57 protein-coding genes and 4 tRNA genes (1 of these 61 running past the window's edge) are annotated in these 53,861 nt (G+C 69.3%); 20 read left to right on the forward strand and 41 right to left on the reverse strand.

Annotation, left to right across the window (positions count from 1 at the left end; all coding sequences use genetic code 11):
- The first annotated feature begins 5 nt into the window (after positions 1-5).
- Positions 6-221 carry a sulfurtransferase TusA family protein gene (locus A2790_RS16255; protein ID WP_293393777.1) on the forward strand — a complete coding sequence of 72 codons (216 nt, stop codon included), beginning with the start codon at positions 6-8 and terminating at the stop codon, positions 219-221.
- Here the strand turns inward: A2790_RS16255 and A2790_RS16260 are convergent.
- The 3 genes from A2790_RS16260 to A2790_RS16270 form a co-directional block, all read right to left on the reverse strand.
- Positions 218-1,144, reverse strand: a complete 927-nt coding sequence (locus tag A2790_RS16260; RefSeq protein ID WP_293393652.1) for a YihY/virulence factor BrkB family protein — start codon at positions 1,142-1,144, stop codon at positions 218-220. The genes A2790_RS16255 and A2790_RS16260 overlap by 4 nt on opposite strands.
- Positions 1,145-1,374: 230 nt before the next feature.
- On the reverse strand, positions 1,375-2,505 hold the full coding sequence (locus A2790_RS16265; protein ID WP_293393654.1) for a CaiB/BaiF CoA-transferase family protein: 1,131 nt from the start codon (positions 2,503-2,505) through the stop codon (positions 1,375-1,377).
- 55 nt (positions 2,506-2,560) lie between these two features.
- The gene (locus tag A2790_RS16270; RefSeq protein ID WP_293393656.1) at positions 2,561-3,325 is read right to left on the reverse strand and encodes an SDR family NAD(P)-dependent oxidoreductase; all 765 of its coding nucleotides are present in this window, start codon (positions 3,323-3,325) and stop codon (positions 2,561-2,563) included.
- Between the two features lie 118 nt (positions 3,326-3,443).
- Here A2790_RS16270 and A2790_RS16275 point away from each other — a divergent pair, with 118 nt between their 5' ends.
- Positions 3,444-4,778, forward strand: a complete 1,335-nt coding sequence (locus tag A2790_RS16275) for a diguanylate cyclase (protein WP_293393658.1) — start codon at positions 3,444-3,446, stop codon at positions 4,776-4,778.
- Positions 4,779-4,781: 3 nt separating this feature from the next.
- On the opposite strand, the gene A2790_RS16280 is transcribed toward A2790_RS16275, so the two are convergent.
- From A2790_RS16280 to A2790_RS16290, 3 genes are read right to left on the reverse strand one after another with little or no spacing between them, the layout of a single operon-like run.
- Entirely contained in the window at positions 4,782-5,174 is a 393-nt protein-coding gene (locus A2790_RS16280) for a hypothetical protein (protein WP_293393660.1), read from the reverse strand.
- A 53-nt stretch (positions 5,175-5,227) separates the two neighbouring features.
- Entirely contained in the window at positions 5,228-8,716 is a 3,489-nt protein-coding gene (gene mfd, locus A2790_RS16285; RefSeq protein WP_293393662.1) for a transcription-repair coupling factor, read from the reverse strand.
- Entirely contained in the window at positions 8,709-8,990 is a 282-nt protein-coding gene (locus A2790_RS16290; protein WP_293393664.1) for a succinate dehydrogenase assembly factor 2, read from the reverse strand. The genes mfd and A2790_RS16290 overlap by 8 nt, the downstream gene beginning before the upstream one ends.
- Positions 8,991-9,049: 59 nt before the next feature.
- Here A2790_RS16290 and recG point away from each other — a divergent pair, with 59 nt between their 5' ends.
- Positions 9,050-11,125, forward strand: coding sequence for an ATP-dependent DNA helicase RecG (gene recG, locus A2790_RS16295; protein WP_293393666.1), 2,076 nt, complete (start codon positions 9,050-9,052; stop codon positions 11,123-11,125).
- A gap of 64 nt (positions 11,126-11,189) precedes the next feature.
- On the forward strand, positions 11,190-11,540 hold the full coding sequence (locus tag A2790_RS16300) for a YciI family protein (protein WP_293393668.1): 351 nt from the start codon (positions 11,190-11,192) through the stop codon (positions 11,538-11,540).
- Here A2790_RS16300 and A2790_RS16305 read toward each other — a convergent pair.
- From A2790_RS16305 to kdsA, 5 genes are read right to left on the reverse strand one after another with little or no spacing between them, the layout of a single operon-like run.
- Positions 11,537-12,532, reverse strand: a complete 996-nt coding sequence (locus tag A2790_RS16305; protein ID WP_293393670.1) for an NADP-dependent oxidoreductase — start codon at positions 12,530-12,532, stop codon at positions 11,537-11,539. The genes A2790_RS16300 and A2790_RS16305 overlap by 4 nt on opposite strands.
- A gap of 32 nt (positions 12,533-12,564) precedes the next feature.
- Positions 12,565-13,659 (reverse strand): DUF3089 domain-containing protein, encoded by a 1,095-nt coding sequence (locus A2790_RS16310; protein ID WP_293393672.1) that lies wholly within the window; start codon positions 13,657-13,659, stop codon positions 12,565-12,567.
- A 1-nt stretch (position 13,660) separates the two neighbouring features.
- Positions 13,661-14,662, reverse strand: a complete 1,002-nt coding sequence (rfaD, locus tag A2790_RS16315) for an ADP-glyceromanno-heptose 6-epimerase (RefSeq protein WP_293393674.1) — start codon at positions 14,660-14,662, stop codon at positions 13,661-13,663.
- Positions 14,659-16,137 (reverse strand): D-glycero-beta-D-manno-heptose 1-phosphate adenylyltransferase, encoded by a 1,479-nt coding sequence (gene rfaE2 / locus A2790_RS16320; RefSeq protein WP_293393676.1) that lies wholly within the window; start codon positions 16,135-16,137, stop codon positions 14,659-14,661. Before rfaE2 ends, rfaD begins: the two co-directional genes overlap by 4 nt.
- A 33-nt stretch (positions 16,138-16,170) precedes the next feature.
- Complete coding sequence (kdsA, locus tag A2790_RS16325) at positions 16,171-17,028, reverse strand: 3-deoxy-8-phosphooctulonate synthase (RefSeq protein ID WP_293393678.1); 858 nt, start codon at positions 17,026-17,028, stop codon at positions 16,171-16,173.
- 177 nt (positions 17,029-17,205) lie between these two features.
- Here kdsA and A2790_RS16330 point away from each other — a divergent pair, with 177 nt between their 5' ends.
- The 4 genes from A2790_RS16330 (at position 17,206) to A2790_RS16345 (ending at position 20,780) form a co-directional block, all read left to right on the forward strand.
- Positions 17,206-18,402 (forward strand): cyclopropane-fatty-acyl-phospholipid synthase family protein, encoded by a 1,197-nt coding sequence (locus tag A2790_RS16330; RefSeq protein ID WP_293393680.1) that lies wholly within the window; start codon positions 17,206-17,208, stop codon positions 18,400-18,402.
- 45 nt (positions 18,403-18,447) lie between these two features.
- Positions 18,448-19,449, forward strand: coding sequence for a cysteine synthase A (locus A2790_RS16335; protein ID WP_293393682.1), 1,002 nt, complete (start codon positions 18,448-18,450; stop codon positions 19,447-19,449).
- On the forward strand, positions 19,437-20,279 hold the full coding sequence (gene sseA, locus A2790_RS16340; RefSeq protein ID WP_293393684.1) for a 3-mercaptopyruvate sulfurtransferase: 843 nt from the start codon (positions 19,437-19,439) through the stop codon (positions 20,277-20,279). The genes A2790_RS16335 and sseA overlap by 13 nt, the downstream gene beginning before the upstream one ends.
- Positions 20,280-20,381: 102 nt before the next feature.
- Positions 20,382-20,780 (forward strand): GNAT family N-acetyltransferase, encoded by a 399-nt coding sequence (locus A2790_RS16345; protein WP_293393779.1) that lies wholly within the window; start codon positions 20,382-20,384, stop codon positions 20,778-20,780.
- A gap of 8 nt (positions 20,781-20,788) precedes the next feature.
- Here A2790_RS16345 and A2790_RS16350 read toward each other — a convergent pair whose 3' ends face one another.
- Positions 20,789-21,892, reverse strand: a complete 1,104-nt coding sequence (locus A2790_RS16350; RefSeq protein WP_293393686.1) for an amino acid ABC transporter substrate-binding protein — start codon at positions 21,890-21,892, stop codon at positions 20,789-20,791.
- Between the two features lie 84 nt (positions 21,893-21,976).
- Between A2790_RS16350 and metC the strand changes: the two genes are divergently transcribed.
- The 3 genes from metC to A2790_RS16365 are packed head-to-tail and all read left to right on the forward strand — an operon-like array spanning position 21,977 to position 25,056.
- On the forward strand, positions 21,977-23,140 hold the full coding sequence (metC, locus tag A2790_RS16355) for a cystathionine beta-lyase (protein ID WP_293393688.1): 1,164 nt from the start codon (positions 21,977-21,979) through the stop codon (positions 23,138-23,140).
- 54 nt (positions 23,141-23,194) lie between these two features.
- Complete coding sequence (locus A2790_RS16360; protein WP_293393690.1) at positions 23,195-24,181, forward strand: SDR family oxidoreductase; 987 nt, start codon at positions 23,195-23,197, stop codon at positions 24,179-24,181.
- A gap of 29 nt (positions 24,182-24,210) precedes the next feature.
- Positions 24,211-25,056 carry a kinase gene (locus tag A2790_RS16365; protein WP_293393692.1) on the forward strand — a complete coding sequence of 282 codons (846 nt, stop codon included), beginning with the start codon at positions 24,211-24,213 and terminating at the stop codon, positions 25,054-25,056.
- On the opposite strand, the gene A2790_RS16370 is transcribed toward A2790_RS16365, so the two are convergent.
- Complete coding sequence (locus tag A2790_RS16370; protein WP_293393694.1) at positions 25,019-25,804, reverse strand: pseudouridine synthase; 786 nt, start codon at positions 25,802-25,804, stop codon at positions 25,019-25,021. The genes A2790_RS16365 and A2790_RS16370 overlap by 38 nt on opposite strands.
- Positions 25,805-25,930: 126 nt before the next feature.
- Between A2790_RS16370 and A2790_RS16375 the strand changes: the two genes are divergently transcribed.
- The gene (locus tag A2790_RS16375) at positions 25,931-26,401 is read left to right on the forward strand and encodes a DUF6882 domain-containing protein (protein ID WP_293393696.1); all 471 of its coding nucleotides are present in this window, start codon (positions 25,931-25,933) and stop codon (positions 26,399-26,401) included.
- A gap of 19 nt (positions 26,402-26,420) precedes the next feature.
- Here the strand turns inward: A2790_RS16375 and A2790_RS16380 are convergent.
- The 3 genes from A2790_RS16380 to A2790_RS16390 form a co-directional block, all read right to left on the reverse strand.
- Positions 26,421-26,497 (reverse strand) — tRNA-Arg (locus A2790_RS16380).
- A gap of 12 nt (positions 26,498-26,509) precedes the next feature.
- On the reverse strand, positions 26,510-26,818 hold the full coding sequence (locus tag A2790_RS16385) for an ETC complex I subunit (RefSeq protein WP_293393698.1): 309 nt from the start codon (positions 26,816-26,818) through the stop codon (positions 26,510-26,512).
- A 31-nt stretch (positions 26,819-26,849) separates the two neighbouring features.
- Positions 26,850-26,926: transfer RNA gene (locus A2790_RS16390), tRNA-Pro, on the reverse strand.
- A 54-nt stretch (positions 26,927-26,980) separates the two neighbouring features.
- Here A2790_RS16390 and A2790_RS16395 point away from each other — a divergent pair.
- Positions 26,981-27,592 carry a hypothetical protein gene (locus A2790_RS16395; RefSeq protein ID WP_293393700.1) on the forward strand — a complete coding sequence of 204 codons (612 nt, stop codon included), beginning with the start codon at positions 26,981-26,983 and terminating at the stop codon, positions 27,590-27,592.
- Here the strand turns inward: A2790_RS16395 and A2790_RS16400 are convergent.
- The 9 genes from A2790_RS16400 to A2790_RS16440 all read right to left on the reverse strand — a co-directional run bounded on the left by A2790_RS16400 (position 27,589) and on the right by A2790_RS16440 (position 35,409).
- Positions 27,589-28,011 (reverse strand): PaaI family thioesterase, encoded by a 423-nt coding sequence (locus A2790_RS16400; RefSeq protein WP_293393701.1) that lies wholly within the window; start codon positions 28,009-28,011, stop codon positions 27,589-27,591. The genes A2790_RS16395 and A2790_RS16400 overlap by 4 nt on opposite strands.
- Positions 28,004-28,510 carry a DUF192 domain-containing protein gene (locus A2790_RS16405; protein ID WP_293393703.1) on the reverse strand — a complete coding sequence of 169 codons (507 nt, stop codon included), beginning with the start codon at positions 28,508-28,510 and terminating at the stop codon, positions 28,004-28,006. The genes A2790_RS16400 and A2790_RS16405 overlap by 8 nt, the downstream gene beginning before the upstream one ends.
- 29 nt (positions 28,511-28,539) lie before the next feature.
- Entirely contained in the window at positions 28,540-29,115 is a 576-nt protein-coding gene (locus A2790_RS16410) for a cold-shock protein (RefSeq protein ID WP_293393705.1), read from the reverse strand.
- A gap of 145 nt (positions 29,116-29,260) precedes the next feature.
- Positions 29,261-29,335, reverse strand: a tRNA-Glu gene (locus tag A2790_RS16415).
- Positions 29,336-29,397: 62 nt separating this feature from the next.
- Complete coding sequence (recJ, locus tag A2790_RS16420) at positions 29,398-31,194, reverse strand: single-stranded-DNA-specific exonuclease RecJ (RefSeq protein ID WP_293393707.1); 1,797 nt, start codon at positions 31,192-31,194, stop codon at positions 29,398-29,400.
- A 164-nt stretch (positions 31,195-31,358) separates the two neighbouring features.
- On the reverse strand, positions 31,359-32,312 hold the full coding sequence (gene glpX / locus A2790_RS16425) for a class II fructose-bisphosphatase (RefSeq protein ID WP_293393708.1): 954 nt from the start codon (positions 32,310-32,312) through the stop codon (positions 31,359-31,361).
- 49 nt (positions 32,313-32,361) lie between these two features.
- Positions 32,362-33,657 carry a homoserine dehydrogenase gene (locus tag A2790_RS16430; protein WP_293393710.1) on the reverse strand — a complete coding sequence of 432 codons (1,296 nt, stop codon included), beginning with the start codon at positions 33,655-33,657 and terminating at the stop codon, positions 32,362-32,364.
- 5 nt (positions 33,658-33,662) lie between these two features.
- Positions 33,663-34,883 (reverse strand): LL-diaminopimelate aminotransferase, encoded by a 1,221-nt coding sequence (locus A2790_RS16435; protein WP_293393712.1) that lies wholly within the window; start codon positions 34,881-34,883, stop codon positions 33,663-33,665.
- Positions 34,884-35,025: 142 nt separating this feature from the next.
- Positions 35,026-35,409, reverse strand: a complete 384-nt coding sequence (locus tag A2790_RS16440; RefSeq protein WP_293393713.1) for a hypothetical protein — start codon at positions 35,407-35,409, stop codon at positions 35,026-35,028.
- Between the two features lie 139 nt (positions 35,410-35,548).
- On the opposite strand from A2790_RS16440, the gene phaC reads away from it, so the two are divergent.
- Positions 35,549-37,510 (forward strand): class I poly(R)-hydroxyalkanoic acid synthase, encoded by a 1,962-nt coding sequence (phaC, locus tag A2790_RS16445; RefSeq protein WP_293393715.1) that lies wholly within the window; start codon positions 35,549-35,551, stop codon positions 37,508-37,510.
- Here the strand turns inward: phaC and A2790_RS16450 are convergent.
- Positions 37,507-38,550: a S41 family peptidase gene (locus A2790_RS16450; protein ID WP_293393717.1), complete on the reverse strand. Its 1,044-nt coding sequence runs from the start codon at positions 38,548-38,550 to the stop codon at positions 37,507-37,509. The genes phaC and A2790_RS16450 overlap by 4 nt on opposite strands.
- A gap of 172 nt (positions 38,551-38,722) precedes the next feature.
- Between A2790_RS16450 and A2790_RS16455 the strand changes: the two genes are divergently transcribed.
- The 3 genes from A2790_RS16455 to A2790_RS16465 are packed head-to-tail and all read left to right on the forward strand — an operon-like array spanning position 38,723 to position 40,457.
- Positions 38,723-39,049 carry a PadR family transcriptional regulator gene (locus A2790_RS16455; RefSeq protein WP_293393719.1) on the forward strand — a complete coding sequence of 109 codons (327 nt, stop codon included), beginning with the start codon at positions 38,723-38,725 and terminating at the stop codon, positions 39,047-39,049.
- The gene (locus tag A2790_RS16460) at positions 39,046-39,612 is read left to right on the forward strand and encodes a DUF1700 domain-containing protein (RefSeq protein WP_293393721.1); all 567 of its coding nucleotides are present in this window, start codon (positions 39,046-39,048) and stop codon (positions 39,610-39,612) included. The genes A2790_RS16455 and A2790_RS16460 overlap by 4 nt, the downstream gene beginning before the upstream one ends.
- Positions 39,613-39,623: 11 nt before the next feature.
- Positions 39,624-40,457: a DUF2807 domain-containing protein gene (locus tag A2790_RS16465; protein WP_293393723.1), complete on the forward strand. Its 834-nt coding sequence runs from the start codon at positions 39,624-39,626 to the stop codon at positions 40,455-40,457.
- Positions 40,458-40,505: 48 nt separating this feature from the next.
- On the opposite strand, the gene msrB is transcribed toward A2790_RS16465, so the two are convergent.
- The 5 genes from msrB to A2790_RS16490 form a co-directional block, all read right to left on the reverse strand.
- On the reverse strand, positions 40,506-41,003 hold the full coding sequence (msrB, locus tag A2790_RS16470; RefSeq protein ID WP_293393725.1) for a peptide-methionine (R)-S-oxide reductase MsrB: 498 nt from the start codon (positions 41,001-41,003) through the stop codon (positions 40,506-40,508).
- A gap of 55 nt (positions 41,004-41,058) precedes the next feature.
- Complete coding sequence (argC, locus tag A2790_RS16475; RefSeq protein WP_293393727.1) at positions 41,059-42,039, reverse strand: N-acetyl-gamma-glutamyl-phosphate reductase; 981 nt, start codon at positions 42,037-42,039, stop codon at positions 41,059-41,061.
- 92 nt (positions 42,040-42,131) lie between these two features.
- Positions 42,132-42,569 carry a 30S ribosomal protein S9 gene (rpsI, locus tag A2790_RS16480; protein ID WP_293393781.1) on the reverse strand — a complete coding sequence of 146 codons (438 nt, stop codon included), beginning with the start codon at positions 42,567-42,569 and terminating at the stop codon, positions 42,132-42,134.
- Positions 42,570-42,619: 50 nt separating this feature from the next.
- Entirely contained in the window at positions 42,620-43,093 is a 474-nt protein-coding gene (gene rplM, locus A2790_RS16485; RefSeq protein ID WP_082765233.1) for a 50S ribosomal protein L13, read from the reverse strand.
- Positions 43,094-43,272: 179 nt separating this feature from the next.
- On the reverse strand, positions 43,273-44,304 hold the full coding sequence (locus tag A2790_RS16490) for a COX15/CtaA family protein (RefSeq protein WP_293393729.1): 1,032 nt from the start codon (positions 44,302-44,304) through the stop codon (positions 43,273-43,275).
- 88 nt (positions 44,305-44,392) lie between these two features.
- On the opposite strand from A2790_RS16490, the gene A2790_RS16495 reads away from it, so the two are divergent.
- Positions 44,393-44,602 carry a DUF2842 domain-containing protein gene (locus A2790_RS16495; protein WP_293393731.1) on the forward strand — a complete coding sequence of 70 codons (210 nt, stop codon included), beginning with the start codon at positions 44,393-44,395 and terminating at the stop codon, positions 44,600-44,602.
- Positions 44,603-44,662: 60 nt separating this feature from the next.
- Positions 44,663-44,739 (forward strand) — tRNA-Pro (locus A2790_RS16500).
- A 24-nt stretch (positions 44,740-44,763) separates the two neighbouring features.
- Here the strand turns inward: A2790_RS16500 and A2790_RS16505 are convergent.
- The 6 genes from A2790_RS16505 to A2790_RS16530 all read right to left on the reverse strand — a co-directional run bounded on the left by A2790_RS16505 (position 44,764) and on the right by A2790_RS16530 (position 48,844).
- A complete protein-coding gene (locus A2790_RS16505; RefSeq protein WP_293393733.1) occupies positions 44,764-45,195 on the reverse strand; it encodes a MerR family transcriptional regulator in 432 nt (143 codons plus the stop codon).
- 15 nt (positions 45,196-45,210) lie between these two features.
- Positions 45,211-45,513 (reverse strand): integration host factor subunit alpha, encoded by a 303-nt coding sequence (locus A2790_RS16510; protein WP_068876961.1) that lies wholly within the window; start codon positions 45,511-45,513, stop codon positions 45,211-45,213.
- A 100-nt stretch (positions 45,514-45,613) separates the two neighbouring features.
- Positions 45,614-46,594: a beta-ketoacyl-ACP synthase III gene (locus A2790_RS16515; protein WP_293393735.1), complete on the reverse strand. Its 981-nt coding sequence runs from the start codon at positions 46,592-46,594 to the stop codon at positions 45,614-45,616.
- Between the two features lies 1 nt (position 46,595).
- Positions 46,596-47,651, reverse strand: coding sequence for a phosphate acyltransferase PlsX (gene plsX, locus A2790_RS16520; RefSeq protein WP_293393737.1), 1,056 nt, complete (start codon positions 47,649-47,651; stop codon positions 46,596-46,598).
- 153 nt (positions 47,652-47,804) lie between these two features.
- On the reverse strand, positions 47,805-48,320 hold the full coding sequence (locus A2790_RS16525; RefSeq protein ID WP_293393739.1) for a DUF177 domain-containing protein: 516 nt from the start codon (positions 48,318-48,320) through the stop codon (positions 47,805-47,807).
- Positions 48,317-48,844 carry a ubiquinol-cytochrome C chaperone family protein gene (locus A2790_RS16530; protein ID WP_293393741.1) on the reverse strand — a complete coding sequence of 176 codons (528 nt, stop codon included), beginning with the start codon at positions 48,842-48,844 and terminating at the stop codon, positions 48,317-48,319. The genes A2790_RS16525 and A2790_RS16530 overlap by 4 nt, the downstream gene beginning before the upstream one ends.
- Positions 48,845-48,955: 111 nt before the next feature.
- Here A2790_RS16530 and bamE point away from each other — a divergent pair, with 111 nt between their 5' ends.
- Entirely contained in the window at positions 48,956-49,450 is a 495-nt protein-coding gene (gene bamE / locus A2790_RS16535; protein WP_293393743.1) for an outer membrane protein assembly factor BamE, read from the forward strand.
- 18 nt (positions 49,451-49,468) lie between these two features.
- Here the strand turns inward: bamE and A2790_RS16540 are convergent, their stop codons facing one another.
- The 4 genes in view from A2790_RS16540 to sidA are tightly spaced (at most 57 nt apart) and all read right to left on the reverse strand, a layout consistent with a single transcriptional unit that may run on beyond the window.
- A complete protein-coding gene (locus A2790_RS16540; protein ID WP_293393745.1) occupies positions 49,469-49,774 on the reverse strand; it encodes a hypothetical protein in 306 nt (101 codons plus the stop codon).
- Positions 49,775-49,831: 57 nt separating this feature from the next.
- Positions 49,832-50,314 (reverse strand): surface-adhesin E family protein, encoded by a 483-nt coding sequence (locus A2790_RS16545; protein ID WP_293393747.1) that lies wholly within the window; start codon positions 50,312-50,314, stop codon positions 49,832-49,834.
- The gene (gene dnaE, locus A2790_RS16550; RefSeq protein WP_293393784.1) at positions 50,311-53,760 is read right to left on the reverse strand and encodes a DNA polymerase III subunit alpha; all 3,450 of its coding nucleotides are present in this window, start codon (positions 53,758-53,760) and stop codon (positions 50,311-50,313) included. Before dnaE ends, A2790_RS16545 begins: the two co-directional genes overlap by 4 nt.
- 20 nt (positions 53,761-53,780) lie before the next feature.
- Positions 53,781-53,861, reverse strand: the 3' portion of a protein-coding gene (gene sidA / locus A2790_RS16555) for a cell division inhibitor SidA (RefSeq protein WP_068878982.1). The gene runs 9 nt beyond the window's last position; only the last 81 of its 90 coding nucleotides appear in the window; its start codon lies off the right edge, out of view; it ends in the stop codon at positions 53,781-53,783.

The following is a 53,861-nucleotide window of genomic DNA, read 5'->3' on the forward strand; positions in this document are numbered from 1 at the left end:
ACGACATCCTCGTGGACGCGCGCGGGCACCGCTGCCCGGTGCCGACGCTGCGGCTGCGGCGCGCGCTGGAGGCGGCGCCGGCGGGTGCGCGGGTCAGGCTGCTGGCCGACGATCCCCTGGCCCGCATCGACGTGCCCCACTTCGCGGCCCAGATCGGGGCCCAGGTGCTGGAACAGACCGAGGCCGACGGAACGTTGAGCTTCCTGGTCGTGCGGGCCTAGCCCCGCAGATCGCCCATCTCGGACGCCAGGGGCACGCGCCGCCGATGCAGCGCAAGCTCCACCTCGGTCGCCAGGGCGCCGCCGAAGAAGACCGCGTTCACGTTCCACGAAAGCCAGATCAGGAAGATGACGACGGTGGCGACCGAGCCATAGGTCACGCCTAGGGCCGCGATGTCCTCGACGTAGAAGCCCAGCGCCCACGATGCGAAGATGCACAGCGCCGCCGCCGCCGCCCCGCCCAGCAGCGAGGCCCGCCAGTCCACCGGATCGCGGGACATGGCCCAGCGGTAGATCAGCGCCATGCCCAGCGTCATGCCGACGCTCGCCCAGGTCCACTCGCTGTAGAGCCAGAGCGCGCCGCGCAGCGGCCGCAGACCGAAGGTCTCGCCCACGATGCGGAAGGCGAAGAACACGGTCGACAGGATGCCCAATGCGCCCAGCGCCGCCATCAGCACCGCCAGCGCCAGCAGGTTGAAGCCCACGAAGCCGCGGGGCCGGTCTTCGTCGTGAATGAAGGAAAGCCCGGCCAGCAGGGCCTTGAAGCCGCGGTGCGAGGCGTAGCCGCCGATCAGCAGCGCCACCATGCTCTGGACCGAGACCGTCTCTGGCGGCGCGCGGGACAGGCGGACGAGCTCGCTCTGGAAAATCAGCCGGGCTGCGTCGGGCATCACCTTCGCCATGGCCTCGCCCTGCGCGGCCACCTGGGTCGGGTCCGAGAGCAGGCTGTAGAGCCCCATGACGATGGCCAGCGCCGGGAAGATGGCCAGCATGACGAAGAACGAGACCCCGCCATTGTAAAGCATGACGTCCCGGCCCCAGAGCCGGGTCAGCGCTTTCCCCAGCACCGTGAGCCCCAGCCGCAGGCCATGGACGGGATCCCAGTCCCGCTGGCGAACGCGGCGGATCAGCTCGAAGAAGGTCATGCGGCGGTGAAGGCTCGACTCAAGGTCCGGTAAGCCTTGGCCCAAATGATAACGGCGCGCCACCCGGGTTAGTAGGTGGCGCGCCGCCGATGGGCGTGTCTTTCCATCCGGGCCGGCCGCCGCTTCGAGGGACGGGAGAGCGCGACGTCCGATCCGGTGACCAATCTGGTCCTCGCCGGCTGAACCGCGGCTGAACGGCGCTTTCAGATAACGTGTTGCTGGACCGGCCCTTAGGCGAGCGCCCCTGCGCTCTGCAGCGCACTGATCTCGCCGTCCGAGAAGCCCCAGTCGGACAGTGCTTCGCGGTCGTGGGCGCCGATGGCCGGCGGCGGGCCCTGGATCTTGCCGGGCGTCGCCGAGAACCGGGGCGCGGGCGCCGGCTGGACGACACCATCCAGGTTCACGAAGGTTTCGCGCGCGGCGTTGTGAGGGTGCTTCGGCGCCTCGTCCAGGTCGAGCACCGGGGCGAAGCAGACGTCCGTACCGCCCATGATTTCGGTCCACTCGTCCCGGGTCTTCTGAGCGATCACATCGGCCAGCTTCTCGCGCAGGCCGGGCCACGCGCTGCGATCGTGCTGCTTCTGGAACTCCGGGTCGTCGATCCCGGTCTTCTCCAGCAGCAGGGCGTAGAACTGGGGCTCGATGGAGCCGATCGACACCCATTTGCCGTCCCGGCACTGGTAGGTGTCGTAGAAGTGGGCCCCACCATCCAGCATGTTGGAGCGGCGCTGCTCCTTCCACATGCCGGCGGCCTTGAAGCCGTAGAACATGGCCATCAGCGAGGCCGCGCCGTCACTCATGGCGCAGTCGATCACCTGCCCATTGCCGGTTTCCCGCGCCTGGATCACGCCGGCCAGCAGGCCGAAGGCCAGATAGAGCGCCCCGCCCCCGAAATCGCCGACCAGGTTGAGCGGCGGCACGGGCTTGTCGTCGGTGCCGATGGCGTGCAGGGCGCCGGTGATGGCGATGTAGTTCATGTCGTGGCCGGCGGCCTGGGCATAGGGGCCGGTCTGGCCCCATCCCGTCATCCGCCCGAACACCAGCTTCGGGTTGCGCTTCAGCGCCACCTCGGGACCCAGGCCCAGACGCTCCATCACGCCCGGCCGGAAGCCTTCGATGATCGCATCGGCGGCGTCCATCAGCTTCAGGCAGGCTTCGACCGCCTCCGGCTTCTTCAAGTCCAGCGCCACGGAGCGGCGGCCGCGCGAGGTGATGTCGGACGGAGCGCCCCGGCCCTGCCCCTTGCGGTCGATCCGCACGACGTCGGCGCCCAGATCGGACAACAGCATGCCGCAGAACGGGCCCGGGCCGATCCCTGCGAATTCGACGATCTTCAGGCCGGTAAGCGGACCCTGACGCATGCTGTCCTCCCAGTTTTCGTGCGATCTAACCCTCTTGCCCTTCGGTCAGCCAAGCCTAGCCGCCGCCGGGCAGCGACTGTCCGTCGTCCACGGTGATGAGCGTGCCGGTGATGGCGCTGGCCGCGGGGCCGGCCAGCAGCAGGAACGCCTCGTCCAGGTCGCTTGCGTCCATCAGCCGGCGGCGCGGGAAGCCCTTCAGCTGCTTCTGCCCGCCTTCGGTGGGCCACCAGGCGTCGTTGATGGCAGTCTCGATATAGCCAGGCGCCAGGGCGTTCACGGCGATCCCTCGGCGGGCCCATTCCCGGGCCAGGCTCTTGGTCAGCATGGCGACGGCGGCCTTGGAGCCGCAGTAGGCGGAGAGACCCGGCAGGACGGTGTGGCTGGCGATCGAGGCGATGTTGACGATTCGCCCCTCGACCTTGGCGGCGATCATGCGCCGGGCCGCCTCGCGGGCCGCGAAGAACGTCCCGCGGACGTTCACGGCGAAGGTCTGGTCGAAGTCCTCGACCGAGATGTCGAGCGCCAGCCCCTCTCCCCCGATGCCGGCGTTGTTGACCAGGATGTCGAGGCCGCCCAATTCGGCTTGAACGCGATCCAACGCCGGGCCGATGGCCTCGGCGTCACCCACGTCCAGGGAAAGCGCCAGGGCCTTGCCGCCGCCCGCGTTGATCTCGTCGGCGATGGCCTGGATCTTGTCCACGCGCCGCGCCGTCACCGCCACGGCCGCGCCGTTCGCCGCCAGCAGCCTCGCGAAATGGGCGCCCAAGCCCCCGCTCGCGCCGGTGACCACGGCCACCTTCCCCGTCAGTTCGACCCCCACGACTTAGCCTCCTGCGACAATGAAACTCTTCTGCAACCCGCGGGCGGGTATGGGACAACTCTTCCGGCCCTGCGCGATTCCGTGCTTAGGACAGATCAGGGCGCGATTGGATGGGGATATGGCCGCAGCGGTTCAGGCGCGAGTGTTGATCGTCGCTCGCGACGATTCCACGGCCGGCCCGCTGGCCGAGGGGCTGGACAAGCTCGGCTGGCGCACGGTCACCGCCCGCAGCGAGGCTGGCGCGGCCGCCGCGCTCTCCGACCTCCAGATCCAGGCCGCGATCATCGATCTTGCGGAAATGGACCACGCCGCGGCCGAGGGCCTGGCGGACCGCCTCCGGGCCGCCTGTGCGCCGCGTCGCTTGCCGATCATGGCCATGGGCGCGCCGGACCCGTTCCAGAAGGATCATGGCTACGACCTGACCCTGGCCGCGCCTCTGCACCCCGCCCAGGCCGCCATGCGCCTGGAAAGCCTGGTGCGGACGGCCGTGGCGGAGGAAGAGTTCGAGGTCCGGGTCGAGACCTTTTCTGAGCGCGGTCACGTGCTGGACGCCCCCGAGGTGGACCCAACCCCCTTCCGCGTCCTGGCCATCGGCGAGCCCGCGCCGCAGTTCCTGGCGCTCTCCAACGCCCTGCAGCGAAACGGCGCTGAGGTCGTCGGCGCTTTCACGGCCTTCACCGCCTTCGACTATCTGCACGAGCGGCCGTTCGATGCGGTCGTCCTGTGGGCCGGGGACAACCCGCACGAGGCGCTGTCGATCGCGGCCGGACTGCGGCGGAACACGCGCCTCTATCACACGCCTGCCTTGCTCTACATGCGCGCCGAATCGCCGATCACCGCGGCGGAGGCCTATCATCGCGGCATTTCCGACGTCGCCTCGCCCGAGACGCCCGAGACTGAAACCGCCCTTCGGGTCGTCGAGCTCGCCCGGGCCTTCCGACGGCAGAAGTCGGTGCGAGCAGCGCTGGAAAGGGCCCGGGGCTCGGGCCTGATGGACGCCGCCACCGGCCTCTTCACCCGCGACCTGTTCGCCGGCCATCTGATGCGTCTGGCCCGCAGCGCCCGCGAACGGAACCGCCCCTTGAGCATCTGCATGCTGAAGGTGGCCGAGAAGCCCGATCTGAAGGCGCCCCGCACCGGCGGCTGGGTCGCCCGGGCGGTCCCCCAGATCGGCTCGATGATCGGCCGCCTGGTCCGTGTGGAAGACACCGCCGCGCGTCTCGCGCCCGAGGTGTTCGCCCTTGCCCTGCCCGCCACCGGACTGCACGCCGCCCGCGCGGCCGGCGAGCGGATCGCAGCGGTGATTGGCTGCACGGCGTTCGAGGCCGGCCAAGGCGCCACGCCCTTTGTCGTCGAGTTCGATCTTGGCGTGGCCGAGGTCGCCTCGCCGGACAGCGTCGGCTACGCCCTCGAGCAGGCCGCCGCCATGGCCCAGAGCCTCAAGGCCGGCTGAGCCCTACTTCTTGGCCGGCGGCGCGCCCTTCGCGGGGGGCGCGAACTGCTTTTGCAGGCGCTGGTTGATGGCCTGCAGTTCGCCTGTCCGCTGGTTCAACTCGGCGCCGCAGCGGGAGAGCTCGGCCTGCACGGCGGCCGGGGCGTTCATCTTCCGCCCCTCGGCCAGCATGGAAGCCTCAAGGCGCGCCACGGGCCCACGGGCCGAGAGCCGGCCGAGGTAGTAGTAGACACCCCGCGCCGCGGCGTCCCGCTGTTTCGGGTCGTTGCCCACCGCCTGCAGCACCATCAGGCAGCGCACATCGGCTGCGTCGGAGGCCGGGGCCTGCGCGAACGCCGTAGGCGCGAGGCCCGCCAGCATGGCGCCAGCGGCGAGAGCGAGTGCAAAGGGGCGCATCGGCATGTCTCCTCGGATCGGCCGCACCCCGCGCCCGAGCCGTTCCAAATTCGCTAAGCCTCGCGGGCGAGCTTCGCCAGTTCGGCCAGAACCTTCTCGGCGGCGTCGAGACGCTGCTTCGGCGTCTCCCACTCGCCCTTCACGACGACCTTGTTGTCCGGTCGAACCTTCCACGCGATGGCGTTCTTCGCCACGAACTGGATCAGGCCCATCGGGTTCCTGAAATCGTCGTTGCGGAAGGTGACCACGGCGCCCTTCGGCCCTACGTCGATCTTGGCGACGTTGGCCTCGCGGCACAGGCCCTTGATCGCGACCACCTTCAGAAGCTGGTCGGCCTCGGGCGGCAGTGGGCCGAATCGGTCGATCAGCTCGGCCGCCAGGGCTTCGCGGTCCTGCGCCTTCTCCGCGTCCGAGATCCGGCGGTACAGCGCCAGCCGGACGTTCAGGTCGGGCACGTATTCGTCGGGGATCAGGACGGCGGCGCCCGTGTTGATCTGCGGCGACCAGCCCCGGTCGGCCACTTCCTCCGCGCCCGCGCGGGCGCGGAGCTCGGCCACCGCATCCTCCAGCATCTGCTGGTAGAGCTCGACCCCGATTTCCTTGATGTGGCCGGACTGCTCGTCGCCCAGCAGGTTGCCGCCGCCGCGGATGTCCAGGTCGTGGCTGGCGAGCTGGAAGCCGGCGCCCAGGCTGTCCAGGGACTGCAGCACCTTCAGCCGCTTCTCCGCCGACAGGGTGATCTGCTTCTCGGCCGGCGTGGTCAGATAGGCGTAGGCCCGGGCCTTGGACCGCCCCACCCGGCCCCGCAGCTGGTACATCTGGGCCAAGCCGAACATGTCGGCGCGGTGGATGATCATGGTGTTGGCGGTCGGGATATCCAGGCCGCTCTCCACGATGGTGGTCGACAGCAGCACGTCGTACTGGCCGTCGTAGAAGGCGGTCATCACCTCCTCGAGCTGGGTCGGCGCCATCTGGCCGTGGCCCACCACGAACTTGATCTCCGGCACCTGCTCGCGCAGGAACCGCTCCAGCTGCGGCAGGTCCGAGATGCGCGGGGCGACGAAATAGGCCTGGCCGCCGCGGTACTTCTCGCGCAGCAGGCTTTCGCGGATGACCACCGGGTCCCATGGCGTGATGTAGGTGCGCACGGCCAGGCGGTCGACCGGCGGCGTCGCGATGATCGACATTTCCCGTATGCCGCTCAGCGACATCTGCAGGGTCCGCGGAATCGGCGTGGCGGTCAGGGTCAGCATATGCACGTCGGCGCGAAGCTCCTTGAGCTTCTCCTTGTGCTTCACCCCGAAGTGCTGCTCCTCGTCGACGACCACCAGACCCAGGTTCTTGAAGCTGACCTGCTTGGACAACACGGCGTGGGTGCCCACCACGATCTCGATCTCGCCGCTGCCCAGGCCGTCGCGCGTCTCAGACGCTTCCTTGGCCGGGACCAGGCGCGAGAGGCGCCGCACCCGCACCGGCCAGCCCTCGAAGCGCTCGGAGAAAGTCTTGAAGTGCTGGCGGGCCAGGAGCGTCGTGGGCGCAACGACCGCCACCTGTTGGCCGCTCATGGCCGCCACGAAGGCGGCGCGCAGGGCCACTTCGGTCTTGCCGAAGCCCACGTCGCCGCAGATGAGCCTGTCCATCGGCCGGCCGGCGCCCAGGTCTTCCAGCACGTCGCCGATGGCGCCCAGCTGGTCGTCGGTCTCCTCGTAGGGAAACCGGGCGCAGAACTCGTCAAACAGGCCCTGCGGCGGCTCCATGGCGTCGGTCTGTTTGGTGGCCCGCTCGGCGGCGATGCGGATCAGGCCGTCGGCCATCTCTCGCAGGCGTTCCTTGGCCTTGGCCTTGCGCGCCTGCCACGCCGCCCCGCCCAGACGGTCGAGTTGCACGCCCTCGCTGTCGGCGCCGTAGCGGGTGAGCAGGTCGATGTTCTCGACCGGCAGGTACAGCTTGGCCTCGCCGCCGTACTGCAGCTCGAGCGTGTCGTGCGGCGCGCCCTGGACGTCGAGGGTCTTCAGGCCCTCGTAGCGGGCGATACCGTGGTCGATGTGGACGACGAGGTCGCCGGGCGTCAGCGCTGAAGCCTCGGCGAGGAAGTTCGCGGCGCGGCGGCGCTTGCGGGGCCGGGCCAGCCGGTCGCCCAGGATGTCTGTCTCGGAGATGACCGCCAGGCTGTCGGTCTCGAAGCCCGCATCCAGGGGCAGCACCACCCGCTGCGGCCTCTTCGGATCGGCGGCCTTCGCCGCGTCCCAATAGGGCGCGAGCGGCAGGCTCTTCAGGCCGTGGTCGGCCAGCATGTGCATCAGCCGGTCGGATGAGCCGTCCGACCAGGACGCGAACAACACCCGCTTGCCGCCGGCGCTCAGCTTGTTGGCATGGTCGACCGTCGCCTCGAAGAGGTTGACGCTGTCCAGCTTGCGCTCGGCCGAGAAGTTGCGCCCGGCCCGCGCGCCCATGTCGATGACCGCCTCGCCCTCGGCCTCGTTGAAGGCCGAAAAGCGGCGGTTCGGCCGCACCTTGAGCTGCTCGTCCCACTCGGCCTCGTCCAGGTAGAGACGGGTGGGCTCCAGCGGATGGTAGTGGCTCTTGCGCTCGGTGGACGTGCGCGCGTCGTAGGCGTCGCGCACCATGGCCAGCCGCTGGTCCCGGCTGTCCTTCGCCAGGTGGTCCAGGGCCACCGCCGTGTCAGCGGGCAGGTAGTCGAACAGGGTCGCCAGGGTCGGATAGAACAGCGGCAGATAGTGCTCCATCCCCGCGCGCCGACCACCTTCCGAGATCGTGGCGTACAGCGGGTCGTCGCCCGGCGCGCCGAAGGTCTCCAGATAGCCCGTGCGGAAACGGCTGACCGCGTCCTTGTCGAGCAGGGCCTCGCTAACCGGCAGGAGCGAGACGTCCTTCAGCTGCTTGGTGGACCGCTGGGTCTCGGGGTCGAAGGCCCGGATGCTCTCCAGGGTGTCGCCGAACAGGTCCAGGCGCACCGGCTCCTCGGCGCTGGACGGATAGACGTCGATCACCCCGCCGCGGATGGCGAACTCGCCCTTCTCCGAGACCGTCGATGCGCGGCTGTAGCCGTTGACCGCGAAGTAGGCCTCCAGGTCCGCGATCTCGACCACATTGCCGACCCGGGCGGAATAGCTGGCGCGCTTCACCGAGGAGATGGGAGGCACGCGCTGCAGCAGCGCCGGCACGGTGGTCACCAGCAGGCGGGGCTTGGCGTCCAGCCCCTCGGCCAGGCGCGACAGCGTCGCCATCCGCTGGGCCGCCACCCCGGCCGACGGGCCGACCCGGTCGTAGGGCAGGCAGTCCCAGGCGGGGAAGGTGAGCACCTCGACGCCCTGCGCGAAGAAGGCGAAGGCGTCCACGAAGGCCGAAAGGCGCGCGGCGTCACGGGCCACGAAGACCGACAGGCTCTTCCGCGCCTTGGCCATGTCGGCCATGACCAGGGCGTCGAAGCCCTCGGGCGCGCCGACGAGGTCGAGGCGCCCGGGATCGTCGGCCACCCGGCGCAGCTGGGCCGGACCGATGGGGCGGGCGTCGTCAGCCATTGCCGATCGCCTTGTGAGCTTCGTCGCGGAAGGCTTTGAGCTTGTTCATCAACGGGCCGTCGAATTCGGCCGGCGTCGGTTCGCGCTCCAGGATCCAGCCATAGAGATCCTGGTCCGGCGCCTCGAGCAGGGCCTCGAACCAGTCGAGCTCGGCTTCGTCGAACGTCGAGACGTGCTGGTCCGCGAACGGCCCCAGGATGAGGTCCGCTTCCTTGAAGCCCCGCCGCCAGGCGCGCAGCTTCAGTTTCTTGAGACGTGCATCATCCGTGTTCATCGAGAGGGGCCGGATATAGAGCGGCGCGGCCCTGCGCGCCAGTCGGGTATGCTGCAAGCATGCGGCCGGAGATTCTGTTCCCGCTCTTTGCATCGATCACGTCGCTGAAAGGCGTCGGCCCCCGCGTGGCTCCCCTGCTGGAGCGCGTGGCGGGTCCGCTCGTGCGCGACGTGCTGTGGCTGCAGCCGCATTCCATCATCCGTCGCACGCCGGCAGCCGTCGCGGACGCCGTCGACGGCCAGGTCATGACCTTCGACGTGGTGATCAACGACTACCAGCGCCCGCGGGTGAAGACCCACCCTTGGCGGGTGCGGGTTGCGGACGCCACGGGAATGCTGACCCTCGTGTTCTTCGGCCGGTTCGGCGACGACCTGGAAAAGCGCCACCCTGTCGGCGCGCGCCGCATCGTCTCGGGAAAGGTCGAGGAGACGCAGTACGGCCGCCAAATGGTCCATCCGGACTACATGGCCGACCCCGAGCGGCCGGTCGATATCCCCGAGATCGAACCCGTCTATCCCGCGACCGACGGCCTGCCGCCGCGCCGCGTGCGGCAGTTCGTGCTGGACGCCCTGGAGAAGGCGCCCGAGCTGCCGGAGTGGCAGGATCCCGCCTGGCTGGCGCGCGAGAAGCTGCCGGCCTGGCGCGAGGCCCTGGTCCGGCTGCACGGACCCACGGGCGAAGCCGACCTCTCCCCCCTCAACCGCCACCGCCGCCGGCTGGCCTATGACGAGCTCCTGGCCCACCAGCTCGCCATGGCCCAGCGGAAGGCCGCCCGCCGGCGCGAACCCGCTGCGAAGATCCCTGCGGGGCCGCTGTCGGACCGGCTGAGGGCCGACCTGCCCTTCGCCTTCACCGGCGCCCAGGAGCGCGCCCTGGCCGACATCCGCGGCGACTTCCAGGCGGGGGAGCGGATGAGCCGGCTGGTCCAGGGCGACGTGGGCTCGGGCAAGACTGTGGTCGCGATGTGCGCCATGGCCGACGTCGCCGACGCCTGCGGCCAGTCGGCCCTGATGGCGCCGACCGAGATCCTGGCCCGCCAGCATTACGAGACCATCTCGGGCCCCCTCGCTGCCCATGGCGTCGGCGTTGTCCTGCTGACCGGGCGCGACAAGGGCGCCCCGCGGGCCGAAAAGCTGCGGGCCATCACCTCCGGCGCCGCCCAGGTCGCGGTGGGCACCCACGCCCTCTTCCAGGACGAGGTTGCGTTCCACCGGCTCCAACTAGTGGTCATCGACGAACAGCATCGCTTCGGCGTCGCCGAACGCCAACGGCTGCAGGCAAAGGGCCAGGCCGTCCACCTGATCGCCATGTCAGCCACGCCCATCCCGCGGACGCTTGAGCTGACGATGTACGGCGACCTCGACGTCAGCCGCATCGACGAGAAACCGCCGGGCCGCACGCCCGTCGCCACGCGCGCCGTGCCGATGCCGCGCCTGGACGAGATCGTCGGCCGACTGAAGGAGGCGGTGGCCGGCGGGGCGCAGGCGTTTTGGATCTGCCCCCTGGTCTCGGAATCCGAGGTCAGCGACCTGGCCGCCGCCGAGATGCGCGCCATCGCCCTGCGCAACGCCATCGGCCCGGGCGTGGGCCTGGTCCACGGCAAGCTCTCTGGCGCGGAGAAGGACGCCGTCATGGCGGACTTCGCGGACAACCGCCTCTCCGTCCTGGTCGCGACGACGGTCGTGGAGGTCGGCGTCAACGTGCCCAACGCCACCATCATGGTCATCGAGCAGGCCGAGCGCTTCGGCCTGGCCCAGTTGCACCAGCTTCGTGGGCGGGTCGGTCGCGGAGCCCGGGAGAGCGCCTGCGTTCTCCTGTACGATCCGCCCCTCAGCGAAACGGCCCAGCAGCGGCTCGACATCCTGCGGCGCACCGACGACGGCTTCGTGATCGCCGAGAAGGACCTGGAGCTGCGTGGCGGCGGCGACGCGCTGGGCCTGCGCCAGTCGGGACTGCCTGACTACGTCTTTGCCGACCCCTTCGCGCACCGGGACCTCATCGCCGTGGCGGGGGACGATGCGCGGCTGATCGTGAACCGCGATCCCGACCTCACGTCCGAGCGCGGCAAGGCGCTGCAGGTGCTGTCCGAACTGTTCGACTGGAAGGCGGGTCTCGCCCTCCGCGACGCCGGCTGACGAAAATGTCGGATCCGGCCCGCGCCGTTCGACCTTGGGCGGAAGCTGCCGAAAGGAACCCGCCATGAAGTACATCTGCCTGGTCTACGCCGAGCCCGACGCGCTCTCGGGCCTGAGCCCCGAGGAGAAGACGGCCCTCGACCGCGACTCCCTCGCCTACGACGAAAAGCTGACCCGGGACGGCCACTTCCTGGCCGCCTCCGCGCTGCAGAGCGTCAAGACAGCCCGGACCGTGCGGGTGCGGCGCGGCAAGCGCCTGGTCACCGACGGCCCGTTCGCCGAAACGAAGGAAGTTCTCTGCGGCTTCATCTTCATCGAGGCCGGCGACGCCGACGAAGCCCTGCGGATCGCCGAAGGGATCCCGATGGCCCGCTATGGGACCATCGAGGTGCGGCCGGAACTGGACATCGGCTAGACCCGCACCATCCGCTTGCCGCGGTTCTCGCCGGCCAGCAGGCCGATCAGGGCCTTGGGCAGGTTCTCCAGCCCGTCGATCACGTCCTCCTGCACCTTAAGCTGGCCGGACGCGACCCAGGACTGGAGGTCGGCCAGGGCCCGGTCGTTCTGGTCGGCGAAATCCATGACCACGAACCCCCGCAGGGTCAGGCGCTTGGTGACGATCAGGCCCGGCACCCCGCGCGGCCCGTGCGGCGGGGCCGCGCCGTCGTACTGCGACACCGCCCCGCAGCAGGCGATACGGCCGTGGTTGCGCATGGCGAACAGGCAGGCCTCGAAGATGTCGCCGCCGGTGTTGTCGAAATAGACGTCGATGCCGTCAGGGACCGCGGCCCGGAGCTGGCGCTTGAACTCCGGCGACTTGTAATCGACCGCGGCATCGAACCCCAGCTCGTCCACCAGCCATTGGCCCTTCTCGGCCCCGCCGGCGACGCCCACCACCCGGCAACCCTTGATCCGGGCGATCTGCCCCACGATCGAGCCCACGGACCCCGCGGCGGCCGAGACGACGACGGTCTCGCCGGCCTTTGGCTGTCCGCATTCCAGCAGGCCGAAGTAGGCGGTCAGGCCCGCGACGCCATAGACGCTCAACAGGTGAGTCTCCGGCTTCAGGTCTGGCAGAGCCTTGAGGTGCGTCCCCGGCAGCGCCGCATATTCCTGCCAGCCCGTATCGGCGAAGACCAGGTCGCCGGGCTTGAGGTGCGGGACGCGGCTTTCCACCACCTCGGCCAGCCCGCCGCCGGCCATCACCTGTCCGGGCGCCAGGGCGGCGCGATAGGTGGCGCCCTGCATCCAGGCCCGGTTGGCGGCGTCCAGCGAGATGTAGCGGGTCTTCAGCAGCACCTCGCCCTCGCCCGCCGTTGGCCGCTCGCCGGCGCTTAAGGCGAAGTGCTCGGGCGCCAGCCTGTCACTCTGCGGCAGCCGGTCCAGCACGATCTGGCGATTGGTCATGGCGTCCTCCCTGTTCGTTGGGGAGACCTTAGTCACCGCGCGAGCCACCCCGCCAGCCGCTGTTTCGCGTCGGCCTCCAGGTCGGCGTAGAAGAGGTTGAAGCCGGGGGCCTTGCGCCGGTCCGCCCAGTCGCCGCGCTGCTTCAGCGACGAGGATTTCGGGTGGCTCACCACCAGGACGCCCCGCTCGCATCGGGCCGACACCTGCCGGGCCATGAAGGCCGGCCTCGCGCCCCATTCGAGGCCCGTCGCGTTCGCCGCCCCCAGGTGCAGCCGGGCCGGCGCTGGCTGGTCCGCGACTGCGCCCAGGAGGGGGTTGAAGCAGAGCGCCGGGCGGGGCGTCAGGTTTTCGAGCTCCCCCTGCGCGTTCCAGACCAAGGCGCGGTCCAGCAGCCGCTGGGCGGCGTCGAAATCGCCCTCGTAGACCCGCGCCCAGGCGGCCACGCAGCCGGCCTGCCCCTTCTGCACACAGGGCGCGATGGGCGGGGCGTCGGCCGGGACGACGGTGTCGATCAGATAGGCCGCCACCAGCCGGCTCTGCAGCACCGGATCGCGCGCCACCTCGTCACGCAGCAGGCGGCTCGCCAGAGTGCCGCCCTGCTCCACCCCGACGATGATGAAGGGGCGCCCCCCATTGTCCTGGTCGATGTACCAGCGGAAGGCGTCGCGGACGTCGCCATAGGCGAACTGGCGGGCCTCCCGGGCGTCCTCGCGCAGGGTGGTGAGGCTGTAGAGGCTGGCCTGGCGGTAGCGCGGGGCGAAGACGCGGCCGACGCTGACGAACGGACCAACGTAGTTCGGCGCCATCACGGTCTCGAACTGGCGGTTGGCCTTGCGCGCGTTCAGCCGGGCGTTCCAGTTGCGGCCGCCGTCATAGGTGGTCGGCGCCACGAAGAAGACGTCCGCCTCCAGGTCGTTGCCGGCCTTGGGCCGCAGGTACCAGGACTCCGATGTCGAATAGTCCGGCCCCGGCGGCGGCCGATAGGTCTGGAACGGCACCTTCGGGTCCAGCGCCGTGGAGACCAGGTCGCCCCAGAACGCCAGCATGCCGATGGACAGCACGAGGGCCGCGGCCAGCAGGGTCGCCAGCCACCAGCGCGTGCGCTTCCGGACCGGCGGTTCCGACATGCTAGCGGTAGGGGTCCGGCTGGCTGAGGTAGCGGCCGACGTACTCGCCGATCCCCTCCTCCAGCGTTGTCAGCGGCTGGACGTACCCGGCCTCGGCCAGGCGCTCCATCTTCGCTTCGGTAAAGTACTGGTACTTGTCCCGGATCGCCGGCGGCATCGGCGTGTATTCGATCTGGGCGTTCTTGCCCGCGGCGGCGAAGACCTGGCGCGCCATGTCCTCGAACGTCCGCGCCTGGCCGGAGCCGAGGTTGTAGATCCCGTTCACCTGCGGATTGTCGAGCAGCCAGCGGGTCACGTCGGCGGCGTCGCGCACATAGACGAAGTCCCGCTTCTGGCCGCCGTCCGGAACGTCCTGGCGGTAGCTCTTGAACAGCTGCACCGCATGACCCTCGCGGACCTTGGGCCAGATCTGCGAGGCGACCGACTTCATCGAGTGCTTATGTTCTTCGTTCGGCCCGTAGACGTTGAAGAACTTCAGCCCCACCCACTGCGGCGGCGCGTAGTCGCGGTCCGCCTGGCGCACGGCGAACAGGTCGAACAGCGCCTTGGACCAGCCGTAGGTATTGAGCGGCCGCAGGGCCGCCAGGGCCTCGTAGGCGTTGTCGTCGACGAAGCCGGCCTCGCCCGCGCCATAGGTGGCCGCCGACGAGGCGTAGATCAGCCGCCGCTGCCGGTCCGCGCACCAGCGGAACAGGTCCCGGCTGAGGGTGAAGTTCGAATGGATGATCTTGTCGGCGTCGGGCTCCGTCGTCGACGACACCGCCGCCATGTGGACCACCAGTTCGACGTCGCGCCAGCGCTTCTCCAGCCAGTCGAACATCTGCTCCGGCGCCACGAAGTCGCCGATGGGGGTCTTGGCGATATTGCGCCATTTGCCCAGTTCGGCCTCGTGCAGGCGGTCGCAGACGACCACGTCCAGACTGCGGTCCTCGGCCAGCTTTGCCGCGATGTTCGAGCCGATGAATCCGGCCCCGCCGGTGACGAAGACGATGCGTCGGGTCATCCGTTGGCTTCCTTCCTCGCGATGCGGGCAATGGCGGCCGAGGTGGAATAGCCGTCGACGATCTCGGCCAGCTTCACCTCCCCGCCCCAGGACTTCACCAGGTCGCCGCCCACCACCTCGTCCTCGGTATAGTCCGCGCCCTTGATCAGGACGTCGGGCCGGGCGGCCTCGATCAGGCGCAGCGGGGTCGGCTCCTCGAAGGGCGCCACGAGGTCGACGCTGCGCAGGCTCGCCAGCACCAGGGCGCGGCTCTCCAGATCGTTGACCGGGCGCCCCTCCCCCTTCAGCTCCCGGACCGAGGCGTCGGAGTTCACGCCCACGATCAGGCGGTCGCACCAGGTGCGGGCCTGGGCCAGATAGGCCACGTGGCCCTTGTGCAGGATGTCGAAGCAGCCGTTGGTGAAGCCCACCTTCAGCCCCTGGGCCCGCCAGCGCGCAACCTCCTCGCCAAGGCGCTGGATGGTCGCGACCTTCCCCTCGACCACGGCGGTGTGGGCCGACAGCACCGCCTCGACCAGCTCGTCCGGGCTGACGGTGGCCGTGCCGGCCTTGCCCACGGCCACGCCGGAGGCGAGCTGAGCGAAACCGATCGCGGTGTCCAGATCCGCGCCCGCGGCGATGGCCAGGCCCAGGGCCGCCAGGGCGGTGTCGCCGGCGCCGGAGGCGTCGAACACCTCGCGCGCCACGGTCCGGAAGTGGCGCACCGGCTGACCACGCAGCCCCAGCGACACGCCCTTGGCCGCCCGGGTGACCAGCACGCCCTTGGTCGACCACAGCTCCAGCGCCCGCGCGATGGCCGCCTCCAGCTCGGCGTCGGTCTCCGTCGGCATGTCGGTGGCGTAGGCCAGTTCCGAGGCGTTCGGCTTCACCAGGTCGATGTCGCCGTAGCGGGCGAACGAACGGGCCTTGGAATCCACGATGACCTTGGCCCCCGTCTCGGCGGCCACCTCGTGCGCCGCGGCGATCACCGCGTCGGTGACCACGCCCTTGCCGTAGTCCGAGATCAGCACAACGCCCGCGCCGCGCGCTGCGTCGCGGATCGTGCGGATCAGGCGCTGTTCGACCTCGCCGGTCACCGGCCGGCTCTCTTCGAGGTCGACGCGGAGCAGCTGCTGGCCGCCCGAGATGAAACGGGTCTTCAGGGTCGTCGGGCGGTCGGCGTCGGTGACCAGGTAGCCCTCGATCGCCGGCTCCTCTTCGCCGACCAGGCGGGAGGCGTCGTGCCCCTCGGCGTCGCCGCCGACCAGGCCGACCAGGGCGACCGAGCCGCCCAGGGCGGCGATGTTGCGCGCCACATTGCCGGCCCCGCCCAGCATCTTCAGCTCGTGCGATCGCGCCAGGACCGGAATGGGCGCCTCGGGCGACACCCGGCTGACCCCGCCGTAGACGAAGCGGTCCACCATCAGGTCGCCCACGCAGGCGACGCGCTTGCCGGGAAGCTCTCCGAGCAGGTGCTGCAGGGCGGCCAGATCCATGGCGCTAGCGTGTGCGGCGCGTTGGCGGGCCGGTCAAGCCGCGCGCACGGCGGCGTGGATCGCCTTGAGCTGCTTCAGGAGCCCTTCGGCGGCGTTGAGCGGCAGGGCGCTCGGGCCATCGCACAGCGCTCGATCGGGATCCGGATGGAACTCCAGGAACACCCCGTCCGCCCCCGCGGCCACCGCGGCGCGAGCGATGACCGGCACCCCCTCGCGCCGGCCGCCCGTGGCCACGCTATTGCTCCGCGGGTCCGCGCCCGGGAGCTGGACGGCGTGGGTGGCGTCGATGGTCACCGGCACACCCAGCTCCTTCATCCGCTCCAGGCCCAGCATGTCCACCACCAGGTTGTTGTAGCCGAAGGAGACCCCGCGCTCGCACAGGATGGTCAGCTCCTGGCCCGGCGTCGCCTCGCGGATCTTGTCGACGATGGCGCGCGCATCCCAGGGCGCCAGGAACTGGCCCTTCTTCACATGCAGCAGCCCGCCCGCCGCGGCCGTCGCCCGGGCCGTCGCCACCACCAGGTCGGTCTGGCGGCACAGGAAGGCCGGGATTTGGACCAGGTCGGCCACCGCCGCCACCGGCTCGGCCTGTTCGACCTCGTGCAGGTCGGTGCAGATCGGCACGTCCAGTTCAGCCTTCACGGCGGCCAGCATCCTCAGCCCCTCGGCAAGGCCCGGGCCACGGTAGCTGCGGATCGACGAGCGGTTGGCCTTGTCGAAGCTGGCCTTGAACACATAGGGCAGGCCCAGTTCGGCGCAGGTCGCCTTCAGCCGGCGGCCGACGTCCAGGGCCATGTCCAGGTCCTCGAATACGTTCAGGCCTGCGATCACCACCAGCGGCTGGCTATCGCCGATCGAGAAGTTCCAGCGATTGAGCGTCAGCGTGGCCATGGGGCTCCTTTGGGGCGTTCGCGCCTCTAGTCGCCCGACCCGCCGCCCATCTCAAGCCCAATCCGGCGCCTCCCGATCCGTGTCTTGACCGTACCTCTCCCACGCCCGATAGCCCGCAATGACGTCGGTGCTATCGTCGGCGTGGCTCAAGGGACGTGAAATGCTCGGAGGTTGCCTGTGACGGACCTGTCGGGAACACCGCTGGTGTTCAGGGCGGCGGCGCGGACGATCATCCGGAATTGGAACACGGGGGTGATGACCTTCGTGTTGCCGGATGGCCGCGAGATCCGCTTGGAGGGTCGCGAGCCCGGTCTTGAGGCGCGGCTGGTCGTCCGCGACTACGACTTCATCAAGCGCACCATCTCGAACGGCACCATCGGCTTCGGCGAAGGCTATATGGCCGGCGAGTGGGACACCCCCGACCTGTCGGTGCTCCTGGAGGTGCTCGCACAGAACTACGCACGCTTCGAAAAGGTGTCGTTCGGCTCGCGCTTCATGGCTGCGCTCAACGTCATCGAGCACGCCCTGGGCCGCAACAACAGCCGATCGGGTTCGAAGAAGAACATCCAGGCCCACTACGACCTGGGCAACGCGTTCTACTCGCGCTGGCTCGACACGACGATGACCTATTCCGCGGCGCGGTTCGAACGGCCCGGCGAGGCCTTGTCCGACGCCCAGAAGCGCAAGTACCGGACCCTCTGCGAGAGCATGGGCCTGGCCCCCGAGCACCACGTCCTCGAGATCGGCTGCGGCTGGGGCGGCTTCGCCGAGTTCGCCGCCAAGGACGTGGGCGCCAAGGTGACCGCCATCACGATCTCCGAGGAGCAGTTCAAGTTCGCCAAGGAGCGGATGTTCCGCCAGGGGCTGAACGAGAAGGCCGAAATCCAGTTGGTCGACTACCGCGATGTGGCGGGTCGGTTCGACCGGGTGGCCTCCATCGAGATGTTCGAGGCGGTCGGCGAGCGGTACTGGCCCACCTATTTCGACAAGGTGCGCGACAGCCTGAAGCCCGGCGGCCAGGCCGGCCTGCAGATCATCACCATCCGCGACGAGTATTTCGAGCACTACAGACGCACGCCCGACTTCATCCAGAAGTACATCTTCCCCGGCGGCATGCTGCCCTCCGAGGAGCGGCTGAGGGCGGCGACCGACCGGGCTGGCCTCGCCTGGGGCCCGATCTCCCGTTTCGGGGTCTGCTACGCCGACACCCTGGCCGAGTGGGGCCGGCGTTTCGAGGCCGCCTGGGACGAGATCACCCGCCTGGGCTTTGACGAGCGTTTCCGCAAGCTCTGGCGCTTCTACCTGAGCTATTGCGAGGCAGGGTTCCGGACCGAGCGCACCGACGTGGTGCAACTCAGTCTCATCAAAGCTTGAGCGGCCCCCTGTTCTGGGCCGCCGCGCTTCCTTAAGTAGGCGGCCATGACCGTCGCGCCCTCCGTCCTCGACCTCATCGGCAACACGCCGCTCCTGCGGCTGCGCCGCGCCAGCGAGATGACCGGGTGCGAGATCCTCGCCAAGGCCGAGTTCATGAACCCCGGCCAGTCGGTCAAGGACCGGGCCGCGCTCTACATCGTCCGCGACGCCGAACGGAAGGGCCTGCTGCGTCCGGGCGGCCGCATCGTCGAGGGCACGGCCGGCAATACGGGCATCGGCCTGGCCATGGTCGGCAAGGCGCTCGGCTACAAGTGCACCATCGTGATCCCCCGGACCCAGAGCCAGGAGAAGAAGGACGCCATCCGGCTCTACGGCGCCGAACTCGTTGAGGTGGACGCCGTCCCCTACTCCAACGAGATGAACTACGTGAAGTATTCCGGGCGCCTGGCGGCGGAACTTGACGCGAAGGAGCCGAGCGGCGCGGTCTGGGCCAACCAGTTCGACAATGTCGCGAACCGCGAGGCTCACGTCCGGGGGACCGGTCCCGAGATCTGGGCGCAGACCGAGGGCAAGGTCGACGCCTTCATCAGCGCCGTCGGCTCGGGCGGCACGCTGGCCGGCGTGGCGCAGGCCCTGCGCGAGCGGAATCCCAAGGTGAAGATCGGTCTGGCCGATCCCCACGGCGCCGCCCTCTACAAATATTACACCGACGGCGAGCTGAAGGCCGAGGGCAGTTCGATCAGCGAGGGTATCGGCCAGGGCCGGATCACCGCCAACCTCACGGACCTCAAGGTCGACCACGCCTACCGCATCTCGGACGAGGAGATGCTGCTGGCCATCTTCGATCTGATGGAATTCGAGGGCCTGGTGATGGGCGGCTCGACGGGGGTCAACGTCGCCGGCGCCATCCGAATGGCCCAGGATCTGGGTCCCGGCCACACCATCGTCACCGTACTTTGCGACCACGGCCAGCGGTATCAATCCAAGATCTACAACCCGCCTTTCCTGCGGGAGAAGGGCCTGCCGGTTCCCTCATGGCTGGAATAGACCCCCTCGTCTCCACCGATTGGCTCGCCGGGCGGCTGGGCGATCCCGGCCTGCGGGTGGTCGACGCCACCCTGCCCCTCGTTGGCCAGCCGGGGCACGGACGCGACACCTATCTGGCGGGCCATATCCCCGGCGCAGTGTTCTTCGACATCAACGCCATCGCCGACCTCGGCACGGACCTGCCCCACATGCTGCCGACGCCGGAGGCGTTCGCCGAGGCCGCCGGCGCACTGGGGCTGGCGCGAGACTCCACCATCGTCGTGTACGACGCCCACGGCATCTATTCGGCCCCGCGCGTGTGGTGGACCCTACGCGCCATGGGCTTTGCGGACGTCTTCGTCCTCGACGGCGGGCTCAGGAAATGGCGCGCCGAGGGTCGTCCGGTCGAAACCGACGTTCCCAGCCCCTCGCCGGTTTCGGTCACCCCCGACTCCAACGCGAGTCTCGTCAGGGACCTGAACGCCGTCGCGGGCATCCTTGCTGACAGCTCGGCCCAGGTGGTCGACGCCCGGTCCGCCGGCCGTTTCCGCGGCGAGGCGCCCGAGCCCCGCGCCAGCCTTCGCTCCGGCCACATGCCCGGCGCGCTGAACTTGCCGTTCGACCAGGTCGTTAACCCGGACGGGACGCTCAAGTCCGCCGCGGATCTCCGCCCGGTCTTCGCGCACGTCGATCTGGCCCGCCCCATCGTCACCACCTGTGGCTCCGGGGTGACCGCCTCGGTGCTGGCCCTGGCCCTGGCGCGCCTAGGGCGGTTCGACGTGGCCGTGTACGACGGCTCGTGGACCGAGTGGGGAGGCCGTTCCGACACCGCCGTGGTCGCGGGAGCCTGACCCATACAGATCCGCCTGGCCCGAGAGAGCGACCTTCCGCACCTGCCTGAGATCGAACGCTCGGCCGCCTCGGCGTTCGAGGGCCGCGACGTCCCTGCCTGGCTGCTCACCGACGCCTCGCCGACCGACGCCTGGCGACCCCACCTGGCGGCCGGCACGCTCTGGGTCGCCGAGATCGAGGATGCGCCCGTCGGCTACCTGGCCGGCCGCATCGATGATCAACGCCTGCACATCGACGAGGTGGATGTCCTGCGCACGCATCAGGGCAAGGGCATCGGCCGAGGGCTGCTGGACACCGCTCGCGCCTACGCCCAAGCGCAGGGGCTTGCCGCCCTCAGCCTGACGACCTTCCGCAACGTGCCGTGGAACGCCCCCTTCTACGCCTCGTTCGGCTTCCGCGAATGGGACCCGGAGGACGCGCCCGCCAGCATCCGTCAGGCCCTCGCCTACGAGGCCGCCAAGGGGCTGGCCGACCGCTGCGCCATGATCATGGAGCTGTAGCGGCGCGGTCACCGCATGGGTGGCGCATACATCAGCCCGGGCGCCGGCGCGTTCCACAGGGCGTTGAGGCCGCGGTCCAGTCGCAGGGCCGAGTCCTGGCCCAGGTCGCGGCGGAAGATCTCGTGATAGGCGCCGACCTGCCGGATCACCTGGAACGCCCAGTCGGCCTTCAGGCCCAGCAGGGCGCCGAGGTCGCCCTCCACACCCAGCAGCCGGCGCGTCTCCGGGTCTGTGGCCGTCTCGCGAGCCTGCTCCACCGTGCGCGCGCTCAACCCCAGTTCCTCGCCCAGCAGCGTTGCATAGACCGTCCAGCGCACGATATCGGCCCACACGGGATCGTCCTGGCGCACCACGGGCCCGAGCGGCTCCTTCGAGATCACATCGGGCAGGATCACATGCCCATTGGGGTTGCTCAGCAGCGAGCGCGATGCGGCCAGCGCCGAGATGTCGGCGGTGAAGACGTCGCAGCTTTCGGCCTCGTACAACTGGCGGGCCTTCTCCTCCGTGGCAGCCACTACGGCGCGGTACTTTAGGCCGCGGACGCGGAAGTAGTCCTCGACGTTGCCCGCGCTGGCGGTGCCCTCCTGCACGCAGACGCGCGCGCCGTTCAGCTCCTCGGCGCTGGCCAGGCCCATCGACCGCGGCGCCAGGAACCCCTGGCCGTCGTAGTAGGTGACGACCGGGAAGGTCACGCCCAGGCCGACCTCGCGCGCGAAAGTCTGGGAGGTGTTGCGCGACAGCAGGTCCAATTGGCCCTTCTGCAGGGCGCCGAAGCGGTCCTGCGCGCCGATGACGGTGAACCGCACCTTGGTGGCGTCGCCCAACGTCGCGGCCGCCACGGCGCGGCAGACATCCACGTCGAAGCCGCGCCACGCTCCGCGCGCGTCCCGCAAGGCAAAGCCCGGCAGGCCCTCATGGACGCCGCAGGCGACGTAGCCGCGCGCCTTCACAGCCTTCAGCGTCGGACTCTCGGCCGGCTCGTATCCGGCCTGTGCCGATCGGGCCTTGACGGCCGGCGCGGCCTCCGGAGCCTTGGTCTCTGGCGCGGGCGGCCGGCTGCATGCGCTTAGGAACGCTATCGCCGCCGCGATCGCCGTGAGGCGCCGGATCATCGCTGCTCCCTTGAAACGCTGAAGGGCTTGGGGCTCTAAGTGCCTTGGCACTTTCGCCAGCGTCGCCCGGACCCGCAACCCCGCATGTCGGATGAGACTCGCCTGATCCACGCCGGCAAGACCGGCGGCGCGCTCGCCAAGACCGTCGGGCCGCCGATCCAGAAGGGTTCGACCGTGCTGCTGCCCAATGCGGAGGCGCTCTACGACGACGCCAACCACGTGACTTATGGCCGCGGCGGCCTGGCGGCCCAGGCGTGCCTGCAGGAAGCCCTGGCCGTCCTGGAAGGCGCGGTGGGCGTGTCGCTTTATCCGTCGGGCATCGCGGCGATCTCGGGCGCGCTCATGGCCCTGCTGAAGGCGGGCGACGAGATCCTGGTCGTCGACAACGTCTACAAGCCCGTCCGCCGGTTCTGCGACCAGGTGCTCAAGCGGTTCGGCGTGACGGTGATCTATTTCGATCCGCACACCCCGCCCGAGACCCTGGTCACCACAGCCTCCGACGCCGTGCGCCTGATCCTTCTGGAAAGCCCCGGCTCGCTGTCCTTCGAGATGCAGGACGTGCCCCGCATCGCCGAACTGGCGCGCGAGCGGGGCATCCTGACCGCCATCGACAACACCTGGGCGGCGGGGCTCCTGTTCAAGCCGCTCGCCCACGGCGTCGACCTGTCCATCCAGGCGCTGACCAAGTATGTGGGCGGTCACTCGGACGTGTTCATGGGGTCCGTGGCCGCCCGCGACCCCGCCCTGGTGCGCAAGCTGGTCGACGGCGTCCATCACATGGGCTGGGCCGTCTCCGGCGAGGAGGCGTACGCGATCCTCCGCGGCCTTCGCACCCTGCCCACACGCATGGCCCGCCACGCCGACAGCGGCCTGACCGTCGCCCGCTGGTTGGGCGACCAGCCGGAAGTCCGCCAAGTCCTGCACCCGGGCCTGCCGAGCTTTTCCGACCACGCGCTGTGGGCGCGCGACTTCACGGGCGCCTGCGGGCTGTTCGGCTTCGTCCTGCGGCCTGCGCCCGAGGCGGCGGTCAACGCCTTCCTCGACGCCCTCAAGCTGTTCGGTCTGGGCTTCTCCTGGGGCGGATTCGAGAGCCTGGCCATCTCCTGCGATCCGCAGCTCCACGTCCGGCGGTTCGCAACCGACTACGGCGGTCCGCTGATGCGCCTGCACGTGGGCCTCGAGGACCCTGAAGACCTGATCGCCGATCTACGCCGCGGCCTGGACGCCTACGCCAAACTCGCCGACTGAGCGGAACCCCTGGGTCCCTCCCGCGCTTGCTGGCCGAGCAGCAAGGAGAGCGTGATGACTGGCGCGCAGCAAGGCTTCGAGGACCGCGCCGAGCGCGTGGCCGACGACGAGCGGAAGATCCAGAAGGAGATCGAGGCGAAGGAGAAGCGGTCCTTCAAGGCTGACGACGATGCGCCGCCCCAGACCGGCGCCCGCGCCTACCCCGTGCCGCCGCTGCCGGGGAAGCACCTGGAAAAGCCGGGGGTCGAGGCCGACCTCACCCTGAAGCCGATGTGGGACGCCCCGTTCTACAAGGGCTCCGAGAAGCTCAAGGGCAAGGTCGCCCTGATCACCGGCGGCGACTCCGGCATCGGCCGGGCGGTGGCCGTGCTGTTCGCGCGCGAAGGCTGCGACGTCGCGATCGCCTATCTCGAGGAGGAGGAGGACGCCGAGGCCACGAAGGCCGCCGTGGAGAAGGAAGGGCGCAAGGCGATACTCATCCCCGGGGATGTGGCCGATCCCGAATATGCCGAGGCCGCGGTGGCAAAGACCATCGAGGCTCTCGGCGGTCTGGACATCCTGGTGAACAACGCGGCCTTCCAGGAACACGCAAAGTCCATCGAAGACCTGACCTACGAGCACTTCGACCGCACTCTGAAGACGAACCTCTACGGCTATTTCAACATGGCCAAGGCCGCCGCGCCCCACCTGAAGCCGGGCTCGGCGATCATCAACACCGGGTCGGTCACCGGGCTGGAGGGCTCGAAGGAACTCCTGGACTATTCGATGACCAAGGGCGGGATCCACGCCTTCACACGGTCGCTTGCGGGGTCGCTGATCAAGAAGGGGGTTCGCGTCAACGCCGTGGCGCCCGGCCCCGTCTGGACGCCGCTGAACCCCGCCGACAAGTCGGGGGATGAGCTTCAGCAGTTCGGCGCCAAGACGCCCATGGGCCGCCCGGCCCAGCCGGAGGAGATCGCGCCGGCCTTCGTGTTCCTGGCGTCGCCGCAGACCTCCAGCTACATCACCGGCGAGATCCTGCCGATCGTCGGCGGGTACTAGGGCGCGCTGGGGAACGCTTGGACGACTGGTTGGCGGAATTCATCGCCGAAGAGCGCCTGCCGGAAACCTTCCAGTCGACGTTCGACGAGGTCTGCCGCCCACTCGCCGACCGCTGCGTCGACTGGCGCGCCGACTTCGGGCGCACGGCGGTCGTCGGTCTCTGCGGCGCGCAGGGTTCGGGCAAGTCGACCGTGGCGGCGGCGACGGAGCGCTATCTCAACCGCAACGGTCTGAAGACGGTCGCGATCTCCCTGGACGACTTCTACCTCGGCCGCGAAGCCCGCGCTTGGCTCGCCGCCAAAGTCCACCGCCTGCTCCAGGTCCGCGGGCCGCCCGGCACCCACGACGTGGCCCTGGCCTGTGCTGTGGTCGATCACCTCCGCGGCCAGGGGACGACGCCCCTGCCCGCCTTCGACAAGGCCACGGACGAACGCCAGCCCAAGAGCCGCTGGCGCACGATCGAGGGGCCGGCCGACGTGGTGATCCTAGAGGGCTGGTGCGTCGGCGCCCGACCGGAGCCCGCGGAACGGCTGACGCAGCCCGCCAACGGCCTGGAGCGGCGCGACGATCCCACCCGCGCCTGGCGAGGCTATGTGAACCGCCAGCTCGCTGAGCACTATCAGGCGCTCTTTGGCCGGCTGGACCGGCTGGTCCTCCTCCAGGCGCCCAGCTTCCACGTGGTCCGCGGCTGGCGCGTGGAGCAGGAGGCGAAGCTGCGCGCCCGCACCGGGGGCGGCATGTCCGACGGCGAGGTGGGCCGGTTCGTGCAGTACTACGAGCGGCTCACGCGCTGGATCCTGGCCGAGATGCCGGAGCGGGCCGACTGGGTGGTGCCGCTCAATCCCGACCGGACGCCGGTCCCTTTGACGACCTGATCATCGCCTCGCGCTCGGCGGCCGTCATGACCCGCCACCGACCCTCCGGCAGATCGCCCAGCTGAAGCGGCCCGATCCGGATGCGCTTCAGGTCCATCACCCGCAGGCCGACCAGCTCGCACATGCGTCGGATCTGGCGATTGCGGCCCTCGGTGAGCACGAAGCGCAGGACCTGACCCTGGATCACGCTCACCTTGGCCGGGCGCAGCTTGCGGCCGTCCAGCTCCAGGCCGTGGCGCAGGCGGTCCAGCGTCAGCTCGTCGATGCGCCCGGCGACGCGGACGACGTATTCCTTGTCCAGCTCCGACTGCGGCCCGATCACGGCCTTGGCCAGCACGCCGTCGTTGGACAGGATCAGCAGGCCGTGGCTGTCCAGGTCCAGCCGACCTAAAGGCGGCAGGCTCATCTTCGCGTCGGGTATCGTGGCGCTCTCGCCCACCAACGCCTGCCGCGTCAGCAGGCGCACCGCCGGCGTATAGCCCGGCTCCGGCTGGCCCGAGACGTAGCCGGTCGGCTTGTTCAGGACGGCGGTGAAGCCTTCCAGCCGTCCCTCGGCCTTGTCCGTAAGCGTCAGGGTCTGGCCGGGCTGGATCTTGCGGCCCGCGTCCTCCACCCGCTCCCCGTCGATATAGACCAGCCCCTCGCCGATCAGCGCCTCGGCCTCGCGCCGCGAACACACGCCGCTCTGCGCCAGCCACTTGTTCACGCGCTGCGGCTCGGCTTCGTCGTAGGTCTTTGTCCAGGCCATGAAGGGCTGCTTACACGGCCGCGGCGGCGGCGAACATGGCGGAGAGATGTGGCGTGTCCCGCTTGGCGGCGCGATCGCAATAGCTAAAGTTGCGGTGCGTCAGTTCGCGAGATGGAGGAGCCCGGCGTGTCCGAAGCCAGGGAGCCGGAGGCGACCCTCAAGCGCAGCCTCGAATATCTCCAGCTCAAGATGCAATCCCATGCGGAGGCCTGGGGCCTCGGCTCCGCCGAACGGTGGGATATCGACATGGATCAGGGCCTGATCTGGTTCACACAGCCCGAAGTGCGCGTCACGGCTAAGGTGCAGGTTATCGGCACGCACCATGCGAGCGACGCGTCGTGGCTGTGGGCCTGGGACCATCCCTCTGTGGAGGAGCCGCTCTTCCGCGACGCCCTCCTCGTGGAAGCGTTCGGCCGAAAATACGGCCTCTACCGGTACGTGACGCGCAGTATTCGCTGCACGAGAGACGAAGCCTGGCAGTTCACGGCCCTCGCCTGCCACCTTGCGCAAGCGTCCGGGGCCTATTGTGGCTTGGCCAGCGGGGATACGGCCATCTACGTGACATTCCACGACGCGGCGATCGAGCGTCTGGGCTGACGCTGCCACACTTTGCGGATGGCGCGCCCGGCAGGACTCGAACCTGCAACCGTCCGCTTAGAAGGCGGATGCTCTATCCGGTTGAGCTACGGGCGCTCAGGCGAGACCTCAGTGGGTCCAGGGGATCCGTCTGCCGAAGGCGAAGTTGTCGGCATAGGCCTTGATGATGCGCTTGGCCGGCGCCGGGTCGATGAGTTGGAAGGCGATCCCGTGCGTCTCGGCGTAGCGCACGGCCTCTTCCTTGGTGTCGAAGGTCAGGCGCACCTGGCTCGACTCGGTGTCGGTCGTCACCGTCCAGCCCATCAGCGGGTCGGGCCGGCGCGCGGCCTTGGGCTCGAACTCCAGAACCCACGCCGCCGCCTTGGCGCGGCCCGACTGCATGGCGGTCTTGGACGGACGGTAGATGCGCGCGAGCATGCTGTTCTTCAGACCTCAAATTCCGCCGGCGTGGTCGGGGCGGAGAGATTCGAACTCCCGACCCTCTGCTCCCAAAGCAGATGCGCTACCAGGCTGCGCTACGCCCCGAGGGCGCCGGAACGCCTGCCCTACAAGGGTTTACCCGGTCCGGTAAAGGGGCTGATGCGCCGCGGCGGCCCGGCCTTCAACGTGCAAGCCATGCTGTTCGTCGAGCCGGGCGCGACGGCCCGGCCAGCGGGGCTCAAGACATTCGCTCCATACACGGAGACGATGATGAAGGCTTTCCTGCCCAGCCGCAGTGCGGTTCTCGGCGCCTGTCTGGTCGCTGTGACGTCCGCTGCGCACGCCGCCGAGCCGCCAGTCGTGGAGACCGGGGACAGCCAGAAGACCTGCGCGGCCCTGACCGAGGAGATCAACGCCCTGTCCGCCAGCGAAGCCAAGGCCGCCCGGCGCGCGGAGTCGGGCCGCAAGTTCCTGGGCTTCGCGGGCGCGGCCCTCCAGGCGGCGGCTCCCTTGCTGAGCAGCGGCAAGCTGGGCGGGGGTCAGGGCGGCTATGCGGCGCAGCAGGCCCTGGGCGCCATCCAGCAGCAGGCCATGCAGCAGCAACAGCAGCAGATGCAGGTCCAGATGCAGCAGCAGTTGGCCCAGGCCTACGGCGCCATGCCGGGCATGGCGGCGACGTCCGAGGCGCCGCAGGCCGAGCCCGCGCCCGTCAACCCCCGCGCCCAGCGCCTGGCCCATCTGAAGGGCCTGTTCGCCGACAAGAGCTGTTAGCCCGGCCGGCCCATCAGCTTGAAGACGCCTGACGCGCGGACGATGTCCACCCCGCGGGCGTGCAGGCGGCCGTCGGCAAAGGCCACGTCCCGGCTGGCCCGGCTCATCCGCGCCTCGCCGACGATCCAGTCGCCTTCGCGGGCCATGTGCAGGAAGTCGATGGAGAGGTGGATCGTCACGCCCACCTTCTGCGTGCCCCGTCCCACCGCCGCCGCCAGCAGCCCGTCGGTAAAGGCGGACAGCATCCCGCCGTGTACGATGCCGATGCCGTTGGTATGGCGCGGCAGGGCGTAGAACGCCTGCTCGACCAGGTCGCCGGCGCCGAGCCGGTGGTAGTAGGGGCCATTGTGGGTCGAGAACGGGCCGCGGCCCTTGGTCAGGACAAAGCCGGCCGGCGGCTCGGGGATCTCGTCAGCCACGCGGCAGCGCCCGATGCAGCACCCGGTCGCCGGGCAGGAGGCCGATCTGCGCCGCGCGGCCCGCCGCGAGCTCCAGCACGAACTTCGCCGGCCCCGCCGACGGCGCGCCGCGCTCGTCCAGCGGTTGGACATTGCGGCTGATCGAGACGACCCGGCCGTTCTCGCCGATGTAGATGATGTCCAGCGGGATGAGCGTGTTCCGCATCCAGAACATCTGCGGCCCGGCCTTGGCGAACAGGAACAGCATGCCGCGGTCGGCCGCGAGGCTCCGGCGGCACATCAGGCCGTACTCGCGCTCCCGATCGCTGTCGGCCACCTCGACCATAAAGGCGTGCAGGCCCTTGTCGGTTCGGACCTGGAGCGCCTCCAGTGGCTTGATCTCGGGCTGGCCCTTGCAGGCCTTTGGGTCCTGACGCGGAATCTGCGCCAAGGCCGGCGCGGCGCACAGCGCCAAGGCCAGGGCGACGCCCAGCCGCCGGCCGATCAACTCATGCAACACGAAGGCAGCTCCGAAGCGTGTCGTCTCTCTTACGAGAGGTTAGACGCTTCGATCTCGGCCACGACAAGTCCCTTAGGGCCCTCGGCGAACCTGACCATGACGCTCTCGCCCGGCTGGAGATCCTCCATGCCCGACCGCCGAAGCGTCTCGATGTGGACGAAGATGTCGCCCGGCTGGTTGTCGCGCACCACGAAGCCGTAGCCCTTGGCGCGGTTGAACCACTTCACCTTGGCCTCTTCCAGCGGGCCGGTGGCCTGGACAGGTCGGCGCGGCGGACGGCTCAGACCCTCGGGGCGGCTGCGCATCGCGTCGGGACGTGGCGGAGCCGGCGTGGCGGAGCTTTCGTCAACCAGCACGACCTCGGCGACCTGCCAGCCCTTGGGTCGGCGGACGACATCGCAGGTGATCAGCGAGCCTTCGAGGCAGCTTTCACGGCCTGAGGTCCTGAGGCTCGTGACATGGAGCAGCACATCCTTGAGGTCGGTGAGACTTGGATCGTCGGGGACAATGAAGCCGTAGCCCTTGCCCACGTCGAACCACTTCACGCGCCCGCAAATCCGCACCGGCGGCGGCGCATCCACTTGCTCGAATTCGTAACCAGCCATTCGCCCCTCGGCCCGCTACCCTCCCGACAATTGGGTCGGAGCCGACTATAACACTGTTCTTGTAACATATGGGACGTCAATGGTGATTCGCGTTCGGCGAATCCTGCGCCGCGCGAGGTCGAGCACCTGATGTGGGGAAATCGCGTGGCAGTCCCTAGGGGAGTCGAACCCCTCTCTCCAGGTTGAAAACCTGGCGTCCTAACCGATAGACGAAGGGACCGCGTGCGCGAGAGGCGGCTCTATAGCGGCCTTCTTTTTGGGGCGCAAGCGGCCGAAACGGACTTATGTTCGGCGGGGGTCGGCGACGTCCTCGATCTCGAGTTCCACCCCTTCGCGCCCCTGCCAGTCGTCGGGTTTCAGACGGCCGGCCACATGGACCGAGCCACCTTCCTGCAGGAGGCGACGGCCCGCCTCGGTGTCCTCGACCCGCCAGGCGACGGCCTTGAGTCGGCCCCCGCTTCCGTCGGCCAGGGTGCAGCGCACGTGTCCGCCGCGCAGGGCCATGGGCCGTTCGATTCGCACGTCCGCCGCAGCGAAGGTTGGTTCGGGATTGCCCGGCCCGAACGGCGCCAGCCGCTGGAAGTCGCTCCAGAGGCTTCGGTCGGCGCCCCGAGTCGTCACCAGGGCGTCGATTTCCAGCCCGTCCGCGGCCGCGGCGATCTCGGCCTCGACCGCCATCCGCTCGCAGAGAAAGGCTCGGAGTTCGGGGATCGTGTCGGGCCGCACCGACAGGCCGGCCGCCATGGCATGGCCGCCGCCGGCCAGCAGCAGCCCTTCCTCGTAGGCGGCCTGGACCGCCCGCCCCAGGTTGACGCCCGGCTGCGACCGGCCGGACCCCTTGCCCACGTCGGCGGCCCGGTCGATCCCGATGACGACCACCGGCTTGCGGTAACGCTCGCGCAGCCGCCCGGCGACGATGCCGATCACCCCGGGATGCCAGCCGTCGTCGGCGACGATCAGGCAGGGCGCGTCGGCCTGGTTGCTTTCACGCTCGATGTGGCGGATCGCCGCCTCCTGGACCTCGGCCTCCACCTGTTTGCGTGAGGCGTTGAGCGCGTCCAGCTCCGCAGCCAGGGCCTGCGCCTCCGCCGGATCGTCGGTGGACAGCAGCCGCGCGCCGAGATCGGCGCGGCCGATGCGCCCGCCGGCGTTGATCCGCGGCCCCAGCAGGAAGCCGACGTGGAATACGGACGCCGGCCCCTGGGACTTGGCGACCTCCATCAGGGCCTTCAGTCCCGGGTTGCCCCAGGCCGACATGACCTTCAGACCCTGGGCGACCAGGGCGCGGTTGAAGCCGGTGAGCTGGGTCACGTCGCAGACGGCGCCCATCGCGGCGAGGTCCAGCCAGGTCTTCAGATCGGGACCCGCACCCGCGCAGAGGCCTCGCTTGCGCGCCTCGCGAGACAGCGCCGCAAGCAGCACGAAGCTCACCCCCGCCGCGGCCAAATGCCCCTGCCCCGAACCACAATCCGGCCGGTTCGGGTTCACTAGAGCCGCCACCGCCGGAATCTCGCCCCGCCGCATCAGGTGGTGGTCCACCACCACGACCGGGAGGTCGATCTCCACCGCACACGCCAGGGCGTCGTGCGCCGCCGCGCCGCAGTCCACGGTGACGACCAGCTCCGCGCCCTCGGCCTTCAGGCGGCGGAAGGCGGCGGGCGATGGGCCATAGCCCTCGTTGATCCGGTCGGGGACATAGATCGACAGCTCCAGGCCCATCGCCCGGAACCAGCGCACGATCAGCGAGGCCGAGGAGGCTCCGTCGACGTCATAGTCGGCGAACACCACGATCCGACGGCGCGCCTCCAGCGCGTCCACCAGGATCTCCGCGGCCCTGTCCATGTCTGCGAACGATGAGGGGTCGGGGAACAGCGCCTTCAGCGTCGGGTTCAGGAAGTCGGCGCAGGCCTCGACGGTCACACCGCGCGAGGCCAGGGCCCGGGCCAGCGGCTCGGACAAGCCATGGTCCAGCTGGTGGCGGCGAACGACATCCGCCTCGGCGGCTCGCTGGCGCCACAGCCGCCCGCTCAGCGAGCGCGTGACGCCCAGGAACCCCACATGCGCGCTCCCGTCCGCCATCCGCCTGTCCGCTCCTTAGCCTTGCGCGGCACTATCGGCCGGCGGCCTACGAGTCGCTAGGACCTATCGCCCTACGCGCCCTGTGCGACAGATCCGGTCGCATTGACGCGGAACGCCGCCCGGAGGTCTCCGGACGGCGGCACGCGAACCTTGACCGGATTGACCTAGACGGGCCGCTTCATCCGCACGTCGCGCACGGTCCGGGTGGCCGAGTTCATGACCAGGGTGTGGGTATGCACGAAGCCGCCCGAGTAGGTGACGCCGTCCAGCAGCGCGCCCTTGGTGACGCCCGTGGCGGCGAAGATCGCGTCGGCGCGGACCATCTCGTGCAGGTCGTACTTCTTGTCGAGGTCGGTGATCCCGACCCGGGCGGCGCGCGCCCGCTCGTCGGCGTTGCGGAATACCAGCCGTCCCTGGAACTGCCCGCCCACGCACTTCAGCGCCGCGCAGGCCAGCACGCCCTCCGGCGCCCCGCCGGAGCCGACATAGAGGTCGATCCCGGTCTCGGGGTCGGTCGTGTTGATCACGCCGGCCACGTCGCCGTCGGTGATCAGGTGCACGCGCGCGCCGACGGAACGGGCCGAGGCGATGATGTCGGCATGGCGCGGACGGTCCAGGATGCAGACCGTGATATCGCTGGGATCGACACCCTTGGCCTTGGCGAGCGCCTTGATGTTGTCGGCCGGGCTCTTGTCCAGGTCGATGACCCCGGCCGGATAGCCGGGACCGCAGGCGATCTTGTCCATGTAGGTGTCGGGGGCGTTCAGCATGGTGCCCTTGGGCGCCCAGGCCATCACCGCGCAGGCGTTGGCCATCGCCTTGGCCGTCAGGGTCGTCCCTTCCAGCGGATCGAGGGCGATGTCGATCTTGGCGCCTTTGCCCTTGCCCACCTTCTCCCCGATGTAGAGCATCGGCGCCTCATCGCGCTCGCCCTCGCCGATGACGATCTCGCCATCGATGTCGAGGTCGTTCAGCGCGGTGCGCATGGCGTCCACGGCGGCTTGGTCGGCGGCCTTTTCGTCGCCGCGACCCACGAGCTTCCAGGCGGCGATGGCGGCGATCTCGGTCACCCGGACCGCGTCCAGCACCAGTCCGCGATCCAGAACTTCAGAACTCATCTCGTTTCCAACCCCAGCGTGCGCATCTCTATCGGAGGCGCGTTTGACCCTAGATGCGGGCGATCCGCAACAGATGAGGACGATCCAACACCGCGGGCAGACCCGCAATCCGCTCGACTGCCGCCGTCAGGACAGATTCCGCCACGGCGTGGGTCGTCAGGACGATCGGCACGCCCTCGGCGCCTTCCGTCGGCTTCTGCAGGAAGCTCTCGATGGACACGCCGGCCTCGGCGAGCGTCTCGGAGACCGCCGCGATCACACCCGGCTCGTCCTTCACCAGGAAGCGGAGATAGGCGCGTCCCGTCATCCGCGACGGGTCGATCGGATCGAACGGCTTCAGCGAACTGGCCGGCGCCTGGAAGACGGGCCGGACCGCACCGGTCATCACATCCGCGATGTCGGCGGCCACGGCTGCGGCCGTCGGCCCTGCCCCGGCCCCCGGGCCCTGGACGAAGATCCGCCCCGTCCGCGCGCCCTCGATGAAGAGCGCGTTCAGCGCCCCGCCCGCCTGGGCCAGCGGGTGGTTGAGCGGCGCCAGGGAGGGATGCACCCGCACCAGCACGCCGTCGGCCGAACGCTCGGCCGAGGCCACCAGCTTGATGCGATAGCCCAGGTCTTTCGCCATGCGGATGTCCAGCAGGTCGACCTGCTCGATGCCCTCGATCTCGGCCGCGGCGAAGTTCGGCGCGCAGCCGAAGGCCAGCGCCGCGAGGATCGAAATCTTGTGCGCCGCGTCGAAGCCGCCGACGTCCATGGTGGGATCGGCCTCGGCGTAACCCAACCGCTGGGCCTCGGCGAGCACCTCGGCGAACGAACGGCCTGTCGCCTCCATCTCGGTGAGGATGTAGTTGCAGGTGCCGTTGAGGATGCCGGCCACCGAGCGGATCTCGTCGCCAACCAGGGCCTCGCGCACGATCTTCACGGCCGGGACCCCTCCCATGACGGCGGCCTCGAACAGCAGCGGCGCGCCCTTGGCCTCGGCCAGGGCGGCCAGTTCGGCGCCGTGCTCGGCGATCAGGGCCTTGTTGGCCGTCACGACCGGCTTGCCTGCGGAGAGCGCCGCCTCGACCGCCGCCTTGGCCGGACCGTCGGAGCCGCCGATCAGCTCGACGAAGAGGTCCACGTCCGGCGAGTTCGCCAACGCCACCGGATCGTCGAACCAGGGCAGGTTCGAGATGTCGAACGGCCGGGGCCGCGAGCGTGACCGCGCCGACACGCCGGTGACGACCGCCCGGCCGCCCGCCGGTGCGAAATCCGGATGCTCGGAGAGGAAGGTCAGCAGGCCCGCACCGACCGTGCCGAGGCCCGCGACGCCGATGCGCCAGGTCTTTCGATCGCTTCCCATGTCGGTCACTGTGCGGCCAGGGCGTTGTGGGCGCGCCCCAGGATCTCCTCGGAGTTGGCCAGGAACTTCTTCACGCTGCGCGCCGCTTGGCGGATGCGGTGCTCGTTCTCCACCAGGCCGATGCGGACATAGCCTTCGCCATATTCACCGAACGCGATGCCGGGCGCCACGGCGACGCCGGCCTCCTCGATCAGCAGCTTGGAGAACAGCATCGATCCGGCTTCCTCGTACTGCGGTGGCAGCTTGGCCCAGGCGAACATCGAGGCCGGCGGCGCGGGGATGTCCCACCCGGCCCGCTTCATCGATGACACCAGGGTGTCGCGGCGGCCCTTGTAGATCGCCCGGATCTCGTCGATGCAGTCGGTGGGCCCGTTCAGCGCCGCCGCAGCGGCCACCTGGATCGGTGTATAGGCACCGTAGTCCAGATAGGACTTCACCCGGGCCAAAGCCGCGCACATCCGTTCGTTGCCGACCACCATGCCGACCCGCCAGCCGGCCATGGCGAAGGTCTTGCTGAGCGAATTGACCTCGACGGCGATGTCCTTGGCGCCCTCCACCTGCAGCAGCGACGGCGGCGGGTTGTCGTCGAAATAGATCTCGGAATAGGCGATGTCGGACAGCACCAGCAGGTCGTGCTTGCGCGCCAGGGCCACGACCTCCTTGTAGAAGTCGAGGTCCACCCACTGGGCGGTCGGGTTCGACGGATAGCTGACGATCAGCACGCTGGGCGGCGGCGCCGAGTGCTTCACGGCGCGGCTGATCCCCGAGAGGTATTCCTCCGGGCTGCCGGCCGGCACGTGGCGGATCACGCCGCCCGCCATGATGAAGCCGTAGGCGTGGATCGGATAGGCGGGGTTCGGGCAGATGATCACATCGCCGGGCGCAGTCAGGGCCTGCGCCAGGTTGGCGAACCCTTCCTTGGAGCCCAGGGTCGAGATCACTTCGCGGTCCGGATCAAGCTTCACGCCGAAGCGGCGCGCATAGTAGCCGGCCATGGCCTTGCGCAGGCCCGAGATGCCTTTTGAGGCGGAATACCGGCCGGCCTTCGGGTCCCGGGCGGTCTCGATCAGCTTCTCGACGATGTGCTTGGGGGTCGGCATGTCGGGATTGCCCATGCCGAAGTCGATGATGTCCGTACCCTGGCCACGGAGGCGGGCCTTGATGCGGTTCACCTCCTCGAAGACGTAAGGCGGGAGGCGGCGGATGCGGTGGAATTCGGGTGTCATAGGTAGAGCTCTCTCGCCGCGGTTCGCCCATGCGGCCGATCTGCGAGCTGACGTCAGGCTTCGATAGACTCAGGGCGGGAGTCCGCCAAGCCGGCTTGGGGGATTTTTATGCCTCTCGCGGCCCCAAAAGCCCCATCGGGGCTCAGCGCCGCGGAGGCGGGGTAGCTCGTTCGCGCAATTCCCGTGCGAAAGCCTCGGCGTCGCCGGGCTTCGGGGGTTCGATCTGCGGCCCTGCGTCGCGGCGGGCCTTCTCGGCGAAGGCGTCGGTGCCTTGCAGCGTCCAGGTGCCCGGCGCGGTCGCCTGGGTCAGGGCCTCGCCTTCGGCCAGCACGGCATAGGCGTCACGGCCGTACTGGGCCAGCGGGCGAATGTCGGTGGGCGCCTTGGGAATCGAGGCAAACGTCGGGAACTTGCCGGGCTGGCGGGTCAGTCGGGTGACGTCGGCGGCCACGGGCGAGGCCGGATCCACCTTGGCGTCCTTGAACGGATTGCCGACGCAGCCGCCCAGCAGCAGGGAACCCGCCACGACGGCGAGCGCTGTGCCAGCCCAGGGCTTCTTCGGAAAAAACGGGCGCGACGCGTTCATTTGCGCCAAGGTCTTATGCGATGATTGCGACCGGCGGAAGAGCGCGACTTCAGATCGCGCCATTCGGGAGAACGACAGGATGAGCGAGCAGACCTCGACCCCGGCCAAGGGGCCGAAGAAGGCCGGCTCCAAGAAGGGCGGCAAGAAGGCCGCCAAGGCGCCCGTGGCCGAAGGCAAGACCTTCAAGCCCGAGCCCGCGCCGCAGCACCCGCCCTCGCAGCCCCCGCCGCAACTGGGTCTGCCCAGCTTCGATCCGGCGGCGTTCACCGCCGAGCAGCGCGCGCACGTCGAGCAGCTGTCGATGAACCTGGCCCGCGCCGCGATCACCGCCCAGGGCGCGATCGCCGAGATGGCCCTGCGCCAAGCCGACCGACCGGCCGCCCTTTCGCCCGATCCCTTCCATGTGGCCCCTGCCCTCACCCAGGTCATGAGCCGGCTGGCGGCCCAGCCGGACCGGATGATGCGGGCCCAGGCCGACCTCTTCTCCCGCTATCTCGACCTGTGGCAATCGACCGCCCGCCGGGCCGGCGGCGAGGCGCCCGACCCGGTCGTCGCGCCGGCCAAGGGCGACAAGCGATTCGCCGACCCTGACTGGTCGGACAATCCGGTCTTCGACGTCATCAAGCAGTCCTACCTGCTCACCGCCAACTTCCTGAACGGCCTTGTGGCCGACGTGGACGGCGTCGATCCGCTGGAGAAGCGGCGGGTCGAGTTCTTCATGAAGATGCTGACCGACGCCTTCTCGCCGTCGAACTTCCTCGCCTCCAACCCGACGGCGCTGAAGGAGGTCATGGCCACCGGCGGCGCCAGCCTGGTCAAGGGCATGGAGAACTTCCAGGCCGACCTGCAGCGGGGCGGCGGACAGCTCTCCATCGCCCAGACCGACTACGACATGTTCAAGATCGGCGAGAATGTCGCCACGGCGCCCGGCAAGGTGATCTTCCGCAACGAGATCATCGAGCTGCTGCAGTTCTCGCCCGCGACCGAAGAGGTGTTCGAGATCCCGCTGGTGATCTTCCCGCCCTGGATCAACAAGTTCTACATCCTGGACCTGCGCCCCGAGAACTCGATGATCCGCTGGCTAGCCGCCCAGGGGATCACCGTCTTCGTGGCCTCGTGGGTGAACCCCGACGCGGCGCTCGCGACCAAGACCTTCGAAGACTACATGCGCCAGGGGATCTACGAGGGCGTCGCCGCGGCCCGAAAGCAGGCGGGCGTCGACCACGTGAACACCGTGGGCTACTGCATCGGCGGCACGCTTCTGTCCGCCACGCTGGGCCACATGGCCGCCAAGGGCGACACCTCCATCGGCTCGGCCACCTTCTTCGCCGCGCAGCAGGACTTCTCCGAGGCCGGCGACCTCCTCCTGTTCACGAACGAGGACTGGCTGAAGGACCTCGAGGCCAAGATGGACGAAGGGGGCGGCGTCCTCTCGGGCCAGACCATGGCCGACACGTTCAACGCCCTGCGCGGCAACGACCTGATCTGGTCGTTCTTCGTGAACAACTATCTCCTGGGCAAGGAGCCCAAGCCTTTCGACCTGCTGTTCTGGAACTCCGACCAGACGCGGATGCCCAAGACACTGCACACCTTCTACCTGCGCCGCTTCTACGGCGACAACGCCATGGCCAAGGGCGAGCTCACCCTGGACGGGGTCCAGATCGACCTCGGCAAGGTGAAGGTCCCCGTTTACGTCCAGTCGTCCAAGGAAGACCACATCGCGCCGGCGCGCTCGGTCTACAAGGGCGCGCGGCTGTTCGGCGGCCCAACCACCTTCACTATGGCCGGTTCGGGCCACATCGCCGGCGTGATCAATGCGCCCGCCGCCAACAAGTACCAGCACTGGACCAACGACAAGCTGCCCGCCACCCTCGAGGAATGGCAGGCGGGCGCCGTCGAGGCCCCGGGCTCGTGGTGGCCGAACTGGCTGGCCTGGCTGTCGGCGAGGTCCGGCGGAAAGGTCCCGGCCCGCGACCCGGCCAAGGGTCCGCTGAAGCCGTTGGGCGACGCGCCGGGCGACTATGTGAAGGTGAAAAGCTAGAGCGCCTGGTCGGCCAGCAGCGTCGCTTTCGGGTCGGCGATCGCCGCCGCGCGCTCGGCCTCGGATTTCGGCGTGGAGACCATCGGCTTGGCGACCGCCAGGGCGCGCGCGTAGGCTTCGGTCAGAGCCTGATCGACGGGAACCTCCACGTCTGGCTTCACGCCGACGCCTTCCCAGTTTCCCCCGGTGGTCGGGTGGACCACCTTGCCGGTCGGGATGAAGACGCGGAAGCCGTAGTCCAGCCGGAACGGCCGGTTCGAGGGGTTGGCCGCCCCCGACGTCGTCTCGCCCACCAGCAGCGCCCGCTTCGCCGCCTGCAGATCGTAGGCGAAGGCCTCCGCGGCCGACGCGGTTCGGGAAGAGGTCAGGACGAAGACCGGCTTGTCGGGATAGAGCGGGCCGTCCGTCGGGGTCGCCGCCCGGCGCTGCATCACGTCGGTCCCACCCGACGCCGTCCGCCAGAAGATCTTCGCCATCGGGATCGGCGTCCTGGAGAGGTGGCCCAGCAGCGCCTCGTCGCTGGCGCCGCCGCCCCCGCGGTTGGCGCGCAGGTCGATGATCAGGGCGTCGGTGTCCTTGAGCAGCTCCATCATCGTGTTCGACAGCCGGCCGCCCGCCTCGCCCTGCTCGAAATAGCTGGTCTTGAGCAGCCCGATGTTGCCCGGCAGCCGCCGCACCGACATCAGGCCGTAGGCGAGGCGCCGATCGACCAGCGCCTGCTCTTCATCGCTGAGCCGCGCCCCGCGGCTGGCGTCGTTGGTCTCCAGCGACACCTTCAGGTGACGGTCCCGCGAGACGGCGTAGAGGTCGCGACTGACCGCCTCCGCAAATGCGGCGCGGGTGTCGAGTTTCACGTACTCGGCCTTGTGCGCCTTCAGGCTGGCCTGGACCTCGGCGGCCACCTTCGGGTCCATGTAGCCATCCATGTGCGCAACCAGCTGGTCCACGACCTCCGAGGCCGCCTTGGGGGTCAGGTCCCCCGCAAGTGCGCATGCGGGCGCGGCGGCGATCAGGGCGGCGAACAACAGGTTGCGGAACATCGGACACTCCGGTTGGGGAGCGGCTCGTTGCCACGGTCAAGGCTGCCGGCCGAGTTAAGTCTCTTTCATCATCCGTAACGCCGCTCGCCGGGTTACTAAGGTTTAATGCAAGCTACCTTGCACCGCACAGTACCTGGCGGTACTCAATGGCTCAGCAAGGAGGGGCGATCACGTGCCCGAAGCCATTGAGATCCAGCTGAAGAAGGGGGCGCTCGAACTCTGTGTTCTGGCCCTCCTCCACCGGCACGACAGCTACGCCTATGAGATCGCGAGCCGGCTCGCCGACGCCATCGGCATGGGCGAAGGCACGATCTATCCGCTGATGCGCCGGCTGCAGTCCGACGGCCTGGTCGAGACCTATCTGGTCGAGAGCTCCGCCGGTCCGCCGCGCAAGTACTACCGGCTGAGCGAGGCCGGAAAGAAGAGCTTCAACTCGCAAGCCGCAGCCTGGAAGTCGTTTTCCGGCGCGGTCGACACCATCCTCGGAGGGGCGCAATGACTCGCCAGGCTTTTATGGCCCGGCTGCGGGAGGGGCTTCGCGGCCTGCCCCCGCAAACCGTGACCGATATCGTCGCCGACTACGAGGCGCACTTCGCCGACGGCGAGGCCGCAGGCCGCACCGAAGCCGAGGTCGCCGCGGCGCTGGGGGACCCCGATCGCCTGGCCCGCGAGATCCGCGCCGAGAGCAGCCTCAACCGCTGGCGCGAGGAGCGTAGCCCCTCGTCGGCCGCGGCCGCAGTGTTTGCGGTGCTGGGCCTGGGCGCCATCGACATCCTTGTCCTGCTGCCGATCCTGATGGGCGTGGCTGGCGCCATCGTCGGCCTGGCCGTCGCGGTCATCGTCTGCTTCTTCGCGGGCGCCGTCGTCTTCGCCGCGGGCCCGTTCACCGACCCGCCCGGCGGCCCGATCACGGCGATCCTGGCCGGCATCGGCATCATGGCCGGATCCGCCTCGGGCGGGGCCCTGCTGACCATCGTCTCGATCGGCCTGATGAACGCCCTCGTCTGGTACGGCCGCCTCCACTACCGGCTGCTCAAGCCGGCCCTCGAACCGCAAGCCTGAGGAGCGAAGACATGATCCGCGTACTCTTCATGATCGCCGCCGCCGGCTTCGTGCTCTCGGTAGGAACGCTCTCGGCTGCGATCGCCATCGGTGGTCCGGAAGCCGTGACCCGCGGCGGCTGGCACATGTTCTCGGGCGGCTGGGGCGAGCGGGACAATCATACCCACGGGCGCTGGGACTCCGACGACGGTGGACCCGGCGACTGGGGTCCGGACGCCGGCCCGCAGGCCACCCGCACCCTCGCCTGGACCGGCGGCGACAGCCTGGACCTCGGTCTCGCCGCCGACGTCCGCTATGTCCAGGCCGACGGCCCGGGCACGGTGACCGTCACGGGGCCGCAGCGGGCGGTGGACCGCGTGGTCGTGCGCGGCGACAGCATCCGCTACGGACGCGGCGGCGGCCACTGGCGTCCGAAGCTGAGCATCGTGGTCCGCGCGCCTGCCATCAATCGCTTCGATGTCGCCGGCTACAACGCCCTGGCCATCGAAGGCTACCGGCAGAAGACCTTGCGCCTCGACGTGGCCGGCATGGCCAAGGTGACCGCCTCCGGTGAGGTCGAGGACCTGGAGCTCGACATCTCCGGCAAGGGCGATGTCGACCTTGGCGCCCTCAAGACCCGAGGCGCGGACGTGGACATCTCCGGCGCGGCCGAGGCGACCATCGCCCCGACCGAATGGGCCAGGCTCGACATCTCCGGCGCGGGCGACGTGCGGCTGCTCACTAACCCCCGCAGCCTCGAGACCGACATCAGCGGCGCGGGCAAGGTGCGTCAGGGCGAAGCCGCCCGTACGCCGTCGCCGCCCTCGCCACCCCAGGCTCCCAGCCCGAAGAGCGACAAGCTCTAGGCTGCAACTGACCGGCCCGGGACCTTGCGCCGTCCCGGGCCGGCTTTTTCAGGCGGGCACGAACTTCAGCGCAAAGCCGTTGTTGCAGTAGCGCAGGCCGGTTGGACGCGGTCCGTCATCGAACACGTGGCCCTGATGGCCCAGGCATTGGGCGCAGTGGTACTCGGTCCGCGGCACGCCGATCTTGTGGTCTGTCTTCGTCGCCAGGGCCCCCGGCAGGGCCCGGTAGAAGCTGGGCCAGCCGGTGCCGCTCTCGTACTTCGTGGTCGAGCTGAATAGCGGCAGGCCGCACCCCAGGCAGGCGAACGTGCCCTTGCGCTTCTCCTTGAGCAGGGGGCTGGATCCCGGCCGCTCGGTGTCCTCGTGGCGCAGGATCCGATAGCTGGCCGCAGGCAACCGCTTGCGCCACTCGGCGTCAGTGATCTTGCGATAGGGCGAGTTGGCGTAGGCGTCGCGGGCGGCCGCGAGGGACGACGTCGGAACGGCGATGGCCAGGGCGGAGGCGGCGGCGAGGAAACCCCGCCGGTCGAGGGACATGGTGCTCATGCTCCTATGTACGTGCGGCGCGTCCGAAAGGTTACACGCCGCGCGGGCCCCCGCGCTACAGCCCGGCGCCTTCCGGCAGCCCCAGCATCAGGTTCAGGTTCTGCACCGCCGCACCCGACGCCCCCTTGCCCAGATTGTCCAGCAGGGCCACCAGCCGCGCCTGCCCGCCATTGGCGCTGCCAAACACGAAGAGGCGCATACGGTTGGTCCCGTTCAGCGCTTCCGGATCCAGAGCCTGGACATATCCGCCCGCCCCGGCCCGCGCCTTCTGCAGTTCGGCGCATTCCGCGCCGCCCGCGACCTCGACGAACGTCTCGCCCGCATAGGCCGCCGCCAGCGCGACGTGCAGGTCCGCGGGCGATGGCTTGCCGGGCAGCGCCCAGAGCTGCAGCGGCACCTCCACGAACATCCCCTGGGCGTAACGCCCCACCGCGGGGGCGAACACCGGCGGATGGGCGAGGCCCGTGTGGATCTGCATCTCGGGCAGGTGCTTGTGCGCCAGGCTGAAGCCATAGGCGCGGAAGGCGTCGTTAGTCCCCGCCGCCGGGGCCTGGTCCTCGAACTCGCCGATGAGCCCCTTGCCGCCGCCGGAGTAGCCCGACACGGCATTCACGGTCAGCGGGAAGTCCGCTGGGATCAGGCCCGCGGCCACCAGCGGCCGCACGAGGCTGATGAAGCCCGTGGGGTAGCAGCCGGGGTTCGACACCCGGGTGGCCTTGCGGATGTCGTCCCGCTGCGTCGCCGACATCTCGGCGAAGCCATAGGTCCAGCCCGGCGCCGTCCGGAACGCCGTCGAGGCGTCCACCACCTTCACCCGGTTGGATGTGATCATGCCCACGGCCTCGCGCGAGGCGTCGTCGGGCAGGCACAGCACCACGGCGTCCGCCGCGTTCAGCAGTTCGGCGCGCGCGTCGGCGTCCTTGCGCCGGGCGGGGTCGATCGACAGCACCTCCAGGTCCGGGCGCTGGGCCAGCCGCTCTCGGATCTGCAGGCCGGTGGTGCCGGCTTCGCCGTCGATGAAGATGGTGTGGGTCATGGCCGCTTCCGTCCGGACGTTGGGCAAAGAAAAAGGGCGCTTCGGTCTCCCGAAGCGCCCTGATCCGTAAACGCGAGTAATCGCTGCGCGGATTAGCGCTTCGAGAACTGGAAGCTGCGTCGGGCCTTGGCCTTGCCGTACTTCTTCCGCTCCACGACGCGGGGGTCGCGGGTCAGCAGGCCGTGCGGCTTCAGCACGGCGCGCAGGCCGGGCTCGTAGTAGGTCAGGGCCTTGGAGATGGCGTGGCGAACGGCGCCGGCCTGACCCGAAAGGCCCGAGCCTTCCACGGTGCAGATGACGTCGAACTGGCCGGCGCGATCGGTCAGCTGCATGGGCTGGGCGATCATCATCCGCAGCACAGGGCGCGCGAAGTAGATCTCCTGGTCGCGGCCGTTGATGGTGATCTTGCCGCTGCCCGGCTTGATCCAGACGCGGGCCACGGCGTTCTTGCGCTTGCCGGTGGCGTAGGCGCGGCCCTGGCTGTCGATCTTGGGCTCGCGGACGATGGTCTCTTCCGCCTGGGTGCCCATGCCCTTCAGGGCGTCGAAGCCAGTGGCTTCCTGCGTGGTGGCTTCGCTCATTACGCGCTCCGCACGTTCTTGGCGTTCAGGTCGGCGAACGCGATGGTCTCGGGGTTCTGAGCGGCGTGCGGGTGCTCGGCGCTGTTGTAGATGCGCAGGTGCGTCATCTGCTTGCGGGCCAGCGGGCTTTCCTTGGGCAGCATGCGCTCGACGGCCTTTTCCAGGACGCGCTCGGGATACTTGCCCGCGAGGATCTGGGCCGGGGTGCGCTGCTTCACGCCGCCCGGGTGGCCGGTGTGCCAGTAGTAGACCTCGTCAGTGGCCTTCTTGCCCGTGAACTTCACCTTGTGGGCGTTCACGACGACGACGAAGTCGCCGCAGTCGACGTGCGGGGTGTAATCAGCGCGATGCTTGCCGCGAAGACGCATGGCGATGAACGAAGCCAGGCGGCCGACCACGGCGTCCTGGGCGTCGATCACGATCCACTTCTTCTCGACCTCGGCGGGCTTCAGCGAAGCCGTGGTGCTCTTCAGCATGAGGGACGATCCAATAGACTTAGCGGGTGCGCTGGAGGCGTCCCCGACGTGAGGCGCGGCATATGCCGGGGCAGGCGTCGAAAGTCAACCGCGCGATCGTCGCGCACATCTGTAAAAGCGCAACAACTACAATACGTTAACATATGCGGTAAAATGATACCGCGAATTTTTGCGCCTCAGACTCGCCGCACACGCCATCCGAACGCCACCGCCAGGCACAACACTACGGCCGCGGCCAGCTGGTGGACGATGCTCATCCCGAGGGGCGCGCGCATCATCAGGGTCGCGATCCCCAGGAGCGCCTGCAGCACGACCGCGCCGGCCGTCGCCACGGCCAGCAGCTTGGCCTCGCGCACCAGATAGTTCGACCGCCACGCCGCCAGCCCGATGGCCACCGCGACCAGGGTCAGCAGATAGCCGACCAGGCGGTGATGCAGCTGGACCGCCCCCTGGCTGTGCGCCAGCGTGGCCCAGAGCCCCTCGCCCACATAGTCGTCCGGGACCAGCGCGCCGTTCATCAGCGGCCAGTCGTTGTAGACGAGACCCGCGTCGTTCCCCGCCACCAGCGCCCCCAGCAGGATCTGCAGATAGATCAGGCCGATCAGCCACGAGGCCCGCCGTCCCCAGGGGCTGGGCAAGGTCTGCCGCGCCGCGCCGGCCCAGGCGTCCAGGGCCGTCCACAGGAGGAGGCCCAGCAGGGCGAACGCCAGGCCCAGGTGAACCATGAGCCGCTCCGGCGCCACCGAAACCCGCTCGGCCAGGCCGCTGGACACCATCCACCAGCCCACCGCGCCCTGCAGCCCGCCCAGGACGAAGATCCCCGCCAGGCGCAGGAACAGCCGCCGCGGCAGCTCGCGCCGGATCGCGAACCAGACGAACGGCACGAAGAAGACGAGGCCCAGCACCCGGCCCAGCAGCCGGTGCGACCACTCCCACCAATAGATGGTCTTGAAGTCCGACAGGCTCATCCCGGCGTTCAGCTGGCTGTACTGGGGGATCTGCTTGTAGAGGCCGAACTCGCGCTGCCAGTCGGCGTCGCTCAACGGCGGAATGGCGCCGGTCACCGGCTTCCACTGGGTGATCGACAGCCCCGAGTCGGTCAGGCGCGTCGCGCCGCCCACGATCACCATGCCGAGCACGAACGCGGCCACCACCAGCAGCCAGATGGCCACCGGTCTCGAACGGTCGGAACGCAGGAACGAAGTCATCAACGGGCGGTGGCGCAGCTTCTAGGCCGAACTTTGACGGGCTCTCTACCCGGCTTTCGCCCGGGCCTCCAGCGCTCTATGAGGCGACATGTCCCCGCGCCTGCGCAAGTTCATCGGCCTCATCGGCATCCTGGCGTTCTGCGGCGTCTATGTCGCCGTGGTCGCCACCCTCGGCGACTACGTCCCCGACCACTGGGCGATCCAGTTGCTCTACTACGGCGTCGCCGGCACCGCCTGGGGCGTGCCCCTGTTCCCGCTGATCCGGTGGATGAACCGCGAGCCCGGCCCCCGAGCCTGAACTTCGGCCTTGCCCTGATCCATCTATCCGCTAGAAGACGCGCCTCGCCGCCTGGCCCTTCGGAGCGTGGCGCAGCTTGGTAGCGCACTTGACTGGGGGTCAAGGGGTCGCAGGTTCAAATCCTGTCGCTCCGACCAGCGGCCGGCGGCGAGATTTCCCCACTATTCCTTGAGCAGTCCGTCCAGCCGGGCCTTGGCGGTTTCGAGGTCGCGAAGCGCGGCCAGCAGGGCCGAGGTGTCGCCGGCCGGCTTTGCGGGAACCGCGGCGGGCTTCGGCATCGCCGGCGCAGCCTTCTCCACCGAAGCCGGCGCGGGCGGCGGCACGCCCTCCCCCGCCGCCACGAGGTGCTTCAGCCCGTGCTCGCGGTGGAGCTTCTGGACGCCTTTGATGGTGTAACCCTGGTCGTGCAGCAGGTGGCGGACGCCGCGCAGCACGGCGATGTCCGCGGGGCGGTAGAACCTGCGCCCGCCGGCCCGCTTCATCGGCTTGATGAAGGTGAACTTGGTCTCCCAGAACCGCAGGACGTGCTGGGGCACGTGAAGCTCATCCGCCGCTTCGGAGATGGTGCGGAACGCTTCGGGCCCCTTGGCCATGGGCCTACGCGGCCGTCACCGCGAGAGGGCTCGGTCGACGCGCGCCTTCATCACCTGCGACGCACGGAAGCCGATGACCCGGCGCGGGTCGATCGCGGCCGGTTCCCCGGTCTTGGGGTTGCGGCCCATCCGGGCGCGCTTGGCCCGGACCTGGAACACGCCGAACCCGGAAAGCTTCACCTGCTCGCCGCGCTCCAGCGCCTGGCACATCAGTTCGAGGACGCGCTCAACCAGTTCGGAGCAATCCTGACGGGTGAGGCCCACCTGCTCGTGCACCGACTCGCACAGGTCTGCCCGCGTCACCGTCGCGCCCTTCATGATGGCCCTGGTCCCCACCGACATGTCGTTCATGAGTCTTGATTGTCCCATTGGCACAAAGACTTCAAGTCACGCTTTACAGCTTAAGCCTAACCGCCCGTCAAAGGCGCAGCACGCAGGCGCCCCAGGTCAGTCCGCCGCCCATCGCCTCCAGCAGCAGCAATTGGCCGGGCTTGATGCGACCGTCCTTCACGCCCTGGTCCAGCGCAAGGGGAATCGAGGCCGCCGAGGTGTTGGCGTGTTCGGCCACTGTCGAAATCACCTTGCTCTCGTCGATCCCCAGCCGCTTGGCGACGCCTTCGAGGATCCGCTGGTTAGCCTGGTGGGGAATGAACCAATCGACGCTGGAGACCTCGATCCCGGCATCCTCCGCCGCCGCGCGGACGGCCTCGGAGATGTTCACGACCGCGTGGCGGAACACCTGGTTGCCCTGCATGCGCAGATAGCCGGTCTGGCGGTTCGTCGAGACGCCGCCGTCCACATATAGCAGTTCCTGCTTGGTCCCGTCCGCCCGCAGCGCGAACCCCAGCAGCCCGCGGTCGGCGGTGGTCCCCTCACCCTCGCCCGGCTCCAGCACGACCGCCCCGGCTCCATCGCCGAACAGCACGCAGGTGCCGCGGTCGGTCCAGTCCATCAACCGCGTCATGGTCTCTGCGCCGATCACCAGGGCGCATTTCGACCGGTTGCGCGCCACGAAGCCGTCGGCCGTCGACAGGGCGTAGACGAAGCCCGAGCACACCGCCTGCACGTCGAAGGCGATGCCGATGGGGCAGCCCAGCTTGCGCTGCACGATGGTGGCGACGGCGGGGAAGGTGAGGTCCGGGGTGGTGGTGGCGACGATGATCAGGTCCACGTCGTCGGGCGTGCGGCCCGCGGCCTCCAGCGCCCGGCGGGCCGCGGCGACCGCGAGGTCCGAGACCGGCTGGTCGTCGGCCGCCTGCCGGCGCTGGCGGATGCCGGTCCGCTCGCGGATCCACTCGTCCGAGGTGTCGACGATCTTGGCGAGCTCGTCGTTGGTGACGATCCGGTCTGGGAGATAGCCGCCGACGCCGGTGACTACGGAACGCAGGACTTTTGACAATTCAGGCGGCTCCGTCCGCAGGTGCGGGGTTCGCCGGCGCGAGGGCGGCGGGAAGCCGCCTCATATTCCGTTCGATCTCCGAGGCAAACCCGCTTTGCGCCACATCGGCCGCCGCGCGGATCGCCTTGGCGAAGTCGCGGGCGTCGGCGCCCCCGTGGCACTTCAGCACCAGGCCGTTCAGGCCCAGCAGCGGCGCGGCCGGCGGCGGGCTCATCTTGTCGCGGAAACGGCGCAGCGCGGGCCGCGCAAGCAGATAGCCCAGCTTGCTCATCACGCCGGAGCTCAGCGCCAGCCGCAGTTCGTCGGACATGAACCGCGCCGCGCCCTCCATCGCCTTCAGAGCGACGTTGCCGGTGAAGCCGTCGGTCACCACCACGTCCACCGCCCCGTGGGTGATGTCGTCGCCCTCCACGAAGCCGCGGTAGTCCAGGTCGATCTTGCCTTCGCGCAGAATCCGGTGGGCCTCGCGGACCTCCTCGTGGCCCTTCATCTCCTCCGAGCCTACGTTCAGCAGACCGACGGTCGGCCGCGCCACGCCGTGAGCCGCGCGGTGATAGGCCTCACCCATGATGGCGAACTCCACCAGCCGCTCGGCGTCGCAGTCGACGTTCGCGCCGACGTCGAGGAAGGTGGTCACGCCTCGGGCGTGCGGGATGCTGGCGGTCAGGGCCGGGCGGTCCAGGTCGGCGCTCATCCGAAGGATCAGCTTCGAGATCGCCATCAGGGCGCCGGTGTTGCCGGCCGAGACCGCCACAGCCGCCTGCCCCTCGCGGATCGCCTCCACGGCGGCCCACATCGAGGTGCCCTTTCCCCGCCGCAGGGCCTGGGCGGGTTTCTCGTCCATGGCGATCACCCGCTCGGCGTGCCGCACCTCCAGCCGCGCTTCGGAAAGCTTGCAGCGGGCCATCTCGGCGCGAATCGCCGTCTCGTCGCCGTGGATCAGCAGACGGGCGTGCGGCGGCACGTCCTGGAGCGCGGCCGCGCAGGCCGGAACGACCACGGTCGGCCCGTTATCGCCGCCCATGGCGTCGACGGAAATCACCAGGGATTGGGTCAAATTGAGTGCTTTCGTCCCCTGGCGACCGGGAATGCCGATCGCGGTGATGCAGAGTATCCCGTTCTTACGCCGAACCGTTCCATACGCCGGCCGGCGACGGCCACGAACGGGATTCGGCGCGCGACCTTACTCCCGCGGATTGCGGACTGGAAACTAGGGCTTTGGTTCGGTGAGCTTCTTCAGCGCGGCGAAGGGCGAGGTCTCCTCCTCCGGCGGCTGGTAGTCGAACGTCGCCCCTGGCTTGCGCGGGAACGGGTCCAGCTCCAGCGCCAGATGCTCGACCACATAGCCAGCCACATCCACGGCGTCGGTCTCCAGCACGTCGGGGGCGTCCGGCGCGTCAGGGTCCAGCTCCAGCTCGCCGCCGTCGGAGGACGCCGCGTGCGGGCTGCCCGCCGACACGACGCGGACCTCGATCTCGCCCTCCAGCGACTGTTCGAACGGGTCCAGCGTCACCCCGCACACCTGTTCGACGACGGCATGGAACCGGCCGGTGATCTCCGCCCCGTCCAGCCACGGCTTCACGATCACTCGCGCGGAGAGCGACGGCAGGCTCTTGAGCCCAAGCCGCTTGGCAACCGCGGCGCGTTCGGCGGCGTCCGGCTCCAGGGTCAGGCGCACCGGCCCGCGGCCGAGCTCGTGCAGCTTCACCGGCTTGTCCCAGCTCACAGGGGCCTCCACGTCACCTCGCCGGCGTTCAGCCGGTCCAGTTCCTGGGCGGCCAGGGCCTCGCGCTGGGCGATCACATAGTCCGCCAGCCGGGGGGCGCTCGCCGCGTCGGCCTTGGCGTAGACGGTGCGCGCCAGCACGTCCTCCAGCGCCGCCCGATCCGGCAGGGCCGCCAGCGCCGCCTCGAAGGAATGGACGCGCCCATAGAAGGCCTCGCCCAGCTTGCGCATCCGCTTGCCCACCGACAGATCGCCGACCCCCAGCTCGCGCAGCCCATGGTCCAGGCCGCTCAGATAGGTGTCGAACAGCACCTGGGCCGTGTCGGCCGCCTGCGCGCCTTGCCCCTTCAGCCGCTCGAGCAGCAGGTAGGTGTGGAGGCTGTAGACCTCGAACCGGCCCTCAGGCGTGTCGGGTGCGCCGAGGTCGGCGTAGAGGGCTGGCGTCCGCGACTGGGCCACGACGCGCGCATACAGTTCCTGCCCCGCGACTTGCGTCGGCCTCGGCTTGAACAGGCGCTTCAGCATGGAATGGCCTCGATTTCGCCCGAAGGCGTGGCTAAAGGCGGCATTGAACTAAGGGGCGGCCGGCGATAGGTCAAAGGCTCTCGCCCGATTGGCGTCCAGAAACGAGTCCTGATGTCCCGCAAAGCCGTCCTCGCCGCTCTCGCCGTCGCCACCCTGGCCGGCGCCGGGCTTTCGGCCTGCTCGCCGATCACCAGCTACTCCGGTTTCCAGGCCATCGACAGCGACCCAAAGGACGTCAAGGTCGGCACGGACACCAAGTCCACCGTCCGCGCAAAGCTGGGCTCGCCCTCGGTGCAGTCCACCTTCGATCCGAACGTCTGGTTCTATGTGAACCAGGTCAAGGAGCGCGTCGCCTTCCGCAGGCCGCGGGTCACCGCCCGCAACGTCACCGCTATCCAGTTCAACAAGGACAGCGAGATGGTGGAGACGGTCAACGTCTACACCCTGAAAGACGGCAAGGTGATCGCCTACAACAACCGCGAGACGCCGACCCGCGGTCGCGAGATGACCGTGCTCGAACAGCTGCTCGGCAGCGTCGGTCGCGGCAGCATGCTCCCGCAAGACGACGAGGGCGTCCCCGGCAACCGCCCGGGCGACCGCCGCTAGGCCATCGCGGCCGAAGGGCTACTCGCGCTTCTTCTTCCCGTCGGGACCGAACACGCTGCTCGGCTTGTAGGGCTGATACGGCTTGAAGGGCTCTGCCTTGGGCGTCGCGGGTGGGCCATAGGTCCTGGCCGTCGTCGGCCCGGTGTAGGCGGGGGCAGAAGGTGCGGCCGGGACGCCGTAGCCCGGCGATGGTCGGGGCGTGGGGGTGGTCACGGTAGGTCCACGTTGGCCCCAGGGCTTCTTCGGCTGAGCGGATCCGAACTCCGCCGCGGCCGGTCCCGCGGCCAGCGCCACGGCTGCGAACACTGCGATCTTCAGCTTCATGGCGCCCTCTCACGTTCCAAGCGCAATTCTACGACGCACAACCCTTAAGAATTCGCGTCAAGGCTGCGGCGCATCCAGCCGAATGCCGTTGCGCACCGCCTCGCACATGGCGTCGATGGCATCGCCCGACATGGCGTCGCGAGGGCGCCAGTCCGGCCTGTCGGCCGTGCGCTCTCCGATCTGGTCGGTCAGGTTGTTGCGAGCGTAGAGGGTCATGGACAGGATGGCGTATCGCTGGCCGGGACAGTCGACCGCCCATCGCGCCACGGCCGAGCGCATGACCCGGCCGTCCAGCTCGACGGGCTCGAAGAACTCCTGTCGCAGATCGCCTTCGACCACTCCGTCCGGCCGCAGGGCCGCCCCTTCCGGGCTGGCGAGGATCATGCCCGTCGCGTCGAACCCCAGCAGAGGCCAGTCCTCCACCCCCGTCAGATGCGCCTGGGCCCAGGCCACCAGTTCCGGCACGGTGGCAGGCCGGGCCGCCCACGCGCCGGAGGCCGCCGCGCACGCTCCGGCCAGCGCCAGCGCCGCCGTCCTCACAGGTCCTCGACGAAGACCACGCCGGGCGCTGTCTTGATGGCGCCGCGTACGGCCCCATCCAGGGTGAAGCGGCCCGGAAGCTTCAGCTCCACCTCGCGGCCGCCGTCCAGCCCGGCCACCAGCACGATCTCGCCGCCGCGCGCGTTGGTCACGCCCTCTAGCCGCCGCTTGAGCGCTTCGATCTCGGCGCTCCGGGGGGCCACGTGCACGCGCAGCCCGGCCACCACGTTCTCAACCGCCTTCTCGACCGGCTCCACGCTCTCGCCGAAGAACCGCACCTCGCCCTCGCTGGCCTTGCAGCGCACGCGGATCGAGACGGCCTTGCCGGGCTCCAACTGGTCGCGGCACTTCTTCAGCGACTCCGGTGGGAACAGCACTTCGTACTCGCCCGTGGGGTCGGAGAAGGTGACGAAGGCGAACTTCTCGCCCGAGCGGGACGGCCGCTCCTGCTTGCGGCGGATCACGCCCGCCATGCGCAGCGCCTCGGCCCCGGCCACGGCCTTGGCGATGGCGTCGGTCAGCAGGTCGGTGCGCTTGCGCCGCAACGCCTCGACCAAGTCGTCCAGCGGATGGCCCGACAGGTAGAAGCCCACCGCCGACAACTCCTCGTCGAGGCGCTCGGTCGGTGTCCACGGATCGCGCCGGGGCATCTTGCGCTCGACCGCATGACGCGCGTCGTTCTTGTCGGAGGCGAAGAAGTCGGCCTGCTCGGACGTCTCGCGTGCATTCACTCCCTGGCCGTGGGCGATCAGATGGTCGGCCGCCTCGACCAGTTGGGCCCGGTTCTCGTGGATCGCGTCGAAGGCGCCGGCGCGCGCCAGGGTCTCGAACGTCCGCTTGTTGACCTGCCGGGGATCGACCCGCTCCACGAAGTCGAAGATATCGGTGAACGGCCCGCCTTCGCGCCGCACCTGCACCACGTGCTCCATGGCCTGCATCCCGACGTTGCGGATGGCCCCCAGGGCGTAGAGCACCTCACCCGCCTCGACCTCAAAGTCCGCCGAGGAGCGGTTCACGCACGGCGGGCGGATCTTCACCCCGAAGCGCTTGGCGTCCTGGTAGAATACCGACAGCTTGTCGGTGTTGGCGATATCGAGGCTCATGGAGGCGGCGAAGAACTCGACCGGCGCATTCGCCTTCAGCCAGGCGGTCTGGTAGCTCACCACGGCGTAGGCGGCCGCGTGGCTCTTGTTGAAGCCGTAGCCCGCGAACTTGTCGACGAGGTCGAAGATCGCTCCCGACTGGGCGGCGGGCACGCCCTTGGCCTCCGCGCCTGAGATGAACCGCGCGCGCTGGAGGTCCATCTCCTCCTTCTTCTTCTTGCCCATGGCGCGGCGCAGGAGGTCGGCTTCGCCCAGGCTGTAGCCCGCCAGGATCTGGGCGATCTGCATCACCTGCTCCTGGTAGACGATGATGCCGTAGGTCTCCCGCAGCACGCCCTCCAGTGTCGGGTGCAGGAAGTCGATGGGCTTGCGGCCGAACTTGCAGTCGATGAACGCCGGGATGTTGTCCATCGGGCCGGGACGGTACAGCGCGCCCACGGCGGTCACGTCCTCGATCGAACCCGGGCGAAGCTGGCGCAGGGTATCGCGCATCCCCTGCCCTTCCAGCTGGAAGACCCCGATGGTGAGCGCGTTGCTCATCAGCTCGTAGGTCTTCTCGTCATCCAGCGGCAGCGCGGCCATGTCGACCGCCGCCCCGCGCTTTTCGAGATACTTCACCGCCCGATCGATCACGGTCAGCGTCTTCAGGCCCAGGAAGTCGAACTTCACCAGCCCCGCGCTCTCGACCCACTTCATGTTGAACTGGGTGGCCGGCAGCTCGGAACGCGGATCTCGGTAGAGCGGCGTCAGCCGGGTTAGGGGCCGGTCGCCGATCACCACCCCCGCGGCGTGGGTCGAGGCGTTGCGGTAGAGCCCCTCCAGCTCAAGCGCGATGTCCAGCAGCCGCGCCACGGCCTCGTCCCGCCGGCGCTCCTCCTGCAGCCGCGGCTCCATCTCGATGGCCTGGGCCAGGGTCACCGGGTTCGCCGGGTTCGCCGGCACCATCTTGGCCAGCCGGTCCACGTGTCCGAGCGGCAGTTGCAGCACCCGCCCGACGTCCCGCAGCACGGCGCGCGCCTGCAGGGTGCCGAAGGTGATGATCTGCGCCACCTTGTCCCGGCCGTAGCGCTGCTGGACGTAGGAGATCACCTCCTCCCGCCGCTCCTGGCAGAAGTCGATGTCGAAGTCGGGCATCGAGACCCGCTCGGGGTTCAGGAAGCGCTCGAACAGCAGGCCATAGCGCAGCGGATCGAGGTCGGTGATGGTCAGCGAATAGGCCACCAGGGAGCCGGCGCCCGAACCCCGTCCGGGCCCCACGGGGATCCCCCGCGCCTTGGCCCACTTGATGAAGTCCGACACGATCAGAAAGTAGCCGGGGAACCCCATCTGGGTGATCACCTGGATCTCGCGCTCCAGGCGGGCCTCATAGTCCTCCACGGGGAAGACGTTGGCCTGGCCCTTGGCCATCCGCGCCTTCAACCCCTCGCGCGCCTGCTGCGCTAGTTCGTCCGCCTCGGACCGCTCGCCCTCGGTGAACCGCGGGAGCAACGGATCGCGCTTGCTGACCATGAAGGCGCAGCGCCGGGCGATATCGAGGGTGTTGTCGCAGGCCTCCGGCAGGTCGGCGAACAGCGCCCGCATCTCGGCGGCCGACTTGAAGCCGTGCTCGGGGGTCACCCGGCGCCGCTCGTCCTGGCCCACGAAGCTGCCGTCGGCGATGCAGAGCAGCACGTCGTGCGCGGCATAGGCCTTGGCGTTCTTGAAATAGACGTCGTTGGTGGCGACCAGCGGCACGTCCTCGTCATAGGCGAACGCCACCAGTTCGCCCTCGGCCGCAGCTTCGGCGGCCGCGCCGTGCCGCTGCAGCTCGACATAGAAGCGGTCGCCGAAGGCCCGCTTCATCTCCGCCAGGGCCGCGCGGCCCTCCTTGACCTTTCCGGCCGCGAACAGATGGTCCACCGGCCCGTCCGGGCCCCCGGAGAGCAGGATCAGCCCGTCCGAGAACTGGCAGACCTTCTCCCAGGGCACATGCGGCTCCTCGCTGGCCTCAATGTCCAGGTAGGCGAACGAGGAGAGGTCGCAGAGGTTGAGGTAGCCCTGCTCGCTCTGGGCCAGCAGCATGATGGTGGGCGTCTTGGCCCACCGTTCCGGCAGGGCCTCGCCGATCCCGCTCACCGGCAAGGCGCAACCGATGATCGGCTGCACGCCCTCGCCCTTTGTGACGACGGAGAACTCGAGGGCGCCGAACAGGTTGGCCCGGTCCGCGATCGCGACGGCGGGCATGTGGTCCGCCTTGGCCAAGGCGCCGATCTTGTCGGCCTTGATGGCTCCTTCCAGCAGCGAATAGGCGGAGCGGACCCTCAGGTGGACGAAGCCTTCACTACCGCCCTGCACCTGCGCCATCTCCCCCATTCGCATGGCGATCAGCCCATCAGGCCGGCCACCGAGCAGACCATCCAGACAAAACTCGCCACCGACGCAAACGCCAGCGATTCCCGGGCCAG

This window comes from Phenylobacterium sp. RIFCSPHIGHO2_01_FULL_69_31, from assembly GCF_001824475.1.
Classification (GTDB): Bacteria; Pseudomonadota; Alphaproteobacteria; order Caulobacterales; family Caulobacteraceae; genus Phenylobacterium.

What these genes read in the sequence shown, in the direction of transcription:
- A2790_RS16300 (WP_293393668.1), top strand. Translation starts at nt 11,190, where the DNA reads ATGAAGTACATCTGCCTGGTCTACGCCGAGCCCGACGCGCTCTCGGGC.
- A2790_RS16265 (WP_293393654.1), bottom strand. Translation starts at nt 2,505, where the DNA reads ATGCGTCAGGGTCCGCTTACCGGCCTGAAGATCGTCGAATTCGCAGGG.
- metC (WP_293393688.1), top strand. Translation starts at nt 21,977, where the DNA reads ATGTCGGATGAGACTCGCCTGATCCACGCCGGCAAGACCGGCGGCGCG.
- A2790_RS16275 (WP_293393658.1), top strand. Translation starts at nt 3,444, where the DNA reads ATGGCCGCAGCGGTTCAGGCGCGAGTGTTGATCGTCGCTCGCGACGAT.
- A2790_RS16370 (WP_293393694.1), bottom strand. Translation starts at nt 25,804, where the DNA reads ATGGCCTGGACAAAGACCTACGACGAAGCCGAGCCGCAGCGCGTGAAC.
- A2790_RS16350 (WP_293393686.1), bottom strand. Translation starts at nt 21,892, where the DNA reads ATGATCCGGCGCCTCACGGCGATCGCGGCGGCGATAGCGTTCCTAAGC.
- A2790_RS16395 (WP_293393700.1), top strand. Translation starts at nt 26,981, where the DNA reads ATGCGCCGCGGCGGCCCGGCCTTCAACGTGCAAGCCATGCTGTTCGTC.
- mfd (WP_293393662.1), bottom strand. Translation starts at nt 8,716, where the DNA reads ATGGCTGACGACGCCCGCCCCATCGGTCCGGCCCAGCTGCGCCGGGTG.
- A2790_RS16505 (WP_293393733.1), bottom strand. Translation starts at nt 45,195, where the DNA reads ATGGCCAAGGGGCCCGAAGCGTTCCGCACCATCTCCGAAGCGGCGGAT.
- A2790_RS16465 (WP_293393723.1), top strand. Translation starts at nt 39,624, where the DNA reads ATGATCCGCGTACTCTTCATGATCGCCGCCGCCGGCTTCGTGCTCTCG.
- A2790_RS16490 (WP_293393729.1), bottom strand. Translation starts at nt 44,304, where the DNA reads ATGACTTCGTTCCTGCGTTCCGACCGTTCGAGACCGGTGGCCATCTGG.
- A2790_RS16510 (WP_068876961.1), bottom strand. Translation starts at nt 45,513, where the DNA reads ATGAAGGGCGCGACGGTGACGCGGGCAGACCTGTGCGAGTCGGTGCAC.
- rfaD (WP_293393674.1), bottom strand. Translation starts at nt 14,662, where the DNA reads ATGACCCGACGCATCGTCTTCGTCACCGGCGGGGCCGGATTCATCGGC.
- sseA (WP_293393684.1), top strand. Translation starts at nt 19,437, where the DNA reads ATGGCTGGAATAGACCCCCTCGTCTCCACCGATTGGCTCGCCGGGCGG.
- A2790_RS16530 (WP_293393741.1), bottom strand. Translation starts at nt 48,844, where the DNA reads ATGCTGAAGCGCCTGTTCAAGCCGAGGCCGACGCAAGTCGCGGGGCAG.
- dnaE (WP_293393784.1), bottom strand. Translation starts at nt 53,760, where the DNA reads ATGGCGCAGGTGCAGGGCGGTAGTGAAGGCTTCGTCCACCTGAGGGTC.
- recJ (WP_293393707.1), bottom strand. Translation starts at nt 31,194, where the DNA reads ATGGCGGACGGGAGCGCGCATGTGGGGTTCCTGGGCGTCACGCGCTCG.
- A2790_RS16280 (WP_293393660.1), bottom strand. Translation starts at nt 5,174, where the DNA reads ATGCGCCCCTTTGCACTCGCTCTCGCCGCTGGCGCCATGCTGGCGGGC.
- A2790_RS16540 (WP_293393745.1), bottom strand. Translation starts at nt 49,774, where the DNA reads ATGAAGCTGAAGATCGCAGTGTTCGCAGCCGTGGCGCTGGCCGCGGGA.
- A2790_RS16305 (WP_293393670.1), bottom strand. Translation starts at nt 12,532, where the DNA reads ATGACCAATCGCCAGATCGTGCTGGACCGGCTGCCGCAGAGTGACAGG.
- A2790_RS16430 (WP_293393710.1), bottom strand. Translation starts at nt 33,657, where the DNA reads ATGGGAAGCGATCGAAAGACCTGGCGCATCGGCGTCGCGGGCCTCGGC.
- A2790_RS16360 (WP_293393690.1), top strand. Translation starts at nt 23,195, where the DNA reads ATGACTGGCGCGCAGCAAGGCTTCGAGGACCGCGCCGAGCGCGTGGCC.
- recG (WP_293393666.1), top strand. Translation starts at nt 9,050, where the DNA reads ATGCGGCCGGAGATTCTGTTCCCGCTCTTTGCATCGATCACGTCGCTG.
- argC (WP_293393727.1), bottom strand. Translation starts at nt 42,039, where the DNA reads ATGACCCACACCATCTTCATCGACGGCGAAGCCGGCACCACCGGCCTG.
- kdsA (WP_293393678.1), bottom strand. Translation starts at nt 17,028, where the DNA reads ATGGCCACGCTGACGCTCAATCGCTGGAACTTCTCGATCGGCGATAGC.
- msrB (WP_293393725.1), bottom strand. Translation starts at nt 41,003, where the DNA reads ATGAGCACCATGTCCCTCGACCGGCGGGGTTTCCTCGCCGCCGCCTCC.
- A2790_RS16495 (WP_293393731.1), top strand. Translation starts at nt 44,393, where the DNA reads ATGTCCCCGCGCCTGCGCAAGTTCATCGGCCTCATCGGCATCCTGGCG.
- A2790_RS16435 (WP_293393712.1), bottom strand. Translation starts at nt 34,883, where the DNA reads ATGACACCCGAATTCCACCGCATCCGCCGCCTCCCGCCTTACGTCTTC.
- A2790_RS16450 (WP_293393717.1), bottom strand. Translation starts at nt 38,550, where the DNA reads ATGTTCCGCAACCTGTTGTTCGCCGCCCTGATCGCCGCCGCGCCCGCA.
- A2790_RS16290 (WP_293393664.1), bottom strand. Translation starts at nt 8,990, where the DNA reads ATGAACACGGATGATGCACGTCTCAAGAAACTGAAGCTGCGCGCCTGG.
- bamE (WP_293393743.1), top strand. Translation starts at nt 48,956, where the DNA reads ATGTCCCGCAAAGCCGTCCTCGCCGCTCTCGCCGTCGCCACCCTGGCC.
- A2790_RS16335 (WP_293393682.1), top strand. Translation starts at nt 18,448, where the DNA reads ATGACCGTCGCGCCCTCCGTCCTCGACCTCATCGGCAACACGCCGCTC.
- rfaE2 (WP_293393676.1), bottom strand. Translation starts at nt 16,137, where the DNA reads ATGGATCTGGCCGCCCTGCAGCACCTGCTCGGAGAGCTTCCCGGCAAG.
- A2790_RS16385 (WP_293393698.1), bottom strand. Translation starts at nt 26,818, where the DNA reads ATGCTCGCGCGCATCTACCGTCCGTCCAAGACCGCCATGCAGTCGGGC.
- A2790_RS16260 (WP_293393652.1), bottom strand. Translation starts at nt 1,144, where the DNA reads ATGACCTTCTTCGAGCTGATCCGCCGCGTTCGCCAGCGGGACTGGGAT.
- A2790_RS16460 (WP_293393721.1), top strand. Translation starts at nt 39,046, where the DNA reads ATGACTCGCCAGGCTTTTATGGCCCGGCTGCGGGAGGGGCTTCGCGGC.
- phaC (WP_293393715.1), top strand. Translation starts at nt 35,549, where the DNA reads ATGAGCGAGCAGACCTCGACCCCGGCCAAGGGGCCGAAGAAGGCCGGC.
- A2790_RS16410 (WP_293393705.1), bottom strand. Translation starts at nt 29,115, where the DNA reads ATGGCTGGTTACGAATTCGAGCAAGTGGATGCGCCGCCGCCGGTGCGG.
- A2790_RS16310 (WP_293393672.1), bottom strand. Translation starts at nt 13,659, where the DNA reads ATGTCGGAACCGCCGGTCCGGAAGCGCACGCGCTGGTGGCTGGCGACC.
- glpX (WP_293393708.1), bottom strand. Translation starts at nt 32,312, where the DNA reads ATGAGTTCTGAAGTTCTGGATCGCGGACTGGTGCTGGACGCGGTCCGG.
- rpsI (WP_293393781.1), bottom strand. Translation starts at nt 42,569, where the DNA reads ATGGGCACCCAGGCGGAAGAGACCATCGTCCGCGAGCCCAAGATCGAC.